At 70.9% G+C, this 45,496-nt stretch carries 46 protein-coding genes and 1 pseudogene (1 of these 47 cut by a window edge); 26 read left to right on the top strand and 21 right to left on the bottom strand.

Annotation, left to right across the window (positions count from 1 at the left end; all coding sequences use genetic code 11):
- The first annotated feature begins 279 nt into the window (after positions 1 to 279).
- Both ACZ6QQ_RS13420 and ACZ6QQ_RS13415 read left to right on the top strand, forming a co-directional pair.
- Entirely contained in the window at positions 280 to 441 is a 162-nt protein-coding gene (locus tag ACZ6QQ_RS13420; protein ID WP_465876299.1) for a hypothetical protein, read from the top strand.
- 50 nt (positions 442 to 491) lie between these two features.
- Positions 492 to 656 carry a hypothetical protein gene (locus ACZ6QQ_RS13415; RefSeq protein ID WP_465876273.1) on the top strand — a complete coding sequence of 55 codons (165 nt, stop codon included), beginning with the start codon at positions 492 to 494 and terminating at the stop codon, positions 654 to 656.
- A gap of 72 nt (positions 657 to 728) precedes the next feature.
- On the opposite strand, the gene ACZ6QQ_RS13410 is transcribed toward ACZ6QQ_RS13415, so the two are convergent.
- The gene (locus tag ACZ6QQ_RS13410) at positions 729 to 1,697 is read right to left on the bottom strand and encodes a GlxA family transcriptional regulator (protein WP_465876272.1); all 969 of its coding nucleotides are present in this window, start codon (positions 1,695 to 1,697) and stop codon (positions 729 to 731) included.
- 98 nt (positions 1,698 to 1,795) lie between these two features.
- Between ACZ6QQ_RS13410 and ACZ6QQ_RS13405 the strand changes: the two genes are divergently transcribed.
- Complete coding sequence (locus ACZ6QQ_RS13405; RefSeq protein ID WP_465876270.1) at positions 1,796 to 2,452, top strand: DJ-1/PfpI family protein; 657 nt, start codon at positions 1,796 to 1,798, stop codon at positions 2,450 to 2,452.
- Between the two features lie 12 nt (positions 2,453 to 2,464).
- Positions 2,465 to 2,797 (top strand): hypothetical protein, encoded by a 333-nt coding sequence (locus tag ACZ6QQ_RS13400; protein ID WP_465876269.1) that lies wholly within the window; start codon positions 2,465 to 2,467, stop codon positions 2,795 to 2,797.
- On the opposite strand, the gene ACZ6QQ_RS13395 is transcribed toward ACZ6QQ_RS13400, so the two are convergent.
- Positions 2,787 to 3,221 carry a hypothetical protein gene (locus ACZ6QQ_RS13395; RefSeq protein WP_465876268.1) on the bottom strand — a complete coding sequence of 145 codons (435 nt, stop codon included), beginning with the start codon at positions 3,219 to 3,221 and terminating at the stop codon, positions 2,787 to 2,789. The genes ACZ6QQ_RS13400 and ACZ6QQ_RS13395 overlap by 11 nt on opposite strands.
- Positions 3,222 to 3,318: 97 nt before the next feature.
- Complete coding sequence (locus ACZ6QQ_RS13390) at positions 3,319 to 6,867, bottom strand: DNRLRE domain-containing protein (RefSeq protein WP_465876267.1); 3,549 nt, start codon at positions 6,865 to 6,867, stop codon at positions 3,319 to 3,321.
- 220 nt (positions 6,868 to 7,087) lie between these two features.
- On the opposite strand from ACZ6QQ_RS13390, the gene ACZ6QQ_RS13385 reads away from it, so the two are divergent.
- From ACZ6QQ_RS13385 to ACZ6QQ_RS13360, 6 genes are all read left to right on the top strand, one after another.
- On the top strand, positions 7,088 to 7,552 hold the full coding sequence (locus ACZ6QQ_RS13385; protein ID WP_465876265.1) for a heme-degrading domain-containing protein: 465 nt from the start codon (positions 7,088 to 7,090) through the stop codon (positions 7,550 to 7,552).
- 96 nt (positions 7,553 to 7,648) lie between these two features.
- Positions 7,649 to 8,383 carry a hypothetical protein gene (locus ACZ6QQ_RS13380; RefSeq protein ID WP_465876263.1) on the top strand — a complete coding sequence of 245 codons (735 nt, stop codon included), beginning with the start codon at positions 7,649 to 7,651 and terminating at the stop codon, positions 8,381 to 8,383.
- 57 nt (positions 8,384 to 8,440) lie between these two features.
- Positions 8,441 to 9,121 (top strand): class I SAM-dependent DNA methyltransferase, encoded by a 681-nt coding sequence (locus tag ACZ6QQ_RS13375; RefSeq protein ID WP_465876261.1) that lies wholly within the window; start codon positions 8,441 to 8,443, stop codon positions 9,119 to 9,121.
- Positions 9,122 to 9,131: 10 nt separating this feature from the next.
- On the top strand, positions 9,132 to 9,305 hold the full coding sequence (locus ACZ6QQ_RS13370) for a hypothetical protein (RefSeq protein ID WP_465876259.1): 174 nt from the start codon (positions 9,132 to 9,134) through the stop codon (positions 9,303 to 9,305).
- Positions 9,302 to 9,727 (top strand): nucleoside deaminase, encoded by a 426-nt coding sequence (locus ACZ6QQ_RS13365; protein ID WP_465876258.1) that lies wholly within the window; start codon positions 9,302 to 9,304, stop codon positions 9,725 to 9,727. Before ACZ6QQ_RS13370 ends, ACZ6QQ_RS13365 begins: the two co-directional genes overlap by 4 nt.
- A 165-nt stretch (positions 9,728 to 9,892) precedes the next feature.
- A complete protein-coding gene (locus ACZ6QQ_RS13360; protein ID WP_465876256.1) occupies positions 9,893 to 10,375 on the top strand; it encodes a hypothetical protein in 483 nt (160 codons plus the stop codon).
- Between the two features lie 69 nt (positions 10,376 to 10,444).
- Here the strand turns inward: ACZ6QQ_RS13360 and ACZ6QQ_RS13355 are convergent, their stop codons facing one another.
- The 14 genes from ACZ6QQ_RS13355 to ACZ6QQ_RS13290 form a co-directional block, all read right to left on the bottom strand.
- Positions 10,445 to 10,876 (bottom strand): SHOCT-like domain-containing protein, encoded by a 432-nt coding sequence (locus tag ACZ6QQ_RS13355; RefSeq protein WP_465876255.1) that lies wholly within the window; start codon positions 10,874 to 10,876, stop codon positions 10,445 to 10,447.
- Between the two features lie 21 nt (positions 10,877 to 10,897).
- Positions 10,898 to 11,158, bottom strand: a complete 261-nt coding sequence (locus tag ACZ6QQ_RS13350) for a hypothetical protein (protein ID WP_465876253.1) — start codon at positions 11,156 to 11,158, stop codon at positions 10,898 to 10,900.
- Complete coding sequence (locus ACZ6QQ_RS13345) at positions 11,155 to 11,517, bottom strand: DUF2089 domain-containing protein (RefSeq protein WP_465876252.1); 363 nt, start codon at positions 11,515 to 11,517, stop codon at positions 11,155 to 11,157. The genes ACZ6QQ_RS13350 and ACZ6QQ_RS13345 overlap by 4 nt, the downstream gene beginning before the upstream one ends.
- A gap of 466 nt (positions 11,518 to 11,983) precedes the next feature.
- Positions 11,984 to 13,738, bottom strand: coding sequence for a malto-oligosyltrehalose trehalohydrolase (gene treZ, locus ACZ6QQ_RS13340; RefSeq protein WP_465876251.1), 1,755 nt, complete (start codon positions 13,736 to 13,738; stop codon positions 11,984 to 11,986).
- Positions 13,739 to 13,800: 62 nt separating this feature from the next.
- Positions 13,801 to 15,039 (bottom strand): MFS transporter, encoded by a 1,239-nt coding sequence (locus tag ACZ6QQ_RS13335; protein ID WP_465876250.1) that lies wholly within the window; start codon positions 15,037 to 15,039, stop codon positions 13,801 to 13,803.
- Positions 15,036 to 17,345: a malto-oligosyltrehalose synthase gene (treY, locus tag ACZ6QQ_RS13330; RefSeq protein ID WP_465876249.1), complete on the bottom strand. Its 2,310-nt coding sequence runs from the start codon at positions 17,343 to 17,345 to the stop codon at positions 15,036 to 15,038. Before treY ends, ACZ6QQ_RS13335 begins: the two co-directional genes overlap by 4 nt.
- Positions 17,345 to 18,847 carry a 4-alpha-glucanotransferase gene (gene malQ / locus ACZ6QQ_RS13325; RefSeq protein WP_465876247.1) on the bottom strand — a complete coding sequence of 501 codons (1,503 nt, stop codon included), beginning with the start codon at positions 18,845 to 18,847 and terminating at the stop codon, positions 17,345 to 17,347. The genes treY and malQ overlap by 1 nt, the downstream gene beginning before the upstream one ends.
- A complete protein-coding gene (locus tag ACZ6QQ_RS13320; RefSeq protein ID WP_465876246.1) occupies positions 18,844 to 20,301 on the bottom strand; it encodes a glycogen synthase in 1,458 nt (485 codons plus the stop codon). Before ACZ6QQ_RS13320 ends, malQ begins: the two co-directional genes overlap by 4 nt.
- The gene (locus ACZ6QQ_RS13315) at positions 20,298 to 21,044 is read right to left on the bottom strand and encodes an HAD family hydrolase (RefSeq protein ID WP_465876244.1); all 747 of its coding nucleotides are present in this window, start codon (positions 21,042 to 21,044) and stop codon (positions 20,298 to 20,300) included. Before ACZ6QQ_RS13315 ends, ACZ6QQ_RS13320 begins: the two co-directional genes overlap by 4 nt.
- On the bottom strand, positions 21,041 to 21,316 hold the full coding sequence (locus ACZ6QQ_RS13310) for a MoaD/ThiS family protein (protein WP_465876297.1): 276 nt from the start codon (positions 21,314 to 21,316) through the stop codon (positions 21,041 to 21,043). The genes ACZ6QQ_RS13315 and ACZ6QQ_RS13310 overlap by 4 nt, the downstream gene beginning before the upstream one ends.
- Complete coding sequence (locus ACZ6QQ_RS13305; RefSeq protein WP_465876243.1) at positions 21,316 to 22,122, bottom strand: thiamine biosynthesis protein ThiG; 807 nt, start codon at positions 22,120 to 22,122, stop codon at positions 21,316 to 21,318. Before ACZ6QQ_RS13305 ends, ACZ6QQ_RS13310 begins: the two co-directional genes overlap by 1 nt.
- 586 nt (positions 22,123 to 22,708) lie before the next feature.
- The gene (locus ACZ6QQ_RS13300; RefSeq protein WP_465876242.1) at positions 22,709 to 23,350 is read right to left on the bottom strand and encodes a hypothetical protein; all 642 of its coding nucleotides are present in this window, start codon (positions 23,348 to 23,350) and stop codon (positions 22,709 to 22,711) included.
- The gene (locus tag ACZ6QQ_RS13295) at positions 23,347 to 24,096 is read right to left on the bottom strand and encodes a hypothetical protein (RefSeq protein ID WP_465876241.1); all 750 of its coding nucleotides are present in this window, start codon (positions 24,094 to 24,096) and stop codon (positions 23,347 to 23,349) included. Before ACZ6QQ_RS13295 ends, ACZ6QQ_RS13300 begins: the two co-directional genes overlap by 4 nt.
- Positions 24,093 to 24,806 (bottom strand): ABC transporter ATP-binding protein, encoded by a 714-nt coding sequence (locus tag ACZ6QQ_RS13290; RefSeq protein WP_465876239.1) that lies wholly within the window; start codon positions 24,804 to 24,806, stop codon positions 24,093 to 24,095. Before ACZ6QQ_RS13290 ends, ACZ6QQ_RS13295 begins: the two co-directional genes overlap by 4 nt.
- 112 nt (positions 24,807 to 24,918) lie before the next feature.
- On the opposite strand from ACZ6QQ_RS13290, the gene ACZ6QQ_RS13285 reads away from it, so the two are divergent.
- The 3 genes from ACZ6QQ_RS13285 to ACZ6QQ_RS13275 all read left to right on the top strand — a co-directional run bounded on the left by ACZ6QQ_RS13285 (position 24,919) and on the right by ACZ6QQ_RS13275 (position 26,842).
- Entirely contained in the window at positions 24,919 to 25,767 is an 849-nt protein-coding gene (locus ACZ6QQ_RS13285) for a sensor histidine kinase (RefSeq protein ID WP_465876238.1), read from the top strand.
- Positions 25,764 to 26,429: a response regulator gene (locus ACZ6QQ_RS13280; RefSeq protein WP_465876236.1), complete on the top strand. Its 666-nt coding sequence runs from the start codon at positions 25,764 to 25,766 to the stop codon at positions 26,427 to 26,429. The genes ACZ6QQ_RS13285 and ACZ6QQ_RS13280 overlap by 4 nt, the downstream gene beginning before the upstream one ends.
- 194 nt (positions 26,430 to 26,623) lie before the next feature.
- Positions 26,624 to 26,842 (top strand): hypothetical protein, encoded by a 219-nt coding sequence (locus tag ACZ6QQ_RS13275; protein ID WP_465876235.1) that lies wholly within the window; start codon positions 26,624 to 26,626, stop codon positions 26,840 to 26,842.
- A gap of 274 nt (positions 26,843 to 27,116) precedes the next feature.
- On the opposite strand, the gene ACZ6QQ_RS13270 is transcribed toward ACZ6QQ_RS13275, so the two are convergent.
- Entirely contained in the window at positions 27,117 to 28,307 is a 1,191-nt protein-coding gene (locus ACZ6QQ_RS13270; RefSeq protein ID WP_465876234.1) for an FAD-dependent monooxygenase, read from the bottom strand.
- A 97-nt stretch (positions 28,308 to 28,404) separates the two neighbouring features.
- On the opposite strand from ACZ6QQ_RS13270, the gene ACZ6QQ_RS13265 reads away from it, so the two are divergent.
- Entirely contained in the window at positions 28,405 to 28,935 is a 531-nt protein-coding gene (locus ACZ6QQ_RS13265) for a TetR/AcrR family transcriptional regulator (RefSeq protein WP_465876233.1), read from the top strand.
- A 192-nt stretch (positions 28,936 to 29,127) separates the two neighbouring features.
- On the top strand, positions 29,128 to 29,961 hold the full coding sequence (locus tag ACZ6QQ_RS13260) for a hypothetical protein (protein ID WP_465876232.1): 834 nt from the start codon (positions 29,128 to 29,130) through the stop codon (positions 29,959 to 29,961).
- A 328-nt stretch (positions 29,962 to 30,289) separates the two neighbouring features.
- Here ACZ6QQ_RS13260 and ACZ6QQ_RS13255 read toward each other — a convergent pair.
- Positions 30,290 to 30,514, bottom strand: a pseudogene (locus ACZ6QQ_RS13255) (VOC family protein); the annotation flags it as partial.
- A gap of 253 nt (positions 30,515 to 30,767) precedes the next feature.
- Here ACZ6QQ_RS13255 and ACZ6QQ_RS13250 point away from each other — a divergent pair.
- Positions 30,768 to 31,220: a DUF4259 domain-containing protein gene (locus tag ACZ6QQ_RS13250; protein WP_465876230.1), complete on the top strand. Its 453-nt coding sequence runs from the start codon at positions 30,768 to 30,770 to the stop codon at positions 31,218 to 31,220.
- Here ACZ6QQ_RS13250 and ACZ6QQ_RS13245 read toward each other — a convergent pair.
- Positions 31,202 to 32,212 carry a sigma-70 family RNA polymerase sigma factor gene (locus ACZ6QQ_RS13245; protein ID WP_465876296.1) on the bottom strand — a complete coding sequence of 337 codons (1,011 nt, stop codon included), beginning with the start codon at positions 32,210 to 32,212 and terminating at the stop codon, positions 31,202 to 31,204. The two genes, ACZ6QQ_RS13250 and ACZ6QQ_RS13245, sit on opposite strands and share 19 nt — an antisense overlap.
- A 135-nt stretch (positions 32,213 to 32,347) precedes the next feature.
- Between ACZ6QQ_RS13245 and ACZ6QQ_RS13240 the strand changes: the two genes are divergently transcribed.
- From ACZ6QQ_RS13240 to ACZ6QQ_RS13225, 4 genes are all read left to right on the top strand, one after another.
- Positions 32,348 to 33,181: an alpha/beta fold hydrolase gene (locus ACZ6QQ_RS13240; protein ID WP_465876228.1), complete on the top strand. Its 834-nt coding sequence runs from the start codon at positions 32,348 to 32,350 to the stop codon at positions 33,179 to 33,181.
- 205 nt (positions 33,182 to 33,386) lie between these two features.
- On the top strand, positions 33,387 to 37,037 hold the full coding sequence (gene metH / locus ACZ6QQ_RS13235) for a methionine synthase (RefSeq protein ID WP_465876295.1): 3,651 nt from the start codon (positions 33,387 to 33,389) through the stop codon (positions 37,035 to 37,037).
- Between the two features lie 44 nt (positions 37,038 to 37,081).
- Positions 37,082 to 37,507: a nuclear transport factor 2-like protein gene (locus ACZ6QQ_RS13230; RefSeq protein ID WP_465876226.1), complete on the top strand. Its 426-nt coding sequence runs from the start codon at positions 37,082 to 37,084 to the stop codon at positions 37,505 to 37,507.
- A 23-nt stretch (positions 37,508 to 37,530) separates the two neighbouring features.
- Positions 37,531 to 37,851 (top strand): hypothetical protein, encoded by a 321-nt coding sequence (locus ACZ6QQ_RS13225; protein WP_465876224.1) that lies wholly within the window; start codon positions 37,531 to 37,533, stop codon positions 37,849 to 37,851.
- A gap of 26 nt (positions 37,852 to 37,877) precedes the next feature.
- Here ACZ6QQ_RS13225 and ACZ6QQ_RS13220 read toward each other — a convergent pair whose 3' ends face one another.
- A complete protein-coding gene (locus ACZ6QQ_RS13220) occupies positions 37,878 to 38,720 on the bottom strand; it encodes an NPP1 family protein (protein WP_465876223.1) in 843 nt (280 codons plus the stop codon).
- Between the two features lie 982 nt (positions 38,721 to 39,702).
- Between ACZ6QQ_RS13220 and ACZ6QQ_RS13215 the strand changes: the two genes are divergently transcribed.
- From ACZ6QQ_RS13215 to ACZ6QQ_RS13190, 6 genes are all read left to right on the top strand, one after another.
- Positions 39,703 to 40,026 carry a YegP family protein gene (locus ACZ6QQ_RS13215; RefSeq protein ID WP_465876222.1) on the top strand — a complete coding sequence of 108 codons (324 nt, stop codon included), beginning with the start codon at positions 39,703 to 39,705 and terminating at the stop codon, positions 40,024 to 40,026.
- Positions 40,027 to 40,186: 160 nt separating this feature from the next.
- Entirely contained in the window at positions 40,187 to 41,029 is an 843-nt protein-coding gene (locus ACZ6QQ_RS13210) for an LPXTG cell wall anchor domain-containing protein (RefSeq protein WP_465876220.1), read from the top strand.
- Positions 41,030 to 41,038: 9 nt separating this feature from the next.
- Positions 41,039 to 42,112 (top strand): phosphate ABC transporter permease subunit PstC, encoded by a 1,074-nt coding sequence (pstC, locus tag ACZ6QQ_RS13205; RefSeq protein WP_465876219.1) that lies wholly within the window; start codon positions 41,039 to 41,041, stop codon positions 42,110 to 42,112.
- Positions 42,113 to 42,134: 22 nt separating this feature from the next.
- Positions 42,135 to 43,289: a phosphate ABC transporter permease PstA gene (pstA, locus tag ACZ6QQ_RS13200; protein WP_465876218.1), complete on the top strand. Its 1,155-nt coding sequence runs from the start codon at positions 42,135 to 42,137 to the stop codon at positions 43,287 to 43,289.
- 29 nt (positions 43,290 to 43,318) lie between these two features.
- Positions 43,319 to 45,016 carry a phosphate ABC transporter substrate-binding protein PstS gene (locus tag ACZ6QQ_RS13195; RefSeq protein WP_465876216.1) on the top strand — a complete coding sequence of 566 codons (1,698 nt, stop codon included), beginning with the start codon at positions 43,319 to 43,321 and terminating at the stop codon, positions 45,014 to 45,016.
- Positions 45,013 to 45,496, top strand: the beginning of a protein-coding gene (locus ACZ6QQ_RS13190) for a hypothetical protein (protein WP_465876215.1). The gene runs 2,057 nt beyond the window's last position; 484 of the gene's 2,541 nt are visible here — the first part of the coding sequence; it begins with the start codon at positions 45,013 to 45,015; its stop codon lies off the right edge, out of view. The genes ACZ6QQ_RS13195 and ACZ6QQ_RS13190 overlap by 4 nt, the downstream gene beginning before the upstream one ends.

The following is a 45,496-nucleotide window of genomic DNA, read 5'->3' as shown; positions in this document are numbered from 1 at the left end:
GAGCCGGCCGCCCACGACGATCTCGGCGTCCAGCCGGCTCTGCTCCCGCTCCACGTCGGAACGGACCACGACCAGCAGCCGGCACGGGTGCGCGGGGGGGGGGGGGGGGGGGGGGGGCCCCCCCCCCCCCCCCCCCCCCCCCCCCCCCCCCCCCCCTCCCCCGTCGGCGACCCGGCGCGGCCCGGACGGGTCGCCGCCGGATGCGCAGAATCGCCTGCGCCGCCGAAGGGGCTGCCGCGGATCACCCGCTACCGGGCCGGGGCCTCCCGGTTCACCGTCATGGATCCGTCGGGGAACTCGATCATTTTCATCCGCCGCGACGAGCCGGAGGGCTTGGAGTACGGCGGATCGAAGCAGCTCAGCGGCCTCGCCAAGGTGCTCGACAACGCCCGGATCCTGCGGGAGTTCAAATTGACGACCTCGCGGCCTTCCGGGCGCTGAACTCGGGGCTGCGCCGGCACGGTGCCGACGCGCCCGCCGTCGAACGGGCGATGGCCCTCGCCGCACTGGTCGAGCTGTCGACCGCGCTCGACGAATCCGAGCGGGTGCCGGAATGGGGGGAGCCTCTGCGGCGCATCGAACTCACCGCGGCGGAACGCGATCGGGTCATGGCCTTCGTCGCCGACCCCGAACTGATCAAACCATGGCTGGGTTGATCACCGGAGCGGTACCGCCGGGAATTCGGCTGATCCTCCCGTCCTGGCGGAATTTCTTCGGTCCCGGCAGCGTCAAGCGGAGGCGCTTGCCGCAGTCCGGGGCTGCGTACGGAAGGTGGTGCGGTACGTCTGCGGCGCCACCCCGCTGAGTCGTTTGAACTGGACGCGGAACTGTGCCGGTGAGGTGAAGCCGACGAGGTGGGCGACCCGGTCGACGCCGTGGTCGGTGGTTTCCAGGAGTTCCTGTGCCCGACGGATGCGTACGGTGGTGACCCACTGCATCGGGGTGCGACCGGTCTCCTCGTGGAAGCGGCGGTTGAGCGTGCGTACGCTCAGCCCCGCCCGGTCGGCCACGTCGGCCAGGGTCAGGTCCTCACCGGCGTGCACCTCCAACCACTGTAGGAGCGCGCCGAGGCCGGTCTCGGTGGCGCGCGGGCCGGGGGGTGGGATGAACTGGGCCTGCCCACCGTCGCGGTGCAGGGGTGCCACCGCCCGCCGTGACGCGTCGGCGGCGATCGCGGCGCCGTAGTCGCGGCGTACGAGGTGCAGGCACATGTCCACGCCCGCGGTCGCCCCGGCCGAGGTGATGATCTGCCCGGTGTCGACGTAGAGCACGTCGGGGTCCACCTGCACGGCGGGGAACGACGCCTGCAACTGGCTGGCGGCGGCCCAGTGCGTGGTGGCGCGCCGGTGGTCGAGCAGGCCGGCCGCGGCGAGGGTGAAGGTGCCCACGCAGATCGAGGCGATGCGGGTGCCGGTGGCCGCGGCTGCCCGCAGTGCGTCCAGCACCGGGGTGGGCACGGGTTCGGCCGGGTCGTACCGGCCGGGAACGATGACGGTGTCGGCGTCGACGAGCGCGTCGAGGCCGTGGTCAACGGCCAGCCGCAGCGGGCCGGCGTCGACCAGTGGCTCGCTGCCGCAGACCAGCACCCGGTAGCCGGGCCGGCCGGTCGGCAGCCGTACCTGGCCGAGCACTTCGATCGGGGTGGCGAGGTCGAACGCGATCGTGTTCGGTAGCGCCAGGACGAGCACGGTGTGCATGGCGACATTCCTCGGGGTGAAGGACGCGGCAAGAATCAGTTGGATGATGGCAATCCTGCCACTGGCCGCGTTGGTCGGCGAGGCCGAGGATCGGTGGCATGTTGGTACAGATCGTGTTGTTCGACGGATTCGATCCCCTCGACGTCATCGCGCCCTTCGAGGTTCTCGCGGCGGGAGGTGACGCCACCGGGGGCGACCTGGCGGTGGAACTCGTCGCCGCGCAGGGCCCGTGCGAAGTGGTCAGCGGCACCCGTGGCCTGACGCTGCGGGCGACCGCGAGGCTGGACCCGGACCGGCCGGGCTACGTCGTCGTACCCGGCGTCAGCGGACCGACGATCGGCGACCCCGACGACGGTGCGGTGACGATCCCCGTACTGCTGGCCCGGTTCGGCGAGTCGGCGGCGGCACCGCTGCTGCTCGCCGCGCTACGCAACCCCGAGGTCACCGTCGCGGCCGTCTGCGGCGGATCACTCGCCCTGGCCATGGCCGGCCTGATCGAGGGCCGCCACGCGGTGACGCACGTGCTCGGCATGGACGTGCTCGACGCGACCGGCGTACGGGCGGTGCCGGCCCGGGTCGTCGACGACGGCGACCTGATCAGCGCGGGCGGCGTCACATCCGGCCTGGACCTCGGGCTGCACATCCTGGAACGCGAGTTCGGTCCCCGGATCGCGCACGCCGTCGAAACCCTGTTCGAGTACGAACGACGCGGCACCGTGTGGCGCGACACCGGGCGTACGCCCGTCACGGTCTGAAGGGAAGCCGTCTTGAACAACATTCTCGGTACCTGGGACGTCAGCCTGAAGACCCCGATCGGCACCCTGAACGCCGTCTATGTCTTCGACGACCCGGACGGCGCGATCGCCGGCACCGCGTCGACGGCGTCGGAGACGGTGCCGCTCACCGCGATGGTCTGCGACGGCCCCCGGGTGACCTGGCGCCAGTCGGTGACCCGCCCGATCCGTCTGCACCTCGATTTCGACGTGGTGGTCGACGGCGAGAGCATCAACGGTCACTCCCGCGCGGGGCGCCTGCCCCGGACCACGGTCACCGGCACCCGGCGTCCGAACCCGCAGGGCCGGGCCCGCCCTACAGCCTGACCAGCGCGACGTCCCACTGGCCGTGCAGTTCCTCCCACCCGGTCACGATCTCGCCGATCGGCAGCGGATTGCGCCCCGGATCGTCGTCGCGGGCCAGTTCGCACCCCTGCTGCTCAAGCTCCCGGAGCACCCGCTCGGCGTCGTCGACCGACCCGTCGGTCACGAGCCGCAGGTAGCCGACCCGCCAGTCGTCGGTGCGCGGTGGCGCGAGCGCGAGGTCGCGCCCGGAGACGAACCGGCCGCTGACGGCGTACAGGGAGCGGCTCGCGTCGACCCGCAGCGGCCCCTCGTCGGACATCGCGACATCCGGATGGAGGAACACCCGCTCGCCGGTGAGGACGGCGGGTCCGAGCCACTCGGCAAGACGGTCGAGTTCGGTCTCGTAGAGGAAGTTGCCCCATGCAAAGAGTGCGAATTCGGCCACGGGCGTCATCGTAGGCGGGCGGACGAGGCCGTCGCGCCCCCGGCGGGTGGTTGCCCACCGAGGCGCGACGATCCGTCGTACGAGGTGCGGAGCGCGGCTACTGCGAGTCGCAGTACGTGTCGCCGGGCTCGTCCGGTGGCTCACTCGGGTTCGGGTCGTCGGGGTCGACCGGTTGGCCGACGATCTGGACGAAGAACGGGTCCCCGGGCAGGATGCGGTGCTTCTGGTAGAACCAGCCCAGCCGCGAACCGGAGGCGCAGTTGTCCTTCAGCGGGATCTCGTCCACCGAGTAGGACAACGGCCCGGTCAGGGCCCCCTCCTTGGTCGAGGCGAACGGGTACTCGTCGCACGAGTCCCGGTTGGTGCCCCAGATCCGGTTGCAGGCGGCGATGGCGAGATCCCGGTTGTTCTTGATGCCGCCGCCGGTCAGCCGGTGCAGCGGGTCGTTGCTCTCCCGCGAGCCGGGGATCTGCTTGCGCTGGCCCGCGGGCGGCAACGGTTCGGTCAGGTTGGGGGTCTGTTGGGCGGTGTCGATGTGCTCGGCCGAGTGCTGCACCTTGAGATCGTTCTTGTTCAACTTGAAGGTCGAGACGCCGTTCCTGATCACACACCCGCCGTTGTAGACGGAGATGTTCGGTGAGGAGTCGCAGCGGACGGCCTTGTGCGTGCCGAAGGCGGTGAACTTGACCCGGTCGTAGACGAACTCGATACCCGCGTTGATGTCGCAGTTGGCGGTGTAGTGCCGCCCGACCCCGACGGGCGTCGGGGAGCGGAGCGTGTGGTCGACCGTGACGCCGGCCGTCCACTGCGCGTACGTCTTGGTCACCCGGTCCGTTCCACTGGTCAACTGGCAGGGGTCGGGCGAACCCACGCCCCTGGTCCTGAGCAGGAGCAGCGACACCGGCATGACGGCCGGCGGGGGAGTGCCCCAGACGATCCGGAAGTCGTCCAGCCGCCATTTCAGCTTGGTGTCCCGAGCCGCGAGATGCGAACTGTCCCGCACACCCCGGAACGTGGTGACGAGTTGGGTGATCCGGAACGACACCGCCCCCATCTGCACCCAGACACCGGCCCGGTTGCGGACCCAGGACTCGAACAGCCCGGTCTGCTTGTGGCAGGCGTTGTACTGGTTCTTGATCCAGCCCTTGGACGCGTACGCCTTGGTCGTCGCCGAGGTGCCGTCGCATTCGGCCAGGGTGATCTGTCCGGGGCTGGTGGGCGAGGGCGCCGCCGCGTCGACCGCGCGCCCACCGTCGCCCGCTGTCCGCGAACCGGTCGTGAGCGCCCCGGTACCGGCCAGGGTCACCTCCAGCACGGGCGGAACCGGCTCGCCCTCCCACGGCACGGCGGAGTCGAAGTAGCGTTCGTGCTGGCCCTCCCCGGCCTCCGGAACCGTACGCAGGGCCAGGCCGTGGTTGGCCGTACCGGTCGCCCACGACTGGGCGGTCGCGGTCACCGGCCAGCTCATCGTCCCGACACCCTCGCAGTCGGGGGTGGTGCCCGCGGCCACACCGGTCGCGCCCGTGGCCGGCTGCCGGTTCCAGGCGAGTGTCTCCGGCGCCCAGGAGCCGGTCACCGGGAACACCCGGATGTCGATCGTGTCGGTGTCGCACCAGGCGAAGACCTGGTTCAGCCGCAGCGTGGCGCTGCGTACCGTACGTCCGGCCAGCGCCGTCGTGTCGAACCTCAGGTACGTACGGGACAGGTCGTGGGTGCCGTCACCCCAGTCGTAGCTGCCGGCGACCAGCAGTGGCTCGCCCTGCTCCTCGAAGCCCCAGTTGGTGGTGGCGACACCGGTGATCAGTGGCAGCTCCAGCGTCTGGTCCTCACCGGGCGGCCCGGTCGGTGGTGGGGTCGGCCCGGAAGGTGTCGGGGTGGGGGTGGTCGGGGTGGGATTCGGCCCGGTCGGGGTGGGGTCCGGGGTCACCGGATCCTCACCGGGCGGCGCGTTCGGGTTGCTCGCCGCGTCCCGCTCCTCCTGGGTCAGTCCCTCCGGTGCCGAGTAGTCGTCCATCTCCCCGTCGTCGAAGGTGACGCCCTCGGTCTCCGCGAACCGGATCGCATCCTCGTCGCTGCGCCTCGGCATCTGCGGCGGTACGTCGGTCATCCTCGCCTGCGCCGCCTCCGCGTCGGCCCAGGTCCGGTTAACCACGTCGGGACCGTGCTCGTCCGCGTAGGTGGACAGGATGGTCACCTGCTCGGCGGGTTCGTAGTCGACGAAGAGCACCGGCCCGGTCTCGCTGCTCTCCGAGGAGCGGTACTGCCGCCAGTTGGTGGCCTCCGACTCGTTCACCGCGCGCAGTTGGAAGCCGAGGTCCGGCGCACCGTCCGCCCACGCCTGGGTGATCGCCTCGACCGAGTGGTACAGCTCGCCCTCACCCCAGGAACAGGTGTCGCTGTAGGCGGCCTGGTTGCTGCTCTGCCCGGTGGTGGTGGCCGAGGGCTGCACGCTCCAGCGCAGTGTCGCCGGACTCCAGTCGCTGGTGATCCGGCGGGCGACGATGCCCGAGCCCACCTGGGATCCGCAGGCGTTCGAGCGGTAGTTCCAGATCCGCAGGTCGGCGTTGAGGATGGTGGATCCGACGAGGTTCGTGCCGGCGATGTGGTAGCGGATGTAGGTGCGCCAGGTTTCCGCGGCGCCGCTGGACGACCGGCCGGCCCGCAACCAGGTCGCCGAGGCCTGCGAGTTCTGGTACTGGACGCTGGAGACGAAGGTGTCCTCGTCCAGCCCCGCGCCGACCCATTCGGAGGCCAGTCCGATCGTCACGGGGTAGGCCACGTCGCGGTCGGCAAGGAAGACCGGGTCGGGCGCGAGCGTGAGTACCGGTCCCACCGAGTCGTGGGTCACCGACGCCGACGCGATCCCCCGAACACCCGAGTCCGGGGCGTCGACCGCCTTGGCGTCGAGCATCGTCGCCGCCGAAACGTCGGCGAAGGTGCTGGTCCTGCCCGCGTCCGTGGCGAGCAGACGAGGGCCGCCGGACTTGTCCTTCCCGTACGTCATCCGTTCCGGAAGGGTGACCGGTACGCGGAACGTCGGCTTGCCCTCCGGCCGTTGCCGGATGACGATCGACTGGTCGAACCCGGTGGAGGTGGCCGTGACCACCAGGTCGATGCCCGGGGACACCGCGTCGGGGTAGGTGGCCGTACTGCCCGACAGCACCGGCCGGGGCAGCGGGCGCGGCCACCGTACGGCGGACCGGTCCCGGCCGTTGCGGCTCCGCAGAACGGTCGTGTCGCCACCCGGGGACAGGTCGAGCCCCACCGGGGTCGCCCTGGGCCGGATGACCCCGTTGCGCTCCACCAGGGTCGTGTCGACCGGCACCCACCGGTCCCGCTGCTTGACCCGGACCGGCTCGCTGTGCAGTTCGGCGTGGAGCGTACGGCCGTCGCTGTTGGCCCACGTGCTGGACCGTTCCGTCCGCATCGACTCGATCTCGACGCGTCGGTTCTGTTCTCTGGCCGCCTGTTGCGCGGCCTTGACCGGGTCGAGCCGGTTGGCCGTCGACTCGGGTTCGGGCTGGTTGGCGCTGGCCCGGAACGGGCCGCCGATCAGCAGCGACGCGGTCAGGACGGCGACGGCCGCGACGGCCACCGCCCGCCACTGCCCGGGTCCGCGCGCGGACGGGCTCATGGATCCTGTCATCTCGCTCCCCTCTCGGAGCACAAGGAATAGACAAGCAACCATCTATCGGCGGCCTGGAACGGAAGCTTGGGTAATCCTTGAATCGGCCGTTCGGGAACCCCACCGCAGGTCGGGGGCGGCGGGTGGACGGAGGGATCCGGGCCGCCGACGCCTCGGGCGGCCGTACGCCGGCTCTTTCTGCTTAGATCATTCCGACGATCGAGGAAGGGAGCGGTACGCCGTGACGCCGGAGCTTCAGGAGCAGGAGGAGCGCCTCCAGTTCGACCGTTTCGACCACGACGACGCCTGGGAGCTGGGGAGTCGCCTGGTCGGGCTGGCCAGGGAGCGCGGCCACGCGGTCACCATTGACATCCGTCTCGGTGACCAGCAACTCTTCCACTACGCGTTCGCCGGCACCTCGGCGAACAACGACGACTGGATCGAGCGCAAGATCCGTGTCGTCCGTCATTTCGGACACAGCTCCTACCTCGTCGGCCAGACCTACCGCGACCGTGGCACCACCTTCGAGGAGCAGTCCCATCTCGACCGGGCCCGGTACGCCGCGCACGGCGGCTGCTTCCCGATCATCCTGCGGGGCACCGGCCCGGTCGGCACCGTCACCGTCTCGGGGCTGCCCCAACTCGACGACCACCGCCTCGTCGTCGAGGCCCTCGGACTCTTCCTGGACTCCCGGCGCCCCGAGTAGGAGCCCGTCTCGCGAACAAAGCGTCACACGCCCCGGGTACCGTGCGGTCGGCGAGCCCAGCCGGCCCGCCGACCTGCCCACCGGGAGGGGCCCGCCATGTCGATGCACGAGATCGAAGACCTTGTGCACAGTTCGGTGCTGGTGCTGGACGCCCACCATCCCGAGGGCGACGGCCGGTTGCGGGACTGGTTCGTGGCGCTGTACGCGTTCCAGCAGCAGTTCGACTGCTCGCACACCCAGGGGCGGGTGCTGGACATCCTGTTGCGCCGCCGGCACACGTACCGGTTTCCAATCCGGGAGCACCCCGACTACGCGCGGCGCCGCGACTTCTTCGACGCCCTGACCGGGTTCACCGAGCTGCGCGCGTTCGGTGACCAGGACGACGACGACTTCGGCGGCTACGACGACTGGTTGGAGGACGGCTATGTCGACCCGCCGTGGCTGTACTGCGAGGCCGGCACGGCGCTGTGGCAGCGCATGGTCGACGAGGGGCGGCTGCGGGGCGCCGACGCGATCCCGCCCCGCCGTGGCTCGCTGATCGAGGTCGTGCTGGCCGTGGCCGCCGCCGCCGAGCAGCACGGCGACATCGAGCTCATCGCACTGTGGTACGGACTCGGTCCCGAGATGCTCGTCCACGGTCATCTGCCGACGGTCGAGGATCTGGGTCGGGTGCCGGAGGTCGTGCAACTGCGTCAGATCATGCAGCGGACCGGCGCCTGGTCGATGCCGCTGCTGGACGGCTACCGTCCAACGGATCACGACCTCGACGTGCTGGACGACGACGTCGAGTCATGGTGGTACCGCGACCCGTCGCCGACAGCCACGACCTGACGGCACGCTCACCGACACCTCACCGGTCGGGACCCGCCGCTGGCATAATCGCGGCCCGTGATCTCCTCTACTTCGAATTCGCTCGACTTCCGTGGTGTGCGACGGGCCTACGACACCGTGGCCGAGGACTACGCCGCCTACCTGCCGGACACCCGCTGGGAGGCCCCGCTCGATCTCGCCATGGTCGACGCCTTCGCCATGGCGGTCACGGCTGGCGACGACGCGCAGGTCCTCGACGCGGGTTGCGGCACCGGCCGGATGAGCCGGTACCTGCGCGAGCGCGGTTGTGCGGTGCAGGGTGTCGACCTGTCGCCGGGCATGGTCGCCATGGCCCGGCGCGACCACCCCGGCCTGGTGTTCACCGTGGGTTCGTTGACCGAGCTGCCCTACCCGGACGACCGGTTCGCGGGCGTGATGCTGTGGTACTCGATCATCCACACGCCGCCCGCGGGCCTCGCGCGCATCTTCGCGGAGGCCACCCGCGTCCTGCGCCCGGGCGGCCACCTGCTCGTCGGTTTCCAGGCCGGCGAGGGCACCCGCGACGTGTCCGGCTCGTACCGTCGGTTCGGCCACGAGATCGAACTCGAACGCCATCTCTACACCGCCGACGAGGTCGGTGCCCAGATCGAGGCTGCCGGCCTACGGGAAGAGGGCCGCCTGATACGACGCGCCCGGGACGGCGAGAAGGATGATCAGGGCGTCCTGCTGGCCCGCTACCAGGTGGGACAACCGGTTTGACCTGGAGCCCGTGCACCGGCTCGCCCAGATCGTCGCCGACCTCGACCGGATCCGTCTGCTCGGCGCCCAGACGGTGGTGCTCGACCCGTTCAACGGCGACCCGACCGAGATCCGCCAGCCCGAACGCGCCTGGCAGATCCTTGCGGCCGTGGCCGCGTACCCCAGATCCCAGGAGGACCGATGACCCCCGACGACGAGAAGTTTCTCCGCCGTGCCGTGGAACTCGCCAGCTTGGCCGGGGCGTCCGGCGAACGCCCCTTCGGCTCGTTGCTGGTCGACGCGGACGGCACCGTCCTGATCGAGGACCACAACACCGTGGTCTCCGACTCGGACATCACCGCCCACCCGGAACTGAAGCTGGCCCGCTGGGCCGCTCGGGAACTCGCCCCCGAGGTGGCCGCCATCACCACCATGTTCACCAGTTGCCAGCCCTGCCCGATGTGCGCGACCGCGATCGCCCGGTCCGGCCTCGGCCGGGTGGTGTACGCCCTGTCCGCCGAACAGTTCGAGGAGGTCAAGCCCGTCACCCCGCCCCCGCCCCCGGTGCGGTACGAGGGACCGGCACTCTTCGACGAGGCGCGCCGCCCGATCGACACCTACTACTAGCGCCGCCCGACGGGCCCCGCGCTGTTGACCCTCAACCCGATCGAGGCCCCAGACTTCGCCTCGTCCACCCGTTGCCGAGCCAGGATCATGAAGTTAGCGCAAGTTTCTGGCTCGATTCCCGCGCCAACTTCATGATCGACGCGCTCGATCATGAAAGGGAAGTTTATGGAGATCAGCGCGGATCAGGTTATGGCCGCGATCGGTGTCGCGGTCGAACAGGGACGTGCGGGGGATCGCGGGGGAGCCAGGACCTCGCTCGAAAAGCTGTGGGAGACGGTGGGTGAGCACGGTGATGCGCTGCACCGATGCAGCATCGCGCACTATCTGGCCGACCTGCAGGAGGCCGTGACGGATGAGCTGAGCTGGGACGAGCGCGCCCTGGCGGCGGTCACTGAACTCAGTGACGAGCGCACCCGCCGATTCCACGACTCGCTACAGGTCCGAGCCTTCCTTCCCTCGCTGCGTCTCAATCTGGCCGACGCGCATCGGCGAGTGGGGAATCCGGACGAGGCGCGCCGGCATCTGGCGGCCGCCGTCGTGGATCTCGACGCGCTTCCCGACGACGAATACGGGTCGATGATCCGGGGCGGTGTCGAGAAGGTCCGGCAGGCTCTCGATACCGGGTTCACGCAGCGATTGGACCGGTAACGCCATGCCTCGGGCCAGCCGGCCGCCCGATCCCGTGGTCTGGGGCGGACGGCCGGCGCCGTGGCGGTGTCACTCGCAGAACACCTGCACCTTGGTTCCGGGGTCGTCGAGGTCGACGGTGAGCTCGTCGAGCTGCTCGATGAGATCCTCGATGTGCTGTGGCTTGAGCTGGGTGAGGTCGATCGGTACGCCCGACTGGTGCAGCTTCGTGTTGACCTGGGTGAGCGCCTGCGGAGGAATGAGGCTGGTGAGCCGTACCCCGGCGCGCAGCAGCTGGAGCGGGACCCGGATGTTGATCCGGCTCGGCCCGTCGCTGCTGAAGTCGTCCTCCGAGTTCACCACCACACGCAGATACTTGGGTCGGGGTTTCGGGCGGGACGTGACTCCCGGCAGCGACGCGGGCTGTTCCCGCGAGAGAGCGTCGATCAGCCGCTCGGCCTCGTCTGCGGTTATCTTGCCCTCGGCCAGCATCTCCAGGACCTGACGGCGCTGCTCATTCATGACGGCTCCTACCTCTCCGACTCAATTGACGCTGACCAGCACGGCCAGGTGGCCGTCCTCGATTTCGAACCGCGTGCCGGGCAACGCCCACAGCAGTCGCCCGATGCCGCGCAGCGCGCCCAGCGGGTTCACCCGGAAGACGATGCACGCGACGAGTCCCGCCAACGCGGCGAGCAGCAGCAGGGGTGACAGCACCAGAACCGCCGGCAGTACGGGCACGTACAGCCGCAACCATCGGCCGTCGCGACGACGTTGGCGGTACGTCACCAGCTGCGGGATCACCGGGACTGCTCCAACTCGGCCAGCGCCTCCTGGACGCCGATCTCCCCCCGCCGCAGGCGGTCGACGACGTCGGCGCCGGTGGGCGCCGGATCGGTGTCGACGAAGTCGAGGTGCTCGGCGATCCGGTTGAGCCGGGACTTGATCGTCGGGTAGCTCACCCCGAAGATCCGCTCCATCTCCTTGATCGAACCGTGCGACCGTACGAACGCGGCCACGAACACCTGATCGTCGACGCTGAGCTGAGCCAGCTGCGGCGGATCGAACTGGCCCTCGATCGCCACGCCGCTGCCGGCCAGGCGGACCCGCTCGACCACGAACGGCTGTCCGTGTGTCAGGTCCGTCAGTTCCTGCCAGTCCACCCTGGGCTCCCTTGCTCTTCGGCGACGTGCTCGCCAGCTATTTCTACCTTGAGTTTTTTAAGTAGTCAACGAGCAAAGATTAATTTTCTTAATTTGATCTTCGGGCTCCTGGGTCGCCCGTCCCGGCCCGCGCATGGAACGGACGTCACCGGCCACGCCGGGCGGCGGGCTCGTGACGTCGAGAGAAACGTGATGACTGCCTACCGCGCGGCCGTCGCCCGCGGCGACTCTCCGGTCAGCGGTACCGGGTTGCCGAGGCCGTCATGTGCCCGCCGGGATGGCGTATCTCGACGCGGACGAGCGCCGAGTCCCGCGCGTCGACGGGCCACTCCACGGTGTCGGTGCCCTGGTCGGGCGAGGATTCGCGGTGTGCCGCGCCCTGCTGCGGGTGAAAGGTGACCGTGCCGGACGGCGCTCCGCGTACCTCCGCCCGGACCGTGCCGGCTCGCCGCCGGTGATCAGTTGGTTACCGACTCCCGCCCTGGTCCGTCGTCACCACCGCGAAGCTCTCGCCCGGCAGGAACACCTCCGTGCCCGTCCAGTGCACCTCGGCGGAGGCCAACAGCAGTTCGCGCGGCGGCACGCCCAGCGGCACACCCTGCTCGGTCGGGGCGAGATTGCACACCAGACACACCTCGCCCCGGCGCACCACCAGCCACCGCCGCTGCTCGTCGACGTCCACGCCGAGCCGGTCCAACCTCGGGTCGGTCAGTTCGGGCCGGGAACGCCGCAGCGCGATGAGGTCCCGGTAGAGCGTGAACAGCCGCAGGTGGTCCGGGTCGGTCAGCTCCGACCAGCGCAGTTTCGACCCGAGGAACGTCTTCGGGTCGGCCGGGTCGGCCGTGACGGCCACGCCCCAGGTCGCCCCCAGTTCCCGCTGCCGGCCGAGGCGGACCGCCTCCCGCAGATCGTCGTCGTCGAACGAGACGAAGAACTCCCACGGACCCTGGCTGCCCCACTCCTCACCCATGAAGATCATCGGCGTGTACGGCGAGCAGAACACGATCGCCGCGGCGCAACCGAGCAGCCCCGGCGACAGACCGGCCGAGATCCGCTCACCGCCGGCCCGGTTACCGACCTGGTCGTGCGACTGCACGTAGACGAGGAAACGGCTGGCCGGGGTCCGGGTGGTGTCCACGGCCCGCCCGTAGCCGCGCCCCCGGAACGACGAGTGGCCCCCGGCGTACGCGAAGACGTTGCGCAGTGCGTCGGCGAGCACCCGCAGCGAGCCGTAGTCGGCGTAGTAGCCCTGCCGCTCGCCGGTCAGCGCGGCATGCAGGCTGTGATGCACGTCGTCGTTCCAGAGCGCGGTCAGGCCGTACCCGCCGGCCTCGCGGGGCGTCACCAGCCGTGGATCGTTCTGGTCGGACTCGGCCAGCAGGGCGAGCGGGCGACCGAGGTGGGCCGAGAGCGCGTCGACCGAGACGGCGATCTCCTCCAGGAGGTGCACGGCCCGGCCGTCGCGCAGCGCCTGCACGGCGTCCAGCCGCAGCCCGTCGAGGTGGAAGTCGCGCAGCCAACTCGTGACGTTGTCCAGCACGTAACGGCGTACCTCGTCCGAGCCGGCGCCGTCGAGGTTCAGCGCCGGTCCCCACTTGGTCCGGTCGGCGAAGTACGGCGCGAACCGGGGTGTGAAGGCCCCCGCCGGGCCGAGGTGGTTGTGGACCACGTCCAGCAGCACCCCCAGCCCGGCGCGGTGGCAGGCGTCGACGAAGCGCTTCAGCGCGTCCGGGCCGCCGTACGGCTGGTGTACGGCGTACCAGAGCACCCCGTCGTAACCCCAGCCGGCATCGCCCTCGAACGCGTTGACCGGCAGCAACTGCACGAAGTCGACCCCGAGTCGCACCAGGTGGTCCAGCCGGTCGATCGCGGCGTCGAACGTCCCCGCCTCGGTGAAGGTGCCGACGTGCAGCTGGTAGACCACGCCCCCGGCCAGCGGTCGACCCCGCCAGCCGGTGTCCCGCCACTGGTACGCCGCATGGTCGTACAACCGGGACGGGCCGTGCACGCCGTCGGGCTGCCACAGCGAGCGCGGATCGGGCAGCGCCGTCGGGTCGTCGTCGAGCAGGAACGCATAGTCCACCCCGGCACGGGCGCCGTCGACGTCGGCATGCCACCAGCCGTCGGTGCCCGCCGTCATGGGGTGGTCCGCTCCGGCGACCCGGACGCTCACCCTGCCGGGTAGGGGCGCCCACACCGAGAAGCTGTGCGCCTCGGTCACCGTGTCCTCCGTCCTCGGACGGCCCGTGATCCCGGCCGCCCGTACGCGTTGGTGGGGGTTTCCTAGCCGCTGACGGAGTGCTCGACCGGCCGAGGGGGCACCGTGAGACTCTCCGTGGCCCGACGGCCGACGAGGAAGAAGAGCGGGAGCAGCACGGCCACGCCGGCCGACACCGCCAGGGCCGGGTAACCGGCCGTGCCGAGGATCATGCCGGCCCCGATGCTGGAGACCGCCGAGGCGGTCCAGACAATGGCATCGACACCACCCTGGACGTGCAGGCGCTCGGCGGTGGTCAGCGACTGGGTCAGCATGCTGCTGCCGCCGACAAAGGTGAGGTTCCAGCCGTAGCCGAGCAGGAACAGCGCGACGTAGTACGACGTGTCGCCGGCCATCGGCACCAGCGCGGCCACCGTGGACAGCACGATCACGCCGATGCCCAGGAGGATCGTGGCCCGCCCGCCGAACCGGTCGGCGATGTGCCCGGACAGCGGAGCCAGCGCGAACATGCCCAGCAGGTGCACGCTGAGGACCGCGCCGACCGCGCCGAGACCGTGGCCGTGCATCTCCATCTGCAACGGCGTCATCGTCATCACCGCGACCATCGCCACCTGGCCGGCGGTCATCGACACCACCGCGGCCCGGACCACCGGGCGCCGCCAGACCTGGGCGGGGACCGGTCCGGACGCCTCGCCGCCGCGCCGGGTCCGGGTCGCCGGCAGGGTCGACGAGGCCAGGGCGGCGCCGCCCGCGCAGACGAGCGCCAACATGTACGGGCCGGTGAGCGGCGGCAGGCCCAGTCCACCTGCGAACCGGGCCAGGGGTGCGATCAGGTTCGGCCCGATCAGCCCGCCGAGCGTGCCGCCCCAGACGATGAGCCCGACGGCGAACCCCTTGCGGTGGGGCGGGTACAGGTCCGCCGCGCAGTACCGGGAGAGTTGGGCCCCGCCGTTGCCGATGCCGAGCAGCACCATGCCGGCCATCAGCAGGCCGGCCGAGTCGGACACCACCCCGAAGCCCGCGACGACCGCACCGACGACCGCGACCAGGTAGCCGGCGACCAGGGCGATCCGACTGCCGCGCTGGGCCATCACCGCGGCCAGCGTCAGGGTGCCGATGGCGGAACCGATCACCCCGGCCGCGTTGGGTAGGCCGCTCCACAGCGGGCTGAGCAGGTGCGCCCCCATCAGGGTGCTCACCGTGCTGGCGCCGACCATGGAGATGTTGGTGGCGGCCGAGCCGGTGAAGAGGGCGGCCATCGGACGGCGTCGGGCGTCCTGCGCCACGACCGGGGTCGCGGTCACCGCTCCTCCCGCAGGAGAAGGGCCACCGGATACCGCCCCAGCAGGTCGGCGACCGGGGGCGGATCCGTCCCGAACCGTACGCCGCTGATCACGTCGGTCCAGCCACCGCCGCCGCCCGAGGGCAGGGGCAGTACGGTGTCCGACCAACCGTCGGCGGCGAGCCCCAGCGGTAGCCGGGTGGCCACCGCCACCAGCTCCCGTCGCTGCCCACGGGCGAAGCCGACGAGATGGTCGGCCGCCGGGCCCTCCGCGCGGACCGGGGCGTACCCGTCCCACAGCTCGGGCCGGTCGCGCCGCAGCCGCAGCACGCTCGACACGACGAACAGCTTCGCCGCCCCGGTGTCGTCGACGTCGGGGCGCCAGCCGCCGTCGAGCCGGTCGAGCAGGGCACGCCGGGCGGCGAAGTCCACCGGGCGCCGGTTGTCCGGGTCGACCAGGGACCAGTCCCACAGCTCGGTGCCCTGGTAGACGTCGGGCACGCCCGGTCCGGCCAGTTGCAGCAACTTCTGCCCGAGCGAGTTGGACCAGCCCGCCGGCCGGATCCGGTCCACGAACCCGGCGATCTCGGTGGTCAGTTCCGCGTCCGCGCGTACCCGGTCCGGCCAGCTCGTCAGCACGTTCTCCAACTCCGGGTCGGGATCGGTCCAGGTGGTGCGCTGCCGGGCCTCCCGGGCGGCTTTGAGCAGGAACCCGCGCAGCCGTTCGGGCTCGATCGGCCAGGCACCGACGAGCGTCTGCCAGGCGAGTGGTTCCAGCGCCGGATCGCCCAGCGGGCAGCGGGCCGCCCAGCGCCGCACCGCGCCCACAAACTCGTCGGGCAGCTCGCTGAGCACCGCCAGCCGGGCCCGCACGTCCTCGGACCGCTTGGTGTCGTGGGTGGACAGGGTCGTCATCGTACGAGGCCAGGCCGCCTGCCGGTCGGCGTTCGCGGCGTGGAACTCCGCCGGCGGTACGGCGAACCGGTCCAGGTCCCCGCCGACCTCGTTGAGCGCCACCAGCCGGTGGTACCGGTAGAAGGCGGTGTCCTCGACCCCCTTCGCCATCACCGCCCCGGTGGTCTGCTGGATCCGGGTCGCCAGCGCACCGGTCGGCCGGGCGATCATGTCGGCGCCGACGGCGGTCACGATGTCGGCCAGGTCCGGCCGGCGCTCCCGCGCGACGGCGACGGCCTGCTCCAGCGCCCAGCGATGCTCGGGCAGGTACGTCCGGTACACCGGGAACGAGATCAGCAGTTCCACCGCCGCCTCGTGGCACTGCTGCGGCGAGCGGTCGGGCAGCAGCTCGACGACGAGGGCGACGATCCGCCGTACCTCCGCCGCGAGCAGGGTGAGCGCCACCTGGCGGCGGCTCTCCGTGCTGACCTCGGCGGCTGCGACCCTCGGTTCGGCTTCGAACGCCTCCCGGCCGGCCGGGTCGACGAAGACGCCGCAGATCTCGCGCAGCGCGTCGTACCCGGTGGTTCCGTCGACCGGCCACGACGCGGGCAGCGGTTCGCCCACGGCGACCACCTTCTCCACCACGATCCAGGCCTCGGGCGCGGCCCGGCGCAGCCGGCGGAGGTAGCCGCCGGGATCGGTCAGCCCGTCCGGATGGTCGATCCGCAGCCCGGTCACCTCACCGGATCGCACCCAGCTCAGCAGCTCGTCGTGGACCGCCGCGAACACCTGCGGATCCTCGGCCCGCAGGCTCGCCAACGTGTCGATGTTGAAGAAGCGCCGGTACGTCAGCTCGGCCATGCCCCGCCGCCACGACACCAGCCGGTAGTGCTGGCGGGCGTGTACCTCCTGCGGCGTCCCGTGCTCGCTGCCCGGCGCCAGCGGGAAGCGGTGCCCGTGGTACCACAGGGTCGTCGCGTCCGCCTTGAGCTCGGCCAGTGCGGGGCCCACGCCGTCCGCGTCGTCGGCGAGCACCGGGAGCAGCAGCGGGCCGGCCGACCAGTCGATGTCGAAGAACCCGGCGTAGCGCGAGCCGGGGCCGTGCCGCAGCACGTCCCACCACCACGGGTTGGCCGGCGGGTCGCCCACCCCCATGTGGTTGCACACCACGTCCACCACGAAGCCCAGCCCGGCCCGCCGGAGCCGGTCGGCCAGCTCGCGCCGGCCGTCGGCGCCGCCGCGCTCGTCGCAGGTACGGGTTGGGTCCACCAGGTCGTACCCGTGCGTCGAGCCGGGCGACGAGGCGAGCAGTGGCGAGGCGTACAGCGCGCCGACGCCCAACGCGGCCAGGTAGTCGGCGACCGGTGCCGCGTCGGTCAGCCGCAGGTGCGCACCGAACTGCACCCGGTATGTCGATGTCGGAACCGCCATCAGCCCGTGAACCCCCGTGCCCGTCGCTGGGTGGCCGTCCGGTCGCGGCCGTAGATCTCGGTGAGCCGCCGCAGCCGGAATTCGAGACTCGGCGTGAGCGCCCGGGGCTCGTAGCGCCACTGCCAGTTTCCTTCGGCCCGGCCCGGTGTGTTCATCCGCGCCTCGGCGCCCAGTTGCAGCACGTCCTGCAACGGCAGGATGGCCAACTGCGCCACCGACCCGAACACCGCCCGCGCCGCCGACCAGCAGATGCCGTCCGGTACGCCGCCCAGGTACCGCTCGACCCGTTCACGTTCCTCGGCGGTGGCGCGGGCCCACCAGCCGGCGGTGGTGTTGTTGTCGTGCGTACCGGTGTATGCGACGCAGTCGGTCGGGTAGTGGTGCGGCAGGTGCTGGTTCTCGTCGCCGGCGAAGCCGAACTGGAGCAGCCGCATCCCCGCCGCCCCGGCGTCGATCCGCAACTGCTGCACCTGCGCGGAGGCCGGGCCGAGGTCCTCGGCGACCAGCCGCACGTCGGCCAGTTCCTTGCGGATGGCGCGGAACAGGTCGAGGCCCGGCCCGTTCTCCCAGTGGCCTTCGGTGGCGTTTCCCGGTACGGGCACCGCCCAGTAGTTGAGGAAGCCACGGAAGTGGTCGAGCCGCACGATGTCGAACAGGTCCTCCATCCTGCGGATCCGGTCGATCCACCACCGGTAGTCCCGGGCGGCCATCTCGTCCCAGCGGTACAGGGCGTTGCCCCAGACCTGGCCGTCGTGGCTGAACTCGTCCGGCGGGAAGCCCGCCACCGAGGTCGGGTTCCCGGCCGCGTCGAGCTGGAACAGGTACGGGTGGGCCCAGACGTCCGCGCTCTGCGTGCCGACGTACATGGCGACGTCGCCGAGTATCTCCACGCCCAGCTCGTGCGCCTGCGCCCGCAGGGCGGCGTAGTGCGTGCCGAAGAGGTACTGCTCGAACCGGTAGTAGGCGATCTGCTCGGCGGACTCCTGCGCCGAGCGGGCCAGCGCCTCGGGATCGCGGTGGGCGAACTGCTCGGGCCACCGCGTCCAGGCCCAGCCGTACCGGCGCCGCAGGGTCATGTAGTGGGCGTAGTCGTCGAGCCACCAGCCCTGTTCCCGGACGAACCGCTCGCTGTCGGGGGTCGGGGTGAAGTTCGCGAACGCCCGTGCCAGCAGCCGGTCCTTGATCGCGGCGGCGGCCGGGTAGTCCACCGCGTCGCCCGGCAGCTTCGGGATGTCGGCCAGGTCGGAGCGGTCGAGCAGGCCCGCGTCGAGCAGCCGGTCGACGCTGATGAACAGCGGGTTGCCGGCCAGCGTCGCGTACGACTGGTAGGGGCAGCCGTCCGCGTCGACCGGGTTCAGCGGCAGGAGCTGCCAGACGGTCTGTTCGGTGGCGGCGAGGAACTCCAGCCACTCGGTGGCGGCCGGACCGAACTCGCCGATGCCGTACGGTCCCGGCAGGCAACTGGGATGCAGGAGGATGCCGCTGCGTCGGGCGGGACTCATCGGACCTGCTCCCTGCGTCGACCGGCGGGCCGGGCCGGGGGACCGGTCGGCGGCCGGTAGAGCCGCTCGTAGCGCTCGGCGGCCTCGTCCCAGGTGAACCGGGCGCGCATCGCCCGGTCCCGAAGCCGCGCCCAGGTGGGGTCGTCGCGGTACCGGGCGACGCCCTCGCGCAACGCGTCCAGCAGCCCGGTCCGGTCGTCGTCGGCGAAGGAGAAGCCGAGCCCGGTCTGCGCCACCGTCTGCGCCATCCCGCCCACCCGCCGGACCACGGGCACCGACCCGTAGCGCAGCGCTATCAGCGGGGCCAGACCGCAGGGTTCGAACTCGGACGGGGCGAGGAACAGATCCGATCCGGCGTACGCCAGCCGGGCGATCTCCTCACCACTGTCCGGGTGGAATGCCACGTTTGGATGGTATCGAGCCGCCCGTTCGAAGGCCCGTTCGAACCGCTCGCCACGGCCCACCACGACCAACTGGATATCCAGCGCCGCCACCTCGTCGATGGTCTCCAGGAGAAGTTCCACCCCCTTCTGCTTGACCAGCCGTCCGACGAAGGCGACCACCGGCCGCCCCGGCTCCGGGGCCAGCCCGCTGGTCCGCTGCAACTCGGCCCGGCACACCGCCTTGCCCGCCATCGCCCCCACGTCGTAACCGGCCGGCAGGCGGGAGTCGGTGGCCGGGTCGAACTCGTCGTAGTCGACCCCGTTGAGCACACCCTGGTAGTCGTCACCCCGGCCGCGCAGCAGCTCGTCCAGCCCGCATCCGCGCAGCGGCGACAACGTCTCGTCCCGGTACCGGTCGCTGACCGTGGTCACCACGTCGGCGTGCGCGATGCCCTGGGCGAGCAGGTTGCCGGCGCCGTACCCGGTCAGCCCGAGCTCGCTGGCCTTGCTCTGCGGAAACAGCCCCTGGTACGCGAGGTTGTGGATGGTGAGCACCGTTCGGCACCCCGCCCCGAGCGTACGCAGGTGCGCCGGTACGTGTCCGACGTGCCAGTCGTTGCAGTGCACCGCGTCGGGCTGCCAGTCGGCGGTGACCGCCAGCCGGGCCAGGGCACGCGAGAACAGGACGAACGAGGCGAGGTTCTTCTCGACGTACCCCTCCGGACGGTCCCACGGAACCTGCTCGGTCGTGCCCACGGTGTAGTAGCGCACGCCGTCGTACTCACCCTGGTCGGCGACCTCCAGCACGGCTCGCGCGGAGCCGGCGGCGACGGTCACCTCGGCGACCCGCCGGCCCGCCGGCAGACCGGTGTACCTGGGCAGGAAGAGTTCCACCCGGTGTCCGCGCCGGGCCAGGCTCTTCGGCAGCGCCTGGGCCACATCACCCAGGCCACCGACCTTGACCAGCGGATACACCTCCGAGGTGGCGAAGTGCACGCGCAGTGGACCGTCGGCGTTCCTCGCGTCGTACGACCCGGCGCTGCTCGCCCGGTCCGGCGCCCCGCCACTCATGTCGCTCCTTCCCGGTCGACCGTCATCGCGGCACCGGCACCGGCACCGGCACCGGCACCGGCCAGCGTCACCACCGGCCGGCCCGACAGGTCCAGCACGATGTCGCGTTCGCCCGCGCGGCAGCCCACGGCGGTCAGTTCGGCAACGGTCCAGGTCGCCCCGCTGGCCAGCAGGCGCGGCTCGTCGCCGACACCGACGCAGACGGCACCCGCCCGTACCGCCGCCGTCACCCCGCTCGGCGCGTCCTCGAACACCAGGCACCGCGCCGGGTCGTACCCGAGCCGGTCCGCTCCCAGCAGGTAGCAGTCGGGGGCCGGTTTGCCGTGGGCGACCTCGCCCCAGGTGACGAGGACGGTGAAGGCCGCCCGCAGGCCCAGCGCGTCGAGCACCCGCTCGGCGCGGGCCGTGGACGCGCCCGTCACCAGGCCGAGCGGGACGCGGGCGGCGTGGAGCCGGGCGACCAACTCGCCCGCCCCGGCCACCGGGGCGAACGCCAGGTCGGGCTCGGCGGCACGGACGGCGGCCAGTACGCGTTCGCGCCCGGCACCGTCCAGTTGCGGGAAGAGTGCCGTCACGGTGTGCTCGGGTGCGCAGCCCAGCACGTGGCGATCGATGTCGCCGTCGCTGAGCTGCCGCCCCCGTCGCGCCGCGAGGTCGCGCCAGAGTGCCACGATCGCGGCGTGGGTATCGATCAGTACCCCGTCCAGGTCGAACAGAACACCTTCGAGACGCCGCGTGCTCACCCGCCCGCTACCGCGGGCAGGATGAGGATGGAGTCGCCGTCGGACACCCTGGTGTCCAGCAGGTCGGCGCCCCGGACGTCCACCTCGTTGACGTAGATGTTGACGAACCGTCGTAGCGTGCCGTCGTCGCCGACCACGCGCGAGCGGATGCCGCGGTGGCGCTTGTCGAGGTCGAGGAGGACCTCGCCGACGGTCTCGCCGACCGCGACGACCTTCTTGGACCCGTTGGTGTGGGAGAGGAACACGGTCGGGATCACCACCTGGATCCCCATCACCGACCCACCCCGCACCGGCACTCGGTCGACGCCTCGGTGGGGATCTCGTCGCCGGGCATGCTGCCACTCAGGTAGGCCAGCCGGCCGGCGTCCACGGCGGAGCGCATCGCGGCGGCCATCAGCAGCGGCTGCTTCGCCTCGACGAGCGCGGTGTTGACGAGCACCGCCGCCGCACCCATCTCCATGGCGAGCGTGACGTGGCGGGCCGTGCCGAGGCCGCCCTCCACCACGACGGGAATGCCGACACCGTCGATGATCCGGCGGATCTGCCACGGGTCGGGGATGCCCCGCCCGGACGCGACCGGGGCGGCCATGACGCGCAGCGCGGAGCAGCCGAGCGATTCCAGCGCCAGGGCGTCCTGCTCGTCCGGAAGGATGAACGGCAGCACGCTGAACCCGTCCTCGCGCAGTACGGCCGCGATCTCGACGGTGGTCTTGTTGTCCGGTCGGTTGTTGTCGTCCCGGACGTCGAGCTTGAGTACGTCGATGCCGTAGGAGTCCCGCAGGATGTGGGCGGTGCGCAGCGCGCTCTGTCCCGACCGGGCGAAGGACGTGGTGCCGATCCACAGGTAGCGTTCCACCGGCAGTTCGTCGACCAGGTCCGACAGCAGCAGGCTGGGCCGGTTGTTGTCGGGGTCCACGGTGGTGATGAAGATCTGCGAGCCGGTCACCTCCAACACCTGGCGTACCACGCTCGGCGACGTGTACTGCTCGATGCCGACGAGGAGCCGGGAGGTCAGTTTGTAACCTCCCAGGGTCAGCCAGTGTTCCTGGACGTCGATGTCCTCCGCCGTCACGGACATGTAACCGCCTTCTCGTCGAGTCGTTAACGTTTGGCACGGGCTGTTAACGAGATTCTTGACGGCAAGTCCGAGCGAAACTTCTTCCAGATTGCTCACTTGAGCCGAGCAGTCGGGCCCGTGGAGTGCGAATTGTTCGGCATCGGGATTCTGAGCTGGGGTTATGTGGATCCATTTGTAAGAGTTCGATTGTGATCATTGATTTCGAATTTCCAGACTCTGTCATCTGTCTGCCGGACAGTTGATCGAAATGGTGGTTCCGGCATGATCCGATTCGTGTTGATCACGGTGTCGGGTGTCGGTCGGCGGTTGTCGCGAGCGGTCGGCGTAAGGTTTCCGACACATGACGGACGTAACATTCGTCGTTCACCGGCACTCGGTAGTCGTTCGACCGGGTGAGTATGGATTAATCGTTCGCCGGACCAGTTCGCGCGGGGTTTCCCTGGCGACGAATCCGCGATTTCGACGTCGCCGAACGCCGTAACCGGGGCCGAGAACTCAGCACTTCGGTAACGGCTTCCCCGGCGCCCGAGCCGCTACCCGGTCACCGATGACGCGGCCGGAGAAGCGGTGCCCCGGCGACCGGGTGCTACGCGTCGCGGCGGTGGAGCGTGACGACCGCGAACACGAGGGCGGCGACTGTCCACACTGTCGCGGCGGCGGCACCACGGGACGGGTCGACGACGGCGGTGTCCGGCAGGTAGGCGCCGACGGCATCGGACCGGCTGCGCAGGAGCGGGCCCATGACGAAGTAGAGGACGAGGAGCAGCACCACGGCGGCCTCCGCGCGACGGACGACACCGGCCACCGCGGCCGCGAACAGAGTGGTGAGCGTCAGGCACACGGTCGCGGCCGGCGCCCGACCGACCTCACCGGCCGGCAGGGCGCAGGTGGCGGCGGTGACGGCGGCCACCGGCAGCGTCACCGCGACCAGGGTGAGGGCCTTCGCCGCCTGCAACGGCAGGCGGCGGGGGGTGGCGAGCAGGGTGGTCCGGATCTGGCCGCCCGCCTGGTACTCGGACCCGGCCGCGAGCACGCCGAACACCAGGAACCCCGCCTGCGCGTAGCCGAGCGGAGCCAGGGCGGCGTCGGCGGCGAGCGCTTCACCGCGCGACCCGGCGGAGAGATACGCGTACGTCAGCAGCAGGTTGGCGGCCCAGGTGAGCAGTACGGTCAGGCGCAGCGACGGCAGGGTCAGCAGCTTGCGCAGCTCCGCGCGGGTGGTGTTCACGCGTCCCGCCGCCGGAACAGCACGGCACCGACCGTCAGCAGTGCGACCACCCAGGCGGTCATCACCAGGCCGGCGGTCACCGGGGCGATCTCGACCGGGAAGTCCGCGCCCCGGACGAACATCTGCGCGCCGACGATGTCGGGCAGGTAGGCGGCGACATCGGTGACCTTCGTCAGCAGGTACGACACGGAGACGACGGTGCTGTTGATGATCAGCAGCGTCAGCGGCACGATGCCGTTGCGGGTGATGAGCGTGATCGCGTACGCCAGTAGGGCGGTCAGCGTCCAGTAGAGGATCGCGGCGGCGACCCGGGCCGGGGCGGGTGCCGGCACGTGCGCGCCGTGCAGCAGCTGGGTGAGGGTGAGCGTCACGGTCGCGGTGACCGTCGCCTGGGCCGCCACGACCAGCACCAGCGCGGTGGTCTTCGCGGCGAGCAGACGTGACCGGTGGGGGATCGCGGTGAGCGTCGCGGTGAGTTGGCGGGCGCCCGGCGCGTCCGGGCCGGTGGAGGTGTACTCGCTGCTGAGCGCGACCACGCCGAGGAACATCGGGCCGATCAGGCCGATACCCAGGTCGCGCAGGCCCAGGTCGGAGACGTCGGCCAGGGTGCCGGCGGCGATCGCGCGGCGGGTGTACGGGGCGTTGAGCAGCACGATCACGGGTGCCACCAGCGTGCCCAGCACCAGGCCGACCCAGGCGGTGGGCAGGCCGAGCAGCTTACGGAGCTCGGCGCGGACCAGGTTCACCACGGGCCACCCGCCTCGGTGGCGGTCAGCGCGAGGAAGGCGTCCTCCAGCGTACGGTGACCGCCGACGACCTCGGCGAGCCCGCCGTGGACCACGACCCGGCCCCTGTCGATCACGATGACGTCGTCGACGGTCTCGGCCAGTTCCCCCATCAGGTGGCTGGAGAGCAGGACGGTCCGGCCCAACGCGGCGCTGTCCCGCAGGAACTCGCGCATCCAGCGGATCCCGGCTGGGTCGAGCCCGTTGACCGGTTCGTCCAGGACCAGCACCTCCGGGTCGCCGAGCAGTGCGGTGGCGAGCCCGAGCCGGCGGCTCATGCCGAGCGAGAATCGACCGGCACGTTTGCCCGCGTCGCCGGTCAGGCCCACCATTTCGAGGACCTCGTCGACGCGGGAGTCCGGCAGGCCGTTGCTCGCCGCCACCCAGCGCAGGTGGGCGCGGGCCGTACGGGCCCGGTGCGCACCACTGCCGTCGAGCAGCGCACCCACCGTCGTGAGCGGGCGGTCCAGCTTCCGGTACGGGCGCCCGCAGATCAACGCCGTCCCGCCGCCCGGGCGGTCCAGGCCGAGCAGGATGCGCAGGGTCGACGTCTTGCCGGCTCCGTTCGGCCCGAGGAAACCGGTGACCCGACCGGGGTGGGCCTCGAAGGAGACGTCGTACAGGATCTGTTTCCGGTTCTTGATCTTGCTGACGCGATCGATCGTGATCATAGGTCGAGTCAACCGGTGTTCCCGACCCCGCGCATCGGACCGTTCTCGGATCATGGCGGCCGGGTCGGTCCACGGACCGTCAGACCCTGGTCGGAGAACTACAGTCGGCACGGTGAACGCCCCATCGCGCCCGCTCGGGCGGTCCAGGGCCGTGCCGGTGGTCGCCGTGGTGATCAGCGTGCTGGTGATGGCCATGTGTACGGTCGGCACGACGGGCCCGCTCGCGACCGTACTGCCGCCGCTGATCGTCGGCGCCGCGGTCGCGGCCGCCGTGTGGGCGGTGCGGCGGTCCCGCGCCGACCGGACCGCGTACGAGTCACGGCTGACCGCCCGGGCCGCATCCGAGGCGGTGCTCGCCGAGCGGCTGCGGATCGCCCGCGACCTGCACGACATCGTCTCGCACGGCCTGGGTCTGATCACGGTCCGCGCGGCGTCGACCCGGCACCTGTCCAAGCCCGTCGAGGTGGAGTCGGCGCTGACCGATATCGAGGACGCGAGCCGGCACGCCACCGCCGAACTGCGCCGCATGCTCGCGGTCCTGCGCGAGCCGTCGGCCGCCGGTCGCCGTACGCCGGTCGACAACCTCGACGACCTGCCCGCCATCGTGCACGGCGCGTCGCTCGCGGGGCTTCGGACCCGGTTGACGGTCGAGCCGATCGGCCCGGTGTCGCAGGGTGTGCAGGTCGCCGCCGCCAAGATCGTGCGCGAGGCGCTCAGTAACGCGGCACGGCACGCGGGACCGACGGACGTACGGGTGCGGGTGCACCGGGACGGCGCGTACGTGGTGGTCACGGTGGCGGACGCCGGTCCGTCGGTCGACGGGTGGCGGGCGTCGCCGGGCGCCGGACACGGACTGGCGGGGCTGCGGGAGCGGGTCGGCAGCCTCGGCGGCACGCTCTCGGCGGAGCACGTCGACTCAGGCTTCCGGCTCACCGCACGGATCCCGGACGAGACGTCGTGACCGCCGTACGCGTGCTGCTGGTGGACGACCAGCCGCTGCTCCGACAGAGCCTCGCGATGATCATCGACAACGAGCCGGACCTGATGGTCGTCGGCGAGGCCGGCGACGGTGCGTACGCGGTGACCTGCGCCCGCGCCACCCGCCCCGACGTCATCCTGATGGACGTACGAATGCCGCACCTCGACGGCCTCCAGGCGACCCGCCGCATCTGCGCGGACCCGGCCCTGTCCACCGCCCGTGTCCTGGTCCTGAGCATGTTCGAGCTCGACGAGTACGTCTACGAGGCGCTGCACGCGGGCGCGTCCGGCTTCCTGCTCAAGGACGCCCGCCCGGAGGAACTGATCGAGGCGATCCGTCGTACCCACCGAGGCGAGTCGCTGTTCGCGCCGTCGATCCTGACCCGTCTCGTCGCGCACTACGTCGCCGCACCCCGCCCGGACCGGCCGACACCGGCACTCGGGCGGCTGACCGGCCGCGAGGTCGAGGTGCTGACGCTGATCGGCGGCGGTCTGTCGAACGACGAGATCGCCACCGCCCTGGCGATCTCGGTGAAGACGGTGAAGACGCACATCACCCACCTGATAGCGAAGCTGGCCGCACGCGACCGGGCGCAACTGGTGATCGCGGCATTCGACGCCGGGCTGGTACGCCCACGCCCCTGAGACCCGGCGTGACGACCGGGTGGGAGTGCTCCGGTCCGGAAATCGAGATGCTCCGGCCCGAACGGATCGACAGGATGGAGGCGTGCGCGGACAGTGACCTGGGCCGCGATGCGCCGTCACGGCGAGACGCCGGGCAGCCGGCGCGTGGTCGGGCCCTCCGTGCCGTCGGAAAGGAGACGATCAGGGTGCCCCTGATGCGAGTCCAGTTGCCGAGTGATCGGGCGACCGCCCGGCGTGTGCTGGACCTGCACCGTGCCGGGAAGGTTCACAGGGAGTCCCGGGACGCTGCCCGCGAGGAGGTGTGGCGGCATGGCCGTACGCCCGCTGGCGAGCCGATCTTCGTGGGAGTGACCAACGGCGAACCGGTGCGGCTCCTCTACGACGTGGAGGTCTACCTCGACACGACCTCGTGACGAGCGTGGTCAACGAGACGAACTGTGCCACCTCGCGCATTTCGAGCCCTGCGTAGAGGCGACGTGGCACCGGATAGCCATCGTCGCCACGGGGACCGACGATCGCCTGGGTGGCACCGAGATCGCGAGCCATCCGCATGATCTCGCTACACAGCGCCCGCACCAGGCCGCGCTGCCCGTGGTTCCGGGTCGGTCCCGACCGGCTCGAAGAGTACGCACCCGGCTTTCTGCCTGGCTGCGTGCGCGGATATGTGACCTCGGCTGGTGTTACCCCTCAGCCCGGCGGCAGCGCCAGGCCGTCGAGCATCGCCGCCGGCCCGCCGCCGAAGGAGGTCAGCCGGCGCCGCAGTGGCATCGGCAGGCGCGGCAGCAGCCGCATGGCCTGCGCCGCGATCCAGACCTGCGCCGGCGACCGGGGAACGATCGCGTCGAGCAGCGCCGGACCGACCCGGAGCCCGTCGCGAACCGGCTGCGCCAGCGTCGCCTGGTAGCGAGCCAACGCCCCCGGGATGTCCTCGCCGGCCCCCAACTCGGCGGCGAGCACGTACGCCCCGGCGACCGCCAGGCTGGTCCCGCCGCCGACCGCCGGTCCGGGCCCGTAGCCCGCATCACCGACCAGCGTCACCCTCCCGCGCGACCACGAGTCCATCCGGATCTGCGAGATGTCGTCGAGGTAGAGGTCGTCGGCCCTTTCGAGGTGATCCAGAACCGCCGCGACCCGCGAACCGAGCGCGTCCCCGATCAATTTCCGGGCGACGGTTGCCCGTGCCGCCGGGTCGTGACGCTCGTAGACGATCTCGTCCGGCGTCCGTACCAGGAAGAGCGCCCGCGACTGGCCCGGCGTCAGCGTCGGGTACACGGTCCCGGCCCGGTCCGGCGCGGTGAAGGCGGCGATCGTCGGCCCGGTGCCGAGTACGTCCGGCAGCGTGTAGACCACCAGGTAGGCGCCGAGGAATCGGCGGTAGTTCCGCTCCGGGCCGAAGACCAGGCGGCGCACCGCCGAGTGCAGGCCGTCCGCCCCCACGACCAGGTCGGCGGCGATCGTACTGCCGTCGGAGAGCAGCGCGGTGGTGCCGTCGAGCCCCTCGATGACCGTGCCGAACCGGTAGTCGACGTCGTCGCGGGTGGACTCGTGGAGTATCCCGGCCAGGGCGCCGCGCATGATCTCGACGTGCCGGCCGGAGATGCCGGTGGCCAGGTCGGCCACGGCGACGGTGATCGGCGCGCGCCCGTCCCGCAGGAGCGTGACCGTGTCGTTGCGGGTGCGGGCGTCGCGGACGCGCGGCAGCAGGCCCATCCGCTCGATGACCTCGACCGCCGGGCCGAAGAGGTCCACCGCGTGTCCGCCGTCGCCCACCCTCGGTCGCGGCGTACGTTCCACGACCGTCACCCGCCAGCCGTTACGGCACAGCCAGTAGGCCAGCACCGGCCCCGCGACACTGGCCCCCGATATGAGCGCATGCATGGTCCGTCCTCTCGCGACGAAGGTTTACCTACCGGTAAGTAAACGTGACCAGTCAGATCGACATCAATGCCTGCCTGTCGATAAGTAGAATTCGGCCGTGCCCCGAGCGAGATCCACCGAGACCGCCGATCGCATTCGCGGCGCGGCACTGGACCTGATCGCGCTCAAGGGCGTACACCAGGTCAGCCTCCGGGAGATCGCCGAGCGGGTCGGCGTCACGAAGCCGGCGCTCTACTACCACTTCGCGTCCCGGGAAGACCTGGTCCGCAGCCTGGTACAGCCGCTCATCGACGACACGGAGGCCGCGCTCGCCTCGATCGCGCCCGGCGCCGAGCCGCGTGAGGTGCTCGGTGTCTACTTCGACGTCGTCTACCGGCACCGGGACATCACCATGATGATCATGCGCGACCCGAGCATCCTCGCGATGGTCGACCTGGCCGTGGCGGTGGGGCGGTGGCGGCAGACGCTGGTGACGATGCTGGTCGGCCCCGAGCCGTCGCTGGCCCGGCTGGCTCGGGCCCAGTTGGCCATCGGAGGGCTCGGCGACTGCACGATCGTCCTGCCCGAGGTGCCACCACGGGCGCTGCGTGAGGTCGTACTCGACGCGGCCTGTGACGCCCTGGCCTGAACCCTGCGGTCTGAGAGGTTGCAGAGTTGGCGGCACGCGTTTCGTAGCCGACCTGCTTGCGGCGAGGTGCGAACGCCGTCGCGGCGTCGATGTGCACGAAAACCTGTCCCATGTATCGCCGACGTGCCGGTCCCTTCTCGGCGGTAACCTGTCGGGCTGACGCCGGGATCGGCGGCGAAGTTTGGAGGCCGGATGGTTCACGAAGCGACGAGCCGCGCAGTCTGGGAGGCGGACCGGACGATCGCCCGGCTGTGCGCCACGAGCTATGTGCAACAGGTGTTTCCCGAAGCGGTCCGCCTCTGGGGCACGGACGGCGATCCGACCGAGCCCGACGAGCTCGACGCGGTGTGGCGGATGCCGGGAGACCACGGCGAGCGGCTGCTCGCGGTCACCGCGCTGGCCGGCGAGTACGAGCTGCCGCGACGGCGTCTCCCGTACGGGACGACGGTGGTCGGCGGCACCCGCGACTATCTCCGCTACGCCGTCGACCGGCTCCGTGAGCATGGGCGGAACGACCTCGCCGGGGCGATCGAACAGGAGATGTACGCCGACCGCCTGTGGTATTTCGAACTTGCCGCCGTGGTGACCGTGGTGAACGGGGAGCACCGGGTGGAGGACGTCCGTGCCCGGCAGTACGACATCAGCGACGCCAGCCTGCTGCGCGCCCTGCTGACGGCGATTCGGGCCGGCGACCGCGACGCGATCGAGAAGCTACGCCAGCCGTTCGGAGAAGACCTGCTCAAGGCTCTGGTCGACGCGTACCCCTCGCTGGACACCTGGCCGCAACGAGCCCACCTGGTGCGGGCAGTCTCCGGCCGCCACGGTCCGGTGGTCACACCGGTGATGGCAGCCATCCTCGACATCCCGGACGACGCAGGCGGATCGGGCGACCCCGACGTGGCACGGGAGGTCCGGGCCATCGCGCTGAACGTGCTGGAGGCCGGCGGCTCCGTCGAGCGGTTCATGCGCTACTACGAGGACGACGAGGCCGCCGCCGCCGCGATTGCCCGGTATCGGGCCGGATAGCCGCCACGCTCCCGCGCCACGCACCATCAGGGCCGCTACTCCGCTCGTCGGCCCGCTGGCCACCGTCGGCATCGGACCCTCAGGCGCCCCTCGGCTGCTCGTCGAGGTCGGCGACATTCCTGGTGACCGGCGCGCTCTCCCGAGCGCGCCGGTCAGCCCCTGGCGGCCGGCACCGGATCGGCCTGCGGTCCGCTCGGGCTGGCCGCCGGCTGGGTAGGGCTGGCCGCCGCGCAGGGTGTGGTACGGGCGACCGTCAGGTCGGCCAGTTCGCTGTCGATGCGGGTGAGCTCGGCGGTGAGGGCGATGGCTGCCGCGCCCCAGCGATCGATCAGCCGCCGGTGGGCCCGTTCCAGTCGACGAGCTGGATGATGACGCCGTTGGGGTCTTTCACCTGGAAAGCGCGTTCGCCCCACTGCTCCACCGTCAGTGGCATGGTGATGACGATGCCCTCGGCCCGCAGGCGGGCCGACTCTCCTTCGAGGTCGTCGACGACGAAGGCGAGGATCAGGCCGGACGCGTGGTCGTCGCGCTGGTCCTGCGGAAGCGTCTCCAAACGAGGATGAAACGAGCGCGGACCGTGTTCCGTACAGTGTACGGTTCCTGTCCGGGCAGAAGCCGTAGCGCGGGCAGAGGGTAGACGGCTGGTCCACGCCGATCCCCCGGGTACGCCGAGACCATGGCAGCCCGACCGGACGACCCGACTGCACCGTGAACCACATAGGTCGTTGTCCGCCACGCGTAGCGAGTGAGCCTGCAGAGTCAGGCCCAGGCGGCGTACCGGTGAAAGCAGGGAGTACCTACTACTTGTGGGTACGTGGAGTTCGGGGCCGTTTGACAACGACCAGGCGATGGATCTTCTGGACGAGCTTGCTGAAATGAATGAAGACCAGAAGTTGGAGCACTTCCGTGGGATTTTCACTAGTGCGCTCGGTTCGTCGCCTTCGGAGCGAATCTGGCCGAAGGAAGTCGTCGCCGCTTCGGCTGTCGTCGCCTTGGCGTTGCCGGGCGGCGCGATAGTCGTGAATCTTGAGGAGGGTGATTTCGACCCCGACGCGGGGGAGAACGCCGAGGACGAATGGTCTGCCGCCATCCTCCGCGAACCAGACTCCACGCTGGCGTGTCTGGCGCTTGCGGCTCTTCGCGGGGTCACCGGAGTGGACGGCGAGTGGTTCTCCTCATGGCTTCTCGAAGGCGATCGCGATGCTGCGGTAGGGCGGGTAGCAAGCATTGCCGGAGTGCTTCAATCGGCTACTTCCTGATTCAGGGACAGGGAGGCGGGAAGTCCGAAGGGTGCGAAGTGGTCGGCGCCGAGGAACGCGGTGATCTGGCTGATGCGCTCGCCGCGCAGCGTCAGGACGTCGATCGACCAGGCGAGGTGTGCGCCGGCCTCGGCGTTCCACCGGTAGCAGCCCACGGCGGCCTGGCCGTTCGCGCTGGTGGGAAGGTGCCGCCAGGAGCCGCACCGGGTGAGCGGGATCTGCACGGCGAAGTCGGTGACGGCCGCGATTCCGTGGTACCAGTGTCGCAGCGGCGGCATCGACCAGGTGACGTCCTCGGTCAGCAGGGCGACCAGGGCATCCGCGTCCCCTCGCTCCAGCGCGGTGGCATACCCGGCGACGATCTCCCGTAGGCGGACGTCGCCGATCTTCCGTAGCGTCTGCTGCTGGGCGGGGGGATGGACCTTCTCCGCGACCACCTTGCGAGCTCGGGCCAGGGCGGAGTTCACCGACGTGGTCGAGGTGTCCATCATGGTGGCGATCTCGGCGGCGGAGAAGCCGAGGACCTCGAAGAGCAGCAGCGCCGCCCGCTGGTTTCCCGGCAGATGTTGCAGGGTGGCGACGAAGGCGAGTTCGACGGCCTCGCGCTGCTCGTAGCGCGCCCCGGGGCCGGCCGGCCCGTCCGGCATGCCGGCGTCGGGGTACGGGCCCAGCCACGCCCTGGCCAACGGGGGGTTGTTCACCACGACGTGGTCGCTGGACGGGCCGAGGTCCACGGGCAGGGCCCGCCTGCCGCGCGCCTCGGCGAGGTCCAGGCACGTACGGGTGGCCACCGTGTACAGCCACGAGCGCAGCGAACTGCGCCCCTCGAAGCGTTCGATGCCCCGCCACGCCCGCAGCAGGGCGTCCTGGAGCGCGTCGTCGGCGTCGTGGGTCGAGCCGAGCATCCGGTAGCAGTGGGCGTGTAACTCCCGGCGTAGTGGCTGGACGAGGCGGGTGAACGCGGCGTTGTCGCCGTCGCGCGCCCGTACCAGGTCGAGATCCCCGGCCTCCTCTTCCGCCGTGCTCGGGTGCCGCGCAGAAGAAAGGTTGCTCACGAGCGACGATTCTGCCTCACGGCGGGAGTCATTCCCTGTGACCGAATAGACCGCACGAGCCAGGAGATTCCGTTGTCTGAGACCTCGACCGTCCCCGCCGCGGCCCGTACCCTCGCGGTCCCCGGCGCGCACCTGCACTACGAGATCCGGGGCCGGGGTCCGCTCGTGGTGCTCGTCGGTGCCCCGATGGACGCCAGGTCCTTCGCGCCGCTGGCCGACCTGCTCGCCGCCGACCACACCGTGCTCACCACGGATCCGCGCGGCATCAACCGCAGCCCGGTGGACGACCCCGAGCAGGACTCGACCCCGCAACTGCGCGCCGACGACCTCTCCCGGCTCCTGACCCAACTCGACGCCGGCCCGGCCGCCGTCCTGGGGTCCAGCGGGGGCGCGGTCAGCGCGTTGGCGCTCGCCCAGACCCACCCCGGTCAGGTGCACACCGTGATCGCGCACGAGCCACCCCTGGTCGAGCTGCTCCCGGACCGCGAGCGGATCCACGCCGAGACCGACGACATCGTCGCCACCCATCGTGCCGGCGACGCGCCGGGAGCGTGGGCGAAGTTCCTGGCCCAGGCCAACATCACCATGCCGGAGGAGGTGTTCGAGATGGTGTTCGGCGGGGAACGCGAGCCGCAGCAGGCGGTGGACGAGTCCCGCTGGTTCGCCCACGAACTGCGCGGCACCACCCACTGGCGCCCCGACCTCGCCGCCCTACGCTCGGTGGGGACCCGGATCGTGGTCGGCATCGGGGAGGAGTCCGACGGTCAGCTCTGCGACCGTACGTCGCGGGCGCTGGCGGTGGGGCTCGGCGTGGAGCCGACGATGTTCCCCGGCGACCACACCGGTTTCGCCGACGAACCCGAGCGGTTCGCCACCCGACTGCGCGCGCTCCTGCGCGACAGCTGAACGATCGATCGGCGTGATCATGACGGGTACGCCGAGATCTCCGTCCCACCCAGTGCCGGCTTTCTGCCCACTGGCGGTTAATCCGGTATTCTTCGTCCTCAGGTCGAGAGGCGCTGCAACGGGCAAAGACGCCCGCCACGCTCGACCGGTCGTTTCGACCTTGACCGCAAGGGCGCCTCCGTCTCAACAGCGGAGGTTGCCAGTGATCACGTCTTCGAGTCGCGTCGATGACCGCGAGGCCCGTACCCGTGCCCTCCGGGAGCTGCTGGACCAGCGCATCCTGGTGCTGGACGGGGCCTGGGGCACGATGTTGCAGGGTGCCGGGCTCACCCCGGCGGACTACCGGGGCGAGTTGCTGCCGGACCACTCGCACGACGTGACCGGCGACCCGGATCTGCTGAACCTGACCCGGCCGGACGTGATTCTCGACGTACACCGGCGCTACCTGGCGGCCGGCGCGGACATCACCACGACGAACACCTTCACCGCGACGAGCATCGCGCAGGCCGACTACGGCCTGGAATCGCTGGTCCGGGAGATGAACCTGCGCGGCGCCCAGCTGGCCCGGCAGGCCGCCGACGAGGTCGGCGGCCGGTTCGTCGCCGGCTCGGTCGGCCCGCTGAACGTGACCCTGTCGCTCTCGCCCCGGGTGGAGGATCCGGCCTACCGGGCGGTGTCGTTCGACCGGGTCCGGGACGCCTACGCGGAGCAGATCCGGGCGCTGCGCGACGGTGGGGTCGACCTGCTGATGATCGAGACGATCTTCGACACGCTCAATGCGAAGGCGGCGATCGCGGCGGCCCGCGAGGTCGCGCCGGAGCTGCCGCTGTGGATCTCGGTGACCATCGTCGACCTGAGCGGCCGTACCCTGTCCGGGCAGACCGTCGAGGCCTTCTGGAGTTCGATCGAGCACGCCGAGCCGCTGGTGGTCGGGGTCAACTGCGCGCTCGGCGCCGCCGAGGTGCGGCCCCACGTCGCCGACCTGTCCCGGCTGGCCAACACCTATGTCGCCTGCCACCCGAACGCCGGCCTGCCGAACGCGTTCGGCGGCTACGACCAGCAGCCCGAGGAGACCGGTCGGCTGATCCGCGAGTTCGCCGACGACGGGATGGTCAACATCGTCGGCGGCTGCTGCGGCACCACCCCGGAGCACATCGCGCAGGTCGCGGCCGCCGTCGCCGGGCGCCCGACCCGGCCGGTGCCGGCACCGCCGGCCCAGACCCGGTTCAGCGGGCTGGAGCCGTTCGCGATCGGACCGGACACCGGCTTCGTGATGATCGGCGAGCGGACCAACGTCACCGGCTCGGCCCGGTTCCGCCGGCTGATCGAGGCCGGCGACCACCAGGGCGCCGTCGACGTCGCCCTGGAACAGGTACGCGGCGGCGCCAACATCCTCGACGTCAACATGGACGCCGACCTGCTCGACAGCGAGCGGGCGATGACCACCTTCCTGAACCTGATCGCTACCGAACCGGAGGTCGCCCGGATCCCCGTCATGATCGACAGCTCGCGGTGGAGCGTGCTGGAGGCGGGACTGCGCTGCGTACAGGGCAAGGGCGTGGTCAACTCGATCAGCCTGAAGGAAGGGGAGGAGTCGTTCCTCGCCCAGGCCCGCCGGATCCGGGACTACGGGGCCGGCGTGGTCGTGATGGCCTTCGACGAACTCGGCCAGGCCGACACCGTCGAGCGCAAGGTGTCGATCTGCGCCCGCGCCTACGACCTGCTCACCCAGCAGGCCGGCTTCGCGCCCGAGGACATCGTCTTCGACCCGAACGTCCTGGCCGTGGCGACCGGCATCGCCGAGCACAACGGGTATGCGAAGGCGTTCATCGACGCGCTGCCACTGATCAAGGAGCGCTGCCCGGGGGCCAGGACCAGTGGCGGCATCTCCAACCTGTCGTTCTCCTTCCGCGGCAACGACGTGGTACGTGAGGCGATGCACTCGGCGTTCCTGCTGCACGCCGTACGGGCCGGGCTGGACATGGGCATCGTCAACGCCGGTCAGCTCGCCGTCTACCAGGACATCCCCGCCGACCTGCTCGAACTCGTCGAGGACGTGATCTTCGACCGTCGCCCGGACGCCACCGACCGGTTGGTCACGTTCGCCTCGACGGTCAGCGGCTCCGGCACCCGCCGGACCGTGGACCTCTCCTGGCGCGAGGCGCCGGTCCGCGAGCGTCTGGCGTACGCGCTGGTGCACGGGATCGTCGACTTCATCGAGGACGACACCGAGGAGGCCCGCAAGCAGCTGGCCCGCCCCCTCGACGTGATCGAGGGACCGCTGATGGACGGCATGAAGACCGTCGGCGACCTGTTCGGCTCCGGCAAGATGTTCCTGCCGCAGGTGGTCAAGAGCGCGCGGGTGATGAAGCGTTCCGTCGCCTACCTGGAGCCGTACATGGCGGCGGAGAAGGAGCAGAGGCGGCTGGCCGGGCACGTCGACGCCGGTCGCGGCCAGGGCAAGGTGGTGCTGGCGACGGTCAAGGGCGACGTGCACGACATCGGCAAGAACATCGTCGGGGTGGTGCTCGGCTGCAACAACTACGAGGTCGTCGACCTCGGGGTGATGGTGCCGGCCGCCCGGATCCTGGACACCGCCGTCGCCGAGGGCGCGGACGTGATCGGGCTGTCCGGGCTGATCACCCCGTCGCTGGACGAGATGGTCTCGGTCGCGGCCGAGATGCAGCGGCGCGGGCTCAAACTGCCGCTGCTGATCGGCGGCGCCACCACCTCCCGGCAGCACACGGCGGTACGGATCGCGCCCGCGTACGACCGCAGCACCGTGCACGTGCTGGACGCGTCCCGGGTGGTCGGGGTGGTGTCGGACCTGCTGAACCCGCAGCGGGCCGAGGAGCTCGACGGACGCAACCGGGCCGAGCAGGAGCGGCTGCGGGAGCAGCACGAGGGGCGGGAGCGGGTCGCCCTGCTGACCCTCGACCAGGCGCGGGCGAACCGGGAACAGGTCCCGTACGACGAACTGCCCGTACCGGCCTTCACCGGTGCCCGTACGGTCCGGCCGGAGCTGACCGAGCTGCGCGAGATGATCGACTGGCAGTTCCTCTTCCTCGCCTGGGAACTGAAGGGCAAGTTCCCGGCGATCCTCGACCAGCCGGTGGCCCGTGAGCTCTACGACGACGCGAACACCCTGCTCGACCAGATCATCGCGGACGGCTCGCTGCACGCGGTCGGCTCGTACGGCTTCTGGCCGGCGCACGGCGACGGCGACGACATCGTGCTCGCCGGCGACGGGCCCGGCGAGCCCCGCTTTCCGATGCTGCGCCAGCAGACGGCGAAGCCGGCCGGTCGACCCAACCGGTGCCTGGCGGACTACCTGGCTCCGGCCGGGGACCACCTCGGCGGCTTCGCGGTGGCCGTGCACGGCGCCGAGGAGCTGGCCGCAGGCTTCGAGGCGCAGCACGACGACTACCGGGCGATCATGGTCAAGGCGCTGGCCGACCGGCTCGCCGAGGCGTTCGCCGAGTACCTGCACCTGCGTGCCCGGCGGGACTGGTTCGAGCCGGACGCCGAGCCGGCGATCGAGGACCTGCACGCCGAGCGGTTCCGGGGCATCCGCCCCGCGCTCGGCTACCCGGCCAGCCCCGACCACAGCCTGAAGCAGCGGCTGTTCGACCTGCTCGGTGCCGAGGAGATCGGGATGGGCCTGACCGAGTCGTACGCGATGACCCCGGCCGCGAGCGTCAGCGGCCTGATCTTCGCCAACCCGTCGTCGCGGTACTTCACCGTGGGGCGGCTCGGCCGGGACCAGGTCGAGGACTACGCGCAGCGGCGCGGCCTGGCGCTGCCCGAGGTCGAGCGCTGGCTGCGCCCCAATCTCGGCTACGAGTCCGGGCGGTGAACGAAACGGGCCGCTGACCGTGGCGTGGGCGTTATGTTGCTGGCATGACCTACCTCGGGAGCGGTGATCCGGGCCGGCGGCGGAACGATTACCGCCCGCCCTGGCTCGCCGACCTGGCCGACGACGTGACGATGGAGGGTGCCGTGCTCTACGGCACCGTCCGGGGCGCCGACGCCGTACGGACGCTGTTGGCGCACGCGGTGACCCTGTACGAGTACCAGGAGTTCGTCTACGTGGGTCCGTACGGGGACAACGGATACGTCGAGGACTACTCGTCGCGGGTGCAGGGTCAGCCCATCGCCAACATCGCCGTGGTCTACCGCAACGAACGGGGGCAGACCCAGCACCTGGTCATGAATCACCGGCCGCTGTCGTCCGTGCTCCTGTTCAACCGGCTGATGGGCGAGCACTTCAGGGACACCCCGTACGCGGAGTTCTTCACCGGCGGGGGTGAAAGCGGCGGCCGTTGATCGGCGGTCCCGGTTCGTGGGTAGTGTGCGTCACCGATCTGGAGGACGAGCTGATCCGGGCGCTCGGCACCGCCGGGGTGGAGCGGGTGCTCGCGACCGAGTGGGACCTGGACAGATTCCGGCTCTTCCAGAACCAGCCCGCGCAACGCGGACGGGCGGTCGAGCGGCAACTGCGCCGCTTCCCGGGCACGACCAGCGGTCGCAAGGCCCGGTACGCGACCGTGCTCGTCCAGGCCCTCGACCCGGATCGGATCCCACGGCCGTTGGAGCACGTACTGCCCGGCTGGCCGGCGGGATGGGTGGGTGGCGCGTCATGGACGGCGCCGCCGGAGACCGCCCGCTGACAGGGGTCTCCGGCGGCGGCCCTGGTTCAGCCCTGCGGGTCGAACGGGATCCCGGCGGGCTTGGAGACGTTGAGCAGGTACTCGAACGAGCCATCCTTGATCTTGATGGTCGCTGAGCCGAAGTTGGCGTTCATCAGCGTGGTCCGCAGGGCGGTGCTGGGGTAGCCGTTCCAGTCCACCAGCGGCGGGTAGCGCCAGTTGTGGTAGTGGTTCTCCGGCGGGTCGTCGCTGCCGTTGGCGAGCCGGAAGAAGTGCGTCGACGCGCCGTCCTTGTGGTAGACGACCTTGGGGTGCGTGCCGTCGAAACGTACCTGCGAGCGCGGGTAGGTCCGCTGGCTGCTGTGCTGGGTGGTGGTCACGTACTCGACCTGGTTGGACGCCTGGTTGATCCAGGAGATGACGTGCTCCCAGTCGTGCCGGTGGCCGCCGAGGCCGCTGCCGTGCACCGCCTGGTCCTTCTCGAAGTAGCTGGCGTAGACGACCGCGCACCAGCCGTTGTTGCACTTCGCGCGGGCGTAGGTCTGCGAGTTGTCCAGGTCGGACTGGTCGCGGCAGCTGCCGTTGATCGCCCCGGTGGTGTTCAGTCCGGGGTTGACCGTGCCGTTGGGGCTGATGGCCGAGACCGCGTAGCAGCCGTCGCCGTCGTAGTCGTAGGCGGGGGAGAACGACTGCTCGTACCCACCGGCGTTCTGCGGCAGGTTCTGGAGCGGGTCGGCGTAGGCCGCCGTCGCGGGCAGCATGATCCCGAGCGCGGCCAACCCGGCCGCGATCCGGACCAGGGTACGGCGGTGACGCCCGACGAACGCGCCGACGAACCGGGCCGTGGTGGGCTCCGGTACGGCTGATGGTGGCGATGACACGAGTTCCATTCCTCGCCTCTCCTGGGATCGATCGACTTGCCTCGGCCGGTGCACCGCCGATGCGTGATCACCTGTATGTCACGTTTGCGACCTGGGGTCAATGTCCACATAAGAGAAGATTCCGTGAACTGCGCACGGACGCCTCGGGACGCCCTGCCGAGCAGGGGCGGTGGCCCGGCACGGCCAACGTTCGTCGATGGGGCACGTACCCGAATCGGCGGTCAGGGCGGGGAAATGCGCCCGGACGCCGATATGGCTCGGCGCGCACGTCCCCTGTCCGTCACTCGCCGAATCGGCATCCGCGTTTCTGATCACGACGTGCGGACGTGCCGGGTGCGCGCCTCTCCGTACGGGTGACGTCGCGATTCGGGACGGGGTGGATCGGTCGTCCGCCGGTACGGGCCGTCCGGCTGAATCTGTCGAGGTCGGCGCGGTTCGCCGACGTGGCCAATGGTCGGTGGAGAGGGCATTTCCCGGGCGACCGGATCAGGGCGGCCGGGGCGGACGCGTTTCTGATCATGGGTGTGCCGAACGAGGGTTCGGGAGTCACCGGTTCGGGCGGTGCTGCCTATGGTCGCGGTCGGAGCTGGGTGGATGGGTGGTTCGCGAATCGGGGCCCGGCCCGGCACGGTCGATGATCGGTGGGCGGTAATTGTGGCGGCGGACCGGGACGAATGGCGGACGCATTACTCGGTACCGCGCTTTTCTGATCCCCGTCGGCAAATGAAACGACCGGCCGTCTCGCGTTCATGCCTAGCACGCCAAGCGTTCACACTCATATCCACTGACGGTTATCGCCTACTTGCAGTATGCATCTTCAGGGCCGAAGCATCCGGTGTTCCCGATATGCGGCCTATCTGAGTAAAGTCCCCTGACTCGCACGATGTGAAGCCATGCCCTTCGGGTGTCGGATGGCGGAACGGAGCAATCTCGTATGACTGCTGACCGCGGACCGGTCGCGCAGTTCCGCATATATCGGACCTTACAAGGGATGATCATTTGGCGCCTGGTGGCGTCCAACAATCGGGTCCTCGGCATGTCGGCGGCCACCTTTCCGGCGATGGACGCCGCGCTCACGGCGGTGCACCAGATCCGCGAAGAGGCGCGGGTCGCGTTGATCGAACTGGTGCACGTGCCCACCCCCGGTCAGGATTGGACGTGGCGGATGTTCGACGACGGCGGGAAGCTGACGGCACTCTCTCCGCGCAGTTACAAGCGGCGAATCGACTGCCACCACGCACTCGAACGGTTCCGGGTAACCGCGCCGGAAGCCGTGGTGGACTCGACCGTCGGCCGGCGAGGTCGGTTCTGGTGATCAATTCCCGCGCGGTTCCGCCATTTCTCGGAGGCGTGTCCTTTGTGGTCCGTTCACCGGGCAGCGATGCCACAGTAACCGCGCATCGATTGTCTGGGCTCGCGAGTTTCGCGTGGGCATTCCCGCGCCGTCACCCCCCGTCCACAGGAGGAGAAGGACCGTGCCCCGCAGGCAGCCGTTGCCACCCCGGATACGACTCGCCCGATCGCTCGGAGCCGCGACCATCGCCGCCGGGTTGACCATCGGAGCGGTCGCCGTACCGGTGCTCGTCGCGCCGGCCGGAGCGGCCCAGGTCGGCACGCTCACCCTCGACCCGACCGAAGGCAGCGTCACCGAGGCGCCGTTCGCCAACTTCACCGCCAGCGGTCCCTGCCCGGCCGGGTTCGGCACCGCGGCCGATCTCTTCGTCTACAACGACGCGGTGTCGCCGTTCAGCCTGGTCTCCCTGGCGGGCCCCGATCTGGACCAGGCACCGGTGAGCGGCGCGGTCACCGAATCCCTTGCCGACCGCGCGCAGGCCGGCGGCGTGTTCGACCTGCCCGAGGGGGAGTACACCCTCGACCTGATCTGCTACAACGACGAGTTCAGCGTCGCCCCGGACACACTGTCCGCGCGCATCGCGGTCACCGCCGGCCAGTGGCAGGTGGTGACGGGCGGCCCGACCGGCACGCCGACCGCGACCCCGACCGCCACCCCCACCGGTACGCCGACCGCCACCCCCACGGCGACCCCGACCAGCTCGCCGACGCCCACCCCGACGCCCACCCCGACGCCCTCGGCGACGCCGACCGAGTCACCGGACCCGACGCCCACCGAGAGCGAGTCCGCCTCGCCGACGCCGACGCCGACCGTCAGCGAGCCGCCCGCCGGCACGCTGCCCCGGACTGGTAGCGGCCTGGACACCTACCTCTACCTGGCCCTGGTGCTGATCGCCAGCGGTGCGGCGCTGATGCTCTGGGACCGCCGGCAACGACTGCTCGCCACCGCGCAGACCGGCCGCTGAGGTCCGGAAATGAGCAGGACCGAAGAACAGTCCGGAGCCGCCGGAGACCAGTCCGCAGCCGAGGACCGGGCCGGCGCCGAGGAGCAGGCCGGGACCGAGCCGCGTCGGCGGACCGGGGGCGGCGCCGTACTGGTGGACCGGGTGTTCCGGACCGGTGCCCGTACGGCCGGTGCACTGATGCTGCTGATCATGGGCGGCATCGGGGCGTTCCTGGCCGTGCAGGCGGTGCCGACACTGCGCAACTACGGCTGGCGGTTCTTCACCGAGAGCGACTGGAATCCCGAGCGGAACGTCCTCGGCATCGCGGCGGTGGTCGTCGGCACCGTACTCGTCGCCGCCGTGGCCATCGTGGTCGCGTTCCCGCTGGCCCTGCTCACCGCGCTGTTCATCACCGAGTACGCCCCGCGCCGGCTCCGCCGGGTCCTGGTCTCCGCGGTGGACCTGATGGCGGCGGTCCCCAGCGTGGTGTACGGGCTGGTCGGGCTCGCGTTCTTCCAGCCGGAGCTGATCCAGCTCGCGCGATGGCTGCACGCGTACGCCGGTTGGCTGCCCTTCTTCGAGGTCGGCACCGCCGCCGACCCGGTCGACCCGAACGCGGCCATCTGGGCCGAGAGCCGCTACACCTCGTCGGCCTTCATCGCCGGGGTGGTCGTGTCGTTGATGGTGCTCCCCATCGCCTGCGCGGTCATGCGCGAGGTCTTCTCCCAGGCCCCGCAGGGCGAACGGGAGGCGGCCTGGGCGCTGGGCGCCACCCGGTGGGGCGTGATCAGGACGGTGGTGCTGCCGTTCGGGCGCGGCGGCATCATCGGCGGCGCGATGCTCGGGCTCGGCCGGGCGCTCGGCGAGACCATCGCCGTGGTCTTCATCATCTCGACCGCCTTCGAGGTGAAGCTCCGGATCCTGGAGAACGGCACGATCACCACCTCCTCGCTGATCGCGGTCCGGTTCGGCGACGCGGACGCCGGCCAGCTCTCCGCCCTGCTCGCCGCCGGGCTGGTGCTCTTCCTCATCACGCTCGCCGTCAACACGCTCGCGGCCATCCTGGTCTCGCGCAGCCGCAGCGGCGCCACCACCGAGATCTGACCGGGACGGAGCAGACGACCAGGTGCAGACCGAGATGATCCCGCCGCCGGTGCAACCGGGCTTCCGGCCGCTCGACCCCCCGGCAGCCCCGACCACGGTGCCGGCCGCCGGGGAGGCCGACGACGGGTACGACAGCGAACCGCGCCGCCGGCTGACGCCCCGCACCCTCGACGACACGTTGTCCGTGGTCGGCTCGGCACTGGGCGCGCTGGCGCTGGCGTGGATGCTGTTCCAACGTCTGCTGCCGATGGACGGGGCGGTCGGCTTCGCCGTGCTGTGGCTCGGCACCTTCCTGGTCCTGTACGCGGCGGTGACCGCCATCCGGCACCCGGGTACGGTGATCGCCGACCGGCTGGCCGCCGCAGTGGTGCACGCCGGAGCGGCAACGGTCGGCGCGGCCCTCTGCACGGTGATCCTCTACACGGTGTGGCGGGGTCTGCCCGCGCTGCGGCACCTGAACTTCTACACCCAGGATCTTTCGGCGGCGGGGCCGTTGGCGCCCCTGCACACCGGCGGCGCGTTGCACGCCATCGTCGGCACCCTGGTCGAGATTGGCATCGCGATCGCGATCACCCTGCCGCTCGGCGTCGCGACCGCCGTCTTCATGACCGAGGTCGGCGGCCGGTTCAGCCGGCTGGTCCGGACCGTGGTCGAGGCGATGACCGCGCTGCCGTCGATCGTCGCCGGCCTGTTCATCTACACCGTGCTCCAGGTGACCCTCGGCTTTCCCCGATCGGGGCTGGCTGCGTCACTGGCGATCGCGGTGATGATGCTGCCGATCATCGCCCGTGCAGCGGACGTCGTGCTGCGGGTGGTTCCCGGTGGGCTGCGCGAGGCGAGCCTGGCGCTCGGTGCCTCGCAGTGGCAGACCGTGTGGCGGGTGGTCCTGCCGACGGCCCGACCCGGGCTCGCCACCGCCCTCATCCTCGGCACCGCGCGCGGCATCGGGGAGACCTCGCCGGTGCTGCTGACCTCGGGCGCCTCGAACTACCTCAACGCGAACCCGGTCGACAGTTCGATGAACTCGCTGCCGCTCTACGTCTACTCCCTCGTCCGCAGCGGCGAGCCGGCGTACATCAGCCGCGCCTTCGGTGGGGCGGCACTGCTGCTCGTGCTGGTACTCGCCCTGTTCGTCGTCGCCCGGCTGGTGGCGGCGCGGCGATCGGGCACGCGGTGAGCGACACCATCCCATCCTCAGGAGGCACGATGACACGCCCGACCGGATCCGACGCCGCCCGGTGGCAGCCGCCACGACGGCGCGCAGCGCGGGTGCTGGCCGTGGGACTGGCCCTGGCGGTGGCGGTGGGCGTACCCGCGGCGCCGGCAGCCGGCCGGGCCGGGGCGAGTGCCCTTCGGGCGGTGCCGTACGAGCAGGTCGAGGGGACGGGCTCGACCTGGAGCGCCAACGCGTTGCAGCAGTGGGTGACGAGCGTGCAGTCGACCGGGAACCGGGTCGTCTACACCGCGAACGGGTCGTCGGCCGGACGCCGTGACTTCAGCAACGCCCAGAGCGACTTCGGGGTGTCGGAGATTCCGTACCAGACCCAGCCGGACCCGATCACCGGGGTGGTCGAGGACGCCCGGCGGCCGTTCGCGTACATGCCGATCGTCGCCGGTGGGACCTCGTTCATGTACCACATCGAGGTGGGCGGCAAGCTCTACCGGGACCTGCGGCTCTCCGGCGAGACGATCGTCGGGATCTTCACCAACCGGATCACGAAGTGGAACGACCCGAAGATCACCGCCGACAACAACGGCAAGGCGCTGCCGGGCATCGACATCGTGCCGGTGGTGCGCTCCGACGGGTCCGGTACGACGGCACAGTTCGCCCTCTGGATGGACAAGCGGTACGGCACCCAGTGGCGGGCGTACTGCGGCTGCCAGGGGCTGACGTCGTACTACCCGCGCAAGGGACGGCAGGTGGCGCAGAGCGGCTCCGACAACGTGGCCAACTACGTGGCCGCCCGCTCGGGCAACGGCACGATCGGCTACGTCGAGTTCTCCTACGCCCGGAACAAGAACTACCCGGTGGCGAAGATGCGCAACCAGGCCGGCTACTACGTCGCCCCGACCGACTACAACGTCGCGGTGGCGCTGCAACAGGCGCGGATCAACACCGACCAGAGCAACCCGCGCGAGTACCTCACCCAGGTACTCGACGGCGTATACACCAACGCGGACAAGCGGGCGTACCCGCTGTCGTCGTACTCGTACATGATCCTGCCGGTCGCGGCGGACGACCGGCGGATCACACCGGGGCGGGCCCGCGCGCTCGCCGACTTCGCCCACTACTCGATCTGCGAGGGGCAACGCAACGCCGGGCAACTCGGTTACTCGCCGCTGCCGCGCAACCTGGTGCAGGCCGGGTTCGACCAGATCGGCCGGATCGCCAAGCTGGAACCCGGCGACCGGCCGGACAGCAACTTCGCCAACTGCCCGAACCCGACCTTCGACCCGCGCAACCCGGCCGTCAACAAGCTGGCCCAGGAGGCCCCCGCCCCGCCCGAGTGCGACCGGCATGGCCAGGGCCCGTGCGGGGCCGGCGGCAACCAGAACACCACCAACAACCAGAACAACAACAACCAGAACACCAACCGTACGGGCGACAGCCAGGCGACCGGCGGCCCGGCGGCCCCGACCGCCACGGCGACCGCACCGGCGGGCGCGGCTCCGGTGGACGGCGACGGTGACGGGATCGCCGACGTCGACCCCGAGTCCGGCCAGCCGATCCTCGCCGGGGGCGGGACCGACCTCGCCGGTTCCGCCACCGAACTCGCCGCCTTCCGGCAGGACGGGATGTCCCGGACGATGGCCGTGCTCGCCGCCGCGCTGCTGCTCCTGGTCGTCCTGCTGCCCGCGATGGTGTCGCGCGCGGTGGCCCGGCGTCGCGACGGTGCGCGATGAGCCGCCGCAGCCTCGCCGGTGCCGCCCGGCGACGCGCGACCGGCGCGGCCCTGGTGCTGGTCACCCTCGCCGCCATGGTGGTCGCGCCGGGCGTCGCGGACCGGCCGGCAACCGCCGAACTGGCGACCTCCGGCTGGGAGCAGACCCGGCAGATCCAGCGTGGCGACCAGGGGCCGGTCACCGCGACCGTACGGGTGTCGGCCACCCGGGGTCTGATCAACCGGCAGGTGCTCCGGCTCAGCTGGTCCGGGCTCGTGCCGAGCCACCGGCTGCCGATCGTCACGGTGCCGCAGAACGAGCCGGTGCCGTACACGATGGAGTATCCGGTCGTCGTGGTGCAGTGTTCCAAGCCGGACCCGGCCCGTGAGGACTGCTACTTCAACCGCCCGATGTCCAACGACACCTCGAACGCCTCCTACTGGGACGCCCTCCATCCGGAGCAGCAACGCGCACCGGGTTGGCGGCCGCCGTTCCAGGCGG

This window comes from Micromonospora sp. NPDC049529 (assembly GCF_055586685.1).
Note: the sequence above shows the minus strand (reverse complement) of the source record. Positions and strands in the feature narration are given on the sequence as shown.

Coding starts and splice junctions, on each gene's coding strand:
- ACZ6QQ_RS13230 (WP_465876226.1), top strand. CDS start 37,082: ATGACCTACCTCGGGAGCGGTGATCCGGGCCGGCGGCGGAACGATTAC.
- ACZ6QQ_RS13260 (WP_465876232.1), top strand. CDS start 29,128: ATGGTTCACGAAGCGACGAGCCGCGCAGTCTGGGAGGCGGACCGGACG.
- ACZ6QQ_RS13305 (WP_465876243.1), bottom strand. CDS start 22,122: ATGTCCGTGACGGCGGAGGACATCGACGTCCAGGAACACTGGCTGACC.
- ACZ6QQ_RS13320 (WP_465876246.1), bottom strand. CDS start 20,301: ATGAGTGGCGGGGCGCCGGACCGGGCGAGCAGCGCCGGGTCGTACGAC.
- ACZ6QQ_RS13415 (WP_465876273.1), top strand. CDS start 492: ATGGCCCTCGCCGCACTGGTCGAGCTGTCGACCGCGCTCGACGAATCC.
- ACZ6QQ_RS13390 (WP_465876267.1), bottom strand. CDS start 6,867: ATGACAGGATCCATGAGCCCGTCCGCGCGCGGACCCGGGCAGTGGCGG.
- ACZ6QQ_RS13195 (WP_465876216.1), top strand. CDS start 43,319: ATGACACGCCCGACCGGATCCGACGCCGCCCGGTGGCAGCCGCCACGA.
- ACZ6QQ_RS13420 (WP_465876299.1), top strand. CDS start 280: ATGGATCCGTCGGGGAACTCGATCATTTTCATCCGCCGCGACGAGCCG.
- ACZ6QQ_RS13275 (WP_465876235.1), top strand. CDS start 26,624: ATGCGAGTCCAGTTGCCGAGTGATCGGGCGACCGCCCGGCGTGTGCTG.
- malQ (WP_465876247.1), bottom strand. CDS start 18,847: ATGAGTCCCGCCCGACGCAGCGGCATCCTCCTGCATCCCAGTTGCCTG.
- treY (WP_465876249.1), bottom strand. CDS start 17,345: ATGGCGGTTCCGACATCGACATACCGGGTGCAGTTCGGTGCGCACCTG.
- ACZ6QQ_RS13360 (WP_465876256.1), top strand. CDS start 9,893: ATGGAGATCAGCGCGGATCAGGTTATGGCCGCGATCGGTGTCGCGGTC.
- ACZ6QQ_RS13290 (WP_465876239.1), bottom strand. CDS start 24,806: ATGATCACGATCGATCGCGTCAGCAAGATCAAGAACCGGAAACAGATC.
- ACZ6QQ_RS13355 (WP_465876255.1), bottom strand. CDS start 10,876: ATGAATGAGCAGCGCCGTCAGGTCCTGGAGATGCTGGCCGAGGGCAAG.
- ACZ6QQ_RS13380 (WP_465876263.1), top strand. CDS start 7,649: ATGTCGATGCACGAGATCGAAGACCTTGTGCACAGTTCGGTGCTGGTG.
- ACZ6QQ_RS13410 (WP_465876272.1), bottom strand. CDS start 1,697: ATGCACACCGTGCTCGTCCTGGCGCTACCGAACACGATCGCGTTCGAC.
- ACZ6QQ_RS13215 (WP_465876222.1), top strand. CDS start 39,703: ATGATCATTTGGCGCCTGGTGGCGTCCAACAATCGGGTCCTCGGCATG.
- pstC (WP_465876219.1), top strand. CDS start 41,039: ATGAGCAGGACCGAAGAACAGTCCGGAGCCGCCGGAGACCAGTCCGCA.
- ACZ6QQ_RS13270 (WP_465876234.1), bottom strand. CDS start 28,307: ATGCATGCGCTCATATCGGGGGCCAGTGTCGCGGGGCCGGTGCTGGCC.
- ACZ6QQ_RS13365 (WP_465876258.1), top strand. CDS start 9,302: ATGACCCCCGACGACGAGAAGTTTCTCCGCCGTGCCGTGGAACTCGCC.
- ACZ6QQ_RS13220 (WP_465876223.1), bottom strand. CDS start 38,720: ATGGAACTCGTGTCATCGCCACCATCAGCCGTACCGGAGCCCACCACG.
- ACZ6QQ_RS13310 (WP_465876297.1), bottom strand. CDS start 21,316: ATGGGGATCCAGGTGGTGATCCCGACCGTGTTCCTCTCCCACACCAAC.
- ACZ6QQ_RS13405 (WP_465876270.1), top strand. CDS start 1,796: ATGTTGGTACAGATCGTGTTGTTCGACGGATTCGATCCCCTCGACGTC.